General features: G+C 68.3%; 53 protein-coding genes and 1 tRNA gene (2 of these 54 only partly in view). 26 read left to right on the forward strand and 28 right to left on the reverse strand.

Annotated features, from left to right (window positions below):
- On the forward strand, window positions 1-201 hold the end of the coding sequence (locus ACYVI5_RS18390; protein ID WP_460581514.1) for a peptidylprolyl isomerase. The gene continues 339 nt to the left of window position 1, outside the view; 201 of the gene's 540 nt are visible here — the last part of the coding sequence; its start codon lies beyond the left edge, outside the window; it ends in the stop codon at window positions 199-201.
- 197 nt (window positions 202-398) lie between these two features.
- Window positions 399-1,142, forward strand: coding sequence for a rhomboid family intramembrane serine protease (locus ACYVI5_RS18395; protein WP_460581515.1), 744 nt, complete (start codon window positions 399-401; stop codon window positions 1,140-1,142).
- A gap of 92 nt (window positions 1,143-1,234) precedes the next feature.
- Here ACYVI5_RS18395 and ACYVI5_RS18400 read toward each other — a convergent pair whose 3' ends face one another.
- Window positions 1,235-1,483, reverse strand: coding sequence for a cell division protein CrgA (locus ACYVI5_RS18400; protein WP_440293848.1), 249 nt, complete (start codon window positions 1,481-1,483; stop codon window positions 1,235-1,237).
- 106 nt (window positions 1,484-1,589) lie between these two features.
- Here ACYVI5_RS18400 and ACYVI5_RS18405 point away from each other — a divergent pair, with 106 nt between their 5' ends.
- The 3 genes from ACYVI5_RS18405 to ACYVI5_RS18415 are packed head-to-tail and all read left to right on the forward strand — an operon-like array spanning window position 1,590 to window position 3,207.
- Window positions 1,590-2,411 (forward strand): class E sortase, encoded by an 822-nt coding sequence (locus ACYVI5_RS18405; RefSeq protein WP_460581516.1) that lies wholly within the window; start codon window positions 1,590-1,592, stop codon window positions 2,409-2,411.
- Window positions 2,411-2,572, forward strand: coding sequence for a hypothetical protein (locus tag ACYVI5_RS18410; protein WP_460581517.1), 162 nt, complete (start codon window positions 2,411-2,413; stop codon window positions 2,570-2,572). Before ACYVI5_RS18405 ends, ACYVI5_RS18410 begins: the two co-directional genes overlap by 1 nt.
- On the forward strand, window positions 2,569-3,207 hold the full coding sequence (locus tag ACYVI5_RS18415) for an anthranilate synthase component II (RefSeq protein WP_460581518.1): 639 nt from the start codon (window positions 2,569-2,571) through the stop codon (window positions 3,205-3,207). Before ACYVI5_RS18410 ends, ACYVI5_RS18415 begins: the two co-directional genes overlap by 4 nt.
- A 259-nt stretch (window positions 3,208-3,466) precedes the next feature.
- Here ACYVI5_RS18415 and pknB read toward each other — a convergent pair whose 3' ends face one another.
- From pknB to ACYVI5_RS18450, 7 genes are all read right to left on the reverse strand, one after another.
- Window positions 3,467-5,194, reverse strand: coding sequence for a Stk1 family PASTA domain-containing Ser/Thr kinase (gene pknB / locus ACYVI5_RS18420; protein WP_460581519.1), 1,728 nt, complete (start codon window positions 5,192-5,194; stop codon window positions 3,467-3,469).
- Between the two features lie 72 nt (window positions 5,195-5,266).
- Entirely contained in the window at window positions 5,267-6,958 is a 1,692-nt protein-coding gene (locus ACYVI5_RS18425; RefSeq protein ID WP_460581520.1) for a serine/threonine-protein kinase, read from the reverse strand.
- Window positions 6,955-8,406 carry a peptidoglycan D,D-transpeptidase FtsI family protein gene (locus ACYVI5_RS18430; protein WP_460581521.1) on the reverse strand — a complete coding sequence of 484 codons (1,452 nt, stop codon included), beginning with the start codon at window positions 8,404-8,406 and terminating at the stop codon, window positions 6,955-6,957. The genes ACYVI5_RS18425 and ACYVI5_RS18430 overlap by 4 nt, the downstream gene beginning before the upstream one ends.
- A 3-nt stretch (window positions 8,407-8,409) precedes the next feature.
- A complete protein-coding gene (locus tag ACYVI5_RS18435) occupies window positions 8,410-9,807 on the reverse strand; it encodes an FtsW/RodA/SpoVE family cell cycle protein (protein ID WP_460535184.1) in 1,398 nt (465 codons plus the stop codon).
- Window positions 9,791-11,032 carry a PP2C family protein-serine/threonine phosphatase gene (locus tag ACYVI5_RS18440; protein ID WP_460581522.1) on the reverse strand — a complete coding sequence of 414 codons (1,242 nt, stop codon included), beginning with the start codon at window positions 11,030-11,032 and terminating at the stop codon, window positions 9,791-9,793. The genes ACYVI5_RS18435 and ACYVI5_RS18440 overlap by 17 nt, the downstream gene beginning before the upstream one ends.
- A gap of 3 nt (window positions 11,033-11,035) precedes the next feature.
- On the reverse strand, window positions 11,036-11,707 hold the full coding sequence (locus tag ACYVI5_RS18445; RefSeq protein ID WP_460535190.1) for an FHA domain-containing protein: 672 nt from the start codon (window positions 11,705-11,707) through the stop codon (window positions 11,036-11,038).
- Window positions 11,704-12,444, reverse strand: coding sequence for an FhaA domain-containing protein (locus ACYVI5_RS18450; protein WP_460535192.1), 741 nt, complete (start codon window positions 12,442-12,444; stop codon window positions 11,704-11,706). Before ACYVI5_RS18450 ends, ACYVI5_RS18445 begins: the two co-directional genes overlap by 4 nt.
- A gap of 372 nt (window positions 12,445-12,816) precedes the next feature.
- Here ACYVI5_RS18450 and ACYVI5_RS18455 point away from each other — a divergent pair.
- A tRNA-Leu gene (locus ACYVI5_RS18455) sits at window positions 12,817-12,900 on the forward strand.
- Between the two features lie 196 nt (window positions 12,901-13,096).
- Here the strand turns inward: ACYVI5_RS18455 and ACYVI5_RS18460 are convergent.
- The 3 genes from ACYVI5_RS18460 to ACYVI5_RS18470 all read right to left on the reverse strand — a co-directional run bounded on the left by ACYVI5_RS18460 (window position 13,097) and on the right by ACYVI5_RS18470 (window position 19,754).
- A complete protein-coding gene (locus ACYVI5_RS18460; RefSeq protein WP_460581589.1) occupies window positions 13,097-13,729 on the reverse strand; it encodes a class F sortase in 633 nt (210 codons plus the stop codon).
- A gap of 17 nt (window positions 13,730-13,746) precedes the next feature.
- Complete coding sequence (locus tag ACYVI5_RS18465; protein ID WP_460581523.1) at window positions 13,747-18,519, reverse strand: beta strand repeat-containing protein; 4,773 nt, start codon at window positions 18,517-18,519, stop codon at window positions 13,747-13,749.
- A 254-nt stretch (window positions 18,520-18,773) separates the two neighbouring features.
- Window positions 18,774-19,754: a hypothetical protein gene (locus tag ACYVI5_RS18470; protein WP_460581524.1), complete on the reverse strand. Its 981-nt coding sequence runs from the start codon at window positions 19,752-19,754 to the stop codon at window positions 18,774-18,776.
- A gap of 316 nt (window positions 19,755-20,070) precedes the next feature.
- Between ACYVI5_RS18470 and ACYVI5_RS18475 the strand changes: the two genes are divergently transcribed.
- Window positions 20,071-21,363, forward strand: coding sequence for a glycoside hydrolase 5 family protein (locus ACYVI5_RS18475; RefSeq protein WP_460581525.1), 1,293 nt, complete (start codon window positions 20,071-20,073; stop codon window positions 21,361-21,363).
- Window positions 21,364-21,372: 9 nt separating this feature from the next.
- On the opposite strand, the gene ACYVI5_RS18480 is transcribed toward ACYVI5_RS18475, so the two are convergent.
- Window positions 21,373-22,416, reverse strand: a complete 1,044-nt coding sequence (locus ACYVI5_RS18480; RefSeq protein ID WP_460581590.1) for a zinc-dependent alcohol dehydrogenase family protein — start codon at window positions 22,414-22,416, stop codon at window positions 21,373-21,375.
- A gap of 70 nt (window positions 22,417-22,486) precedes the next feature.
- Here ACYVI5_RS18480 and ACYVI5_RS18485 point away from each other — a divergent pair, with 70 nt between their 5' ends.
- Entirely contained in the window at window positions 22,487-22,966 is a 480-nt protein-coding gene (locus ACYVI5_RS18485) for an anthrone oxygenase family protein (protein ID WP_460581526.1), read from the forward strand.
- A gap of 26 nt (window positions 22,967-22,992) precedes the next feature.
- Here the strand turns inward: ACYVI5_RS18485 and ACYVI5_RS18490 are convergent, their stop codons facing one another.
- Window positions 22,993-23,559, reverse strand: a complete 567-nt coding sequence (locus ACYVI5_RS18490; protein ID WP_460581527.1) for a TetR/AcrR family transcriptional regulator — start codon at window positions 23,557-23,559, stop codon at window positions 22,993-22,995.
- Window positions 23,560-23,720: 161 nt separating this feature from the next.
- On the opposite strand from ACYVI5_RS18490, the gene ACYVI5_RS18495 reads away from it, so the two are divergent.
- Entirely contained in the window at window positions 23,721-25,187 is a 1,467-nt protein-coding gene (locus ACYVI5_RS18495; protein ID WP_460581528.1) for an efflux MFS transporter permease, read from the forward strand.
- 40 nt (window positions 25,188-25,227) lie between these two features.
- A complete protein-coding gene (locus tag ACYVI5_RS18500; protein WP_460581529.1) occupies window positions 25,228-26,250 on the forward strand; it encodes a zinc-dependent alcohol dehydrogenase in 1,023 nt (340 codons plus the stop codon).
- Between the two features lie 3 nt (window positions 26,251-26,253).
- On the opposite strand, the gene ACYVI5_RS18505 is transcribed toward ACYVI5_RS18500, so the two are convergent.
- Window positions 26,254-27,375, reverse strand: a complete 1,122-nt coding sequence (locus ACYVI5_RS18505) for a DUF1996 domain-containing protein (protein WP_460581530.1) — start codon at window positions 27,373-27,375, stop codon at window positions 26,254-26,256.
- Window positions 27,376-27,453: 78 nt separating this feature from the next.
- A complete protein-coding gene (locus ACYVI5_RS18510) occupies window positions 27,454-28,839 on the reverse strand; it encodes a glycine--tRNA ligase (protein ID WP_460581531.1) in 1,386 nt (461 codons plus the stop codon).
- Between the two features lie 50 nt (window positions 28,840-28,889).
- On the opposite strand from ACYVI5_RS18510, the gene ACYVI5_RS18515 reads away from it, so the two are divergent.
- Window positions 28,890-29,807, forward strand: a complete 918-nt coding sequence (locus ACYVI5_RS18515) for a TIGR01777 family oxidoreductase (protein WP_460581532.1) — start codon at window positions 28,890-28,892, stop codon at window positions 29,805-29,807.
- 90 nt (window positions 29,808-29,897) lie between these two features.
- On the opposite strand, the gene ACYVI5_RS18520 is transcribed toward ACYVI5_RS18515, so the two are convergent.
- Window positions 29,898-30,680 carry an HNH endonuclease family protein gene (locus tag ACYVI5_RS18520; RefSeq protein ID WP_460581533.1) on the reverse strand — a complete coding sequence of 261 codons (783 nt, stop codon included), beginning with the start codon at window positions 30,678-30,680 and terminating at the stop codon, window positions 29,898-29,900.
- A 342-nt stretch (window positions 30,681-31,022) separates the two neighbouring features.
- Here ACYVI5_RS18520 and glpK point away from each other — a divergent pair, with 342 nt between their 5' ends.
- The 3 genes from glpK (at window position 31,023) to ACYVI5_RS18535 (ending at window position 34,673) form a co-directional block, all read left to right on the forward strand.
- Entirely contained in the window at window positions 31,023-32,531 is a 1,509-nt protein-coding gene (glpK, locus tag ACYVI5_RS18525; RefSeq protein ID WP_460581534.1) for an FGGY family carbohydrate kinase, read from the forward strand.
- Window positions 32,532-32,649: 118 nt separating this feature from the next.
- Window positions 32,650-33,327, forward strand: a complete 678-nt coding sequence (locus ACYVI5_RS18530; RefSeq protein ID WP_460581591.1) for an endonuclease/exonuclease/phosphatase family protein — start codon at window positions 32,650-32,652, stop codon at window positions 33,325-33,327.
- 68 nt (window positions 33,328-33,395) lie between these two features.
- Window positions 33,396-34,673, forward strand: a complete 1,278-nt coding sequence (locus ACYVI5_RS18535; protein WP_460581535.1) for a PLP-dependent aminotransferase family protein — start codon at window positions 33,396-33,398, stop codon at window positions 34,671-34,673.
- A 6-nt stretch (window positions 34,674-34,679) separates the two neighbouring features.
- On the opposite strand, the gene ACYVI5_RS18540 is transcribed toward ACYVI5_RS18535, so the two are convergent.
- Complete coding sequence (locus ACYVI5_RS18540; RefSeq protein ID WP_460581536.1) at window positions 34,680-36,203, reverse strand: MDR family MFS transporter; 1,524 nt, start codon at window positions 36,201-36,203, stop codon at window positions 34,680-34,682.
- Window positions 36,204-36,273: 70 nt separating this feature from the next.
- On the opposite strand from ACYVI5_RS18540, the gene ACYVI5_RS18545 reads away from it, so the two are divergent.
- The 3 genes from ACYVI5_RS18545 to ACYVI5_RS18555 all read left to right on the forward strand — a co-directional run bounded on the left by ACYVI5_RS18545 (window position 36,274) and on the right by ACYVI5_RS18555 (window position 39,258).
- Window positions 36,274-36,912 carry a TetR/AcrR family transcriptional regulator gene (locus tag ACYVI5_RS18545; protein WP_460581537.1) on the forward strand — a complete coding sequence of 213 codons (639 nt, stop codon included), beginning with the start codon at window positions 36,274-36,276 and terminating at the stop codon, window positions 36,910-36,912.
- Window positions 36,913-36,982: 70 nt separating this feature from the next.
- Window positions 36,983-38,380 carry an MFS transporter gene (locus ACYVI5_RS18550; RefSeq protein WP_460535227.1) on the forward strand — a complete coding sequence of 466 codons (1,398 nt, stop codon included), beginning with the start codon at window positions 36,983-36,985 and terminating at the stop codon, window positions 38,378-38,380.
- Between the two features lie 59 nt (window positions 38,381-38,439).
- Entirely contained in the window at window positions 38,440-39,258 is an 819-nt protein-coding gene (locus tag ACYVI5_RS18555; protein ID WP_460581538.1) for an ABC transporter ATP-binding protein, read from the forward strand.
- Window positions 39,259-39,290: 32 nt separating this feature from the next.
- Here ACYVI5_RS18555 and crcB read toward each other — a convergent pair whose 3' ends face one another.
- The 4 genes from crcB to ACYVI5_RS18575 all read right to left on the reverse strand — a co-directional run bounded on the left by crcB (window position 39,291) and on the right by ACYVI5_RS18575 (window position 41,785).
- Window positions 39,291-39,686, reverse strand: a complete 396-nt coding sequence (gene crcB / locus ACYVI5_RS18560; protein WP_460581539.1) for a fluoride efflux transporter CrcB — start codon at window positions 39,684-39,686, stop codon at window positions 39,291-39,293.
- Window positions 39,683-40,141: a fluoride efflux transporter FluC gene (locus ACYVI5_RS18565; protein WP_460581540.1), complete on the reverse strand. Its 459-nt coding sequence runs from the start codon at window positions 40,139-40,141 to the stop codon at window positions 39,683-39,685. Before ACYVI5_RS18565 ends, crcB begins: the two co-directional genes overlap by 4 nt.
- A gap of 71 nt (window positions 40,142-40,212) precedes the next feature.
- Window positions 40,213-40,758 (reverse strand): universal stress protein, encoded by a 546-nt coding sequence (locus ACYVI5_RS18570; protein ID WP_460581541.1) that lies wholly within the window; start codon window positions 40,756-40,758, stop codon window positions 40,213-40,215.
- A gap of 7 nt (window positions 40,759-40,765) precedes the next feature.
- A complete protein-coding gene (locus ACYVI5_RS18575; protein ID WP_460581542.1) occupies window positions 40,766-41,785 on the reverse strand; it encodes a helix-turn-helix transcriptional regulator in 1,020 nt (339 codons plus the stop codon).
- 113 nt (window positions 41,786-41,898) lie between these two features.
- On the opposite strand from ACYVI5_RS18575, the gene ACYVI5_RS18580 reads away from it, so the two are divergent.
- The 4 genes from ACYVI5_RS18580 (at window position 41,899) to ACYVI5_RS18595 (ending at window position 45,084) form a co-directional block, all read left to right on the forward strand.
- Window positions 41,899-42,270 carry a VOC family protein gene (locus ACYVI5_RS18580; protein WP_460535240.1) on the forward strand — a complete coding sequence of 124 codons (372 nt, stop codon included), beginning with the start codon at window positions 41,899-41,901 and terminating at the stop codon, window positions 42,268-42,270.
- Between the two features lie 73 nt (window positions 42,271-42,343).
- Window positions 42,344-43,447: a type III polyketide synthase gene (locus ACYVI5_RS18585; protein ID WP_460581543.1), complete on the forward strand. Its 1,104-nt coding sequence runs from the start codon at window positions 42,344-42,346 to the stop codon at window positions 43,445-43,447.
- Complete coding sequence (locus ACYVI5_RS18590; protein WP_460581544.1) at window positions 43,444-43,977, forward strand: isoprenylcysteine carboxyl methyltransferase family protein; 534 nt, start codon at window positions 43,444-43,446, stop codon at window positions 43,975-43,977. The genes ACYVI5_RS18585 and ACYVI5_RS18590 overlap by 4 nt, the downstream gene beginning before the upstream one ends.
- A gap of 42 nt (window positions 43,978-44,019) precedes the next feature.
- A complete protein-coding gene (locus ACYVI5_RS18595) occupies window positions 44,020-45,084 on the forward strand; it encodes an NAD(P)/FAD-dependent oxidoreductase (protein WP_460581545.1) in 1,065 nt (354 codons plus the stop codon).
- A gap of 1 nt (window position 45,085) precedes the next feature.
- Here ACYVI5_RS18595 and ACYVI5_RS18600 read toward each other — a convergent pair whose 3' ends face one another.
- Window positions 45,086-45,781 (reverse strand): HAD hydrolase-like protein, encoded by a 696-nt coding sequence (locus ACYVI5_RS18600; RefSeq protein ID WP_460535249.1) that lies wholly within the window; start codon window positions 45,779-45,781, stop codon window positions 45,086-45,088.
- A 175-nt stretch (window positions 45,782-45,956) separates the two neighbouring features.
- On the opposite strand from ACYVI5_RS18600, the gene ACYVI5_RS18605 reads away from it, so the two are divergent.
- Window positions 45,957-46,301 carry a histone-like nucleoid-structuring protein Lsr2 gene (locus ACYVI5_RS18605; RefSeq protein ID WP_460581546.1) on the forward strand — a complete coding sequence of 115 codons (345 nt, stop codon included), beginning with the start codon at window positions 45,957-45,959 and terminating at the stop codon, window positions 46,299-46,301.
- A gap of 27 nt (window positions 46,302-46,328) precedes the next feature.
- Here the strand turns inward: ACYVI5_RS18605 and nucS are convergent, their stop codons facing one another.
- A complete protein-coding gene (gene nucS / locus ACYVI5_RS18610) occupies window positions 46,329-47,024 on the reverse strand; it encodes an endonuclease NucS (protein WP_460581547.1) in 696 nt (231 codons plus the stop codon).
- A 31-nt stretch (window positions 47,025-47,055) separates the two neighbouring features.
- Window positions 47,056-48,366: an MFS transporter gene (locus ACYVI5_RS18615; protein ID WP_460581548.1), complete on the reverse strand. Its 1,311-nt coding sequence runs from the start codon at window positions 48,364-48,366 to the stop codon at window positions 47,056-47,058.
- Window positions 48,367-48,544: 178 nt separating this feature from the next.
- On the opposite strand from ACYVI5_RS18615, the gene ACYVI5_RS18620 reads away from it, so the two are divergent.
- The 4 genes from ACYVI5_RS18620 (at window position 48,545) to ACYVI5_RS18635 (ending at window position 52,895) form a co-directional block, all read left to right on the forward strand.
- Entirely contained in the window at window positions 48,545-49,657 is a 1,113-nt protein-coding gene (locus ACYVI5_RS18620; protein ID WP_460581549.1) for a LacI family DNA-binding transcriptional regulator, read from the forward strand.
- 104 nt (window positions 49,658-49,761) lie between these two features.
- Window positions 49,762-50,703: an ABC transporter ATP-binding protein gene (locus ACYVI5_RS18625; RefSeq protein WP_460581550.1), complete on the forward strand. Its 942-nt coding sequence runs from the start codon at window positions 49,762-49,764 to the stop codon at window positions 50,701-50,703.
- On the forward strand, window positions 50,700-52,316 hold the full coding sequence (locus tag ACYVI5_RS18630) for an ABC transporter permease (RefSeq protein ID WP_460581551.1): 1,617 nt from the start codon (window positions 50,700-50,702) through the stop codon (window positions 52,314-52,316). Before ACYVI5_RS18625 ends, ACYVI5_RS18630 begins: the two co-directional genes overlap by 4 nt.
- 117 nt (window positions 52,317-52,433) lie before the next feature.
- Window positions 52,434-52,895: a GbsR/MarR family transcriptional regulator gene (locus ACYVI5_RS18635; protein ID WP_460535265.1), complete on the forward strand. Its 462-nt coding sequence runs from the start codon at window positions 52,434-52,436 to the stop codon at window positions 52,893-52,895.
- 10 nt (window positions 52,896-52,905) lie between these two features.
- On the opposite strand, the gene ACYVI5_RS18640 is transcribed toward ACYVI5_RS18635, so the two are convergent.
- The 4 genes in view from ACYVI5_RS18640 to ACYVI5_RS18655 are tightly spaced (each overlapping or abutting the next) and all read right to left on the reverse strand, a layout consistent with a single transcriptional unit that may run on beyond the window.
- On the reverse strand, window positions 52,906-53,904 hold the full coding sequence (locus tag ACYVI5_RS18640) for an ABC transporter permease (protein WP_460581552.1): 999 nt from the start codon (window positions 53,902-53,904) through the stop codon (window positions 52,906-52,908).
- Window positions 53,901-54,836, reverse strand: coding sequence for an ABC transporter permease (locus ACYVI5_RS18645; RefSeq protein WP_460535269.1), 936 nt, complete (start codon window positions 54,834-54,836; stop codon window positions 53,901-53,903). Before ACYVI5_RS18645 ends, ACYVI5_RS18640 begins: the two co-directional genes overlap by 4 nt.
- Window positions 54,833-56,677 (reverse strand): ABC transporter ATP-binding protein, encoded by a 1,845-nt coding sequence (locus ACYVI5_RS18650; RefSeq protein ID WP_460581553.1) that lies wholly within the window; start codon window positions 56,675-56,677, stop codon window positions 54,833-54,835. Before ACYVI5_RS18650 ends, ACYVI5_RS18645 begins: the two co-directional genes overlap by 4 nt.
- Window positions 56,674-57,132 carry the end of an ABC transporter substrate-binding protein gene (locus ACYVI5_RS18655; RefSeq protein WP_460581554.1) on the reverse strand. It continues 1,197 nt past the right edge of the window, so only the last 459 of its 1,656 coding nucleotides appear in the window; the start codon falls outside the window, past its right edge — the gene reads right to left on this strand; the stop codon is at window positions 56,674-56,676. Before ACYVI5_RS18655 ends, ACYVI5_RS18650 begins: the two co-directional genes overlap by 4 nt.

Below are 57,132 nucleotides of genomic sequence, written 5' to 3' on the forward strand. Positions count from 1 at the left end.
GGCCGCGGCACCAACGGTTCCCAGTTCTTCATCACCGTCGGGCCGACCACGTGGCTCCAGGGCAAGCACACCATCTTCGGTGAGGTCGCCGACGACGAGTCGCGGCGCATCGTCGACAAGCTCGCCGGTGTTCCCACGGATTCCCGCGATCGCCCGCTCGACGACGTCGTCATCGAGTCGATCTCCGTCGAGCAGGCGTAGCTCGCCGCGCCGGCCCGCGCACACCGACCTTCACCGAGCACAGCGTGTCGCAACCGACCACACCAGGGGAGCCGTCTGCGCTCGTCTGCTACCGGCATCCGGACCGGCCGACCTACGTGCGCTGCCAGCGCTGCGGGCGCGCCATCTGCGGCCAATGCCAGACGCCGGCACCGGTCGGATACATCTGCCCTGAGTGCATGAGGCAGCAGCGCGCGACGGCACCCCGCACCAAGTCCGCGTTCCTCACCCGGTTCACCGGGCCGAGGCAGCCGACCGTCACCTACGTCATCATCGGGATCTGCATCCTGGTGTTCATCGCGCAGTGGGTGACCGGGCTGGGCAACGGGCCGGTGACGTCATCGCTCTGGTATGCAGGGATCTACGGATACCCGAGCGGTGCGGTCGTGCAGACCTCCCAGGGGGCGGTACTCGCATCCTTCGAGCCGTGGCGCATGATCACCACCGCGTTCGTGCACGCGAACATCCTGCACATCGCGCTCAACATGTACACGCTGTGGATCTTCGGCATGGTGCTCGAGCCGATGCTGGGCAGGGCGCGGTATGCGGCGCTTTTCGTACTGAGCGCGATCGCAGGCTCTGTTGGGGTCTACGTGCTCGACTCCCCGGTACAGCCGGTGGTCGGCGCATCCGGCGCGATTTTCGGCATGATGGCGGCGCTGCTGATCATCCAGCGTCACCTGGGCGGACCCATCACCCAGTTGCTCGTGCTCGTGGGCATCAACCTCGTGATCAGCTTTCTGCCCGGGTTCAGCATCGCCTGGCAGGCACACGTCGGTGGCCTGGTAGGTGGAGCACTGGTCGGTCTCATCTACACGCAGACGCGCGCCCGATCACGGCGCCCGCTTCAAGTGGTGCTGCTGATCGTGCTGGGCGTGCTGCTGGTGCTCGCCGGCAGCTGGCACGTCTTCGCCGGCGCCTGAACCCTGGACCTCTGCACCGGAGTTATCCACAGGCTTACCCACAGGGGGATAATTACACCGGTGTAATTGGACGGCCGACTAGAAAGGTCGTGCTAACGCCAGCGGGTGGTCATGAGGAACCCGACGAACGCAATCGCGAAGCCGATCAGGATGTTCCAGGCGCCGAGCTGCGGGATCGGGTACTGGCTGCCGCTGACGTAGAACACCACGATCCACAGCAGTCCGATGATCATGAAGCCGAGCATGACCGGCAGGAACCATACCGGGTTCGGTGCGTCGTCGTTCGACCGGGCTTCGTTGGCCGGCCGGGAGGAACGCTTGGTGCGGGTCTTGGAAGCCATAGTGCGGCTTATCTTACCGGGGAGAGGATCGGGATTCCGGTGAGCGGCAAATGAAGGTGACCACTACTCGGCGCGTGCAGAGCGCACGCCATTAGACTCCCGACTCGTGACCGATCGCGACGACTCCGCCGGGCGCAGGAATCCTGCGACCCGGCCGAAGCGACGCCACAAGGTGTCCGTCGTAGGGGTGACCGGCGAGCTGCTCGTCACTGCGGGCGTGCTCGTGCTGCTCTTCATCGGATGGCAGACCTGGTGGCAGTCCAGCGTGCTCGCCGCGCAGCAGAACAGCGCCGCCGCGCAGCAGAGCAAGAAGTTCCTCGACGAGGCGAAAGACGCTCCGACCCCGACCCCGACACCGGTCGCGACCCCGAGCGATTCGGCAGACGGTACGAAGACCGCCGGCTATGGACCGCCGCCGGTGATGAAGGCGCCGGGCGCGGCGCAGCCGTTCGCCGTGATCTACGTGCCCCGGTTCGGTGCGGACTGGAAGAGGACGATCCGCGAGACGGTCGACGTCGAGTCCGTCCTGAACAGCTACAACGCGGGTGTTGGGCACTACCCGGGGACGGCGATGCCCGGTGAGGTGGGCAACTTCGCCATCGCCGCGCACGACACCGGCTACGGCAACACGTTCATCGACGTGTCGAAGCTGCAGGTCGGCGACGCCATCTACATCCAGACCAAGGACGGCTACTACACGTACCGGTTCCGCAACATGGAGTACATCTCGCCGAACGCGGTGCAGGTGCTGTACTCGGTGCCGCAGGTGCAGGGTGCTCGAGCCTCCGACAGATACATCACGATGACGACGTGCAACCCGCCGTACCACGCCCAGGAACGCATCGCCGCGTTCGGGGTGTTCGAGTCGTGGCAGCCGCTTTCCGCCGGTCCTCCGGCGGCGATCGCATCCGAAGTGGGGGGCAGCTGATGTACGGCGCGCTGTGGCGGGTGTTGCCGGGTCCGGTCTGGCTGCGCGTACTGATTCTGGTCGTGCTGGCGGCAGTCGTGCTCTATTGCCTGGTCACCTGGGTGTTCCCGTGGGTCGATAGTCTTTTGCAGGGCAATGAGGAAGGGACGGTTGCGACATGACCCGAGTGCTCGTGATCGACAACTACGACAGCTTCGTCTACACGCTGAACGGATACCTGCGCGAACTGGGTGCGCAGACCGATGTGGTGCGCAACGACGCCATCGAGGCGGATGACGTGCCTCAGGTTCTGAAGGACTACGACGCCGTGCTGCTGTCGCCCGGGCCCGGAACACCGGCCGACGCGGGCGTGTCGATCGATATGGTCAAGGCGGCGCTTGCATCCGGAACCCCGCTGCTGGGCGTCTGCCTCGGTCATCAGGCGATCGCGGAGGCGTTCGGAGCCACCGTGACGAACGCAGAGGAACTGATGCACGGCAAGACGTCGATCGTGGAACACGACGGATCGTCGTTCTATGAGGACGTGCGGCAGGGCTTCACGGCCACGCGGTATCACTCGCTCGCCGTCGTCGACGACACCGTGCCCGACGAGCTCATCGTGACTGCGCGCACGCCCGGCGGCGTGATCATGGGACTCCGCCACCGTGAGGCCCCGATTTTCGGTGTGCAGTTCCACCCCGAGTCGGTGCTCACGGAGGACGGCTACCGGATGCTCGGCAACTGGCTGGCCGTCGCGGGCCTGGAGTCCGCGAAGGAGCGCGCTCGCACGCTCGACCCGCTGCTAGCGGCCGGCTGACGTCCGCACGCCAGTGACACTAGGTGCATGCGCCGAGACCGGTGCCCATGCACCTGGCCTCATCGCGTGCACCTAGCCTCGCGAGCGCTGCTTCTCCGAGGCGCGCCCGCCAAGCAGCCCGATCGTGTCCGACACAACCAGACTGGGACAAGGCGACCAAGCGGCCGACGCAACACGCTCTACGAGGCGGCGGCTCGCGCGCCGCCGCCGTACGCAATCACGCGGCCCGCCGACTGCGGCGCGCCGGAGGCGCGCAAAGCTACCCAGTGCAGTAGGTGAACTTGATCGTCGAGCCCTGGGGTACCGGGCCGGGGGCCTGGTCCTGATGGTTCACGGGAGCGCCGGTCTGCGTCTTGCACGAAGGATCGCCCTCGGCGTCGGGGACCAGTCCGAGGCTGGGATCCTGCAGAATGGCCGTTGCCTGCTGAACGCTCTTTCCCGTGAGGTCGGGAAGGTTGACCTGCCCGTTCGAGACGACGAAGTTGATCGTGTCGCCCTCGTGGGCGGTGGAACCGACCGCCGGATCCGTGCTGATGACCACGTTGGCCGCCACAGTGGCAGAGTCCTGCTGGGTGATCTGGCCCGTCTTGAAGCCGAGGTCTTGGAGCTCCTTCTGGGCGTCAGAGATCGACTTGCCTGCGACATCCGTCGGCACCTGCACTGGCTTTGCTCCACTCGAGACGTAGACCGTCACGCTGTCGCCCTTGCTGGCGATGACGCCGGAACCGGGGTTGGTGCCGATGACCTTGCCCTTCGGTACCGATGTACTCGACTCGTCGGTGAAGGTGGGGTCGAGTTTTACCTTGTGGAGGGCATCCGTCGCCTCTTTGACCGTCATGCCGGCCACGACGGGAACCTTCGCGGCGTTGTCGGCGAGGTGCTGAGTGGGTGTCTGATTGAAGACCCACAGCAGCAGCGCGGCGATGATGACCGCGACGCTGAGCACACCGGCCCAGATCCACAGCACGGGCGGCCGGTTCTGTGTGCGCACCACCTGGTCGTCGTCGGCGAGCTGGCGCAGCGCCGCCTCGGTCGGGGTGGGGCTCGTCACCGATTCACCGAAGAGCGCGGCGTCGAAGGCGTCGCCGCGCTTCTTGTGCACCGGTACCTTGCCGGATGCCGCGAGCTCGAGATCGTCGCGGAACTCGGCAGCGCTCTGGTAGCGCTGGAAGCGGTCTTTCGCCAGCGCACGCATGACGACCATGTCGTAGGCGGGGGAGACCTTGGGGTTGATGCTGCTCGGCTTGACCGGCTGCTCGCTCACGTGCTGGTACGCGACCGCCACGGCGGTATCGCCGCGGAACGGCGGGCGGCCGGCGAGCATCTCGAAGAGCACGACGCCCGTGGAATACAGGTCGGTGCGGGCGTCCACCGTCTCGCCCTTCGCCTGCTCGGGCGAGAAGTAGCTGGCTGTGCCGAGGATGGCGGTGGTCTGAGCGACCGTGGCCGACGAGTCGCTGATGGCCCTGGCGATGCCGAAGTCCATCACCTTCACCTGGCCGGCCCGGGTGACCATGATGTTGCCGGGCTTGATATCGCGGTGCACGACGCCCGCGCGGTGCGAGTATTCGAGCGCGGTCAGGAGCCCGGATACGATGCGCGCCGCCTCTGCCGGGTCGAGCGGGCCGTTGCGCAGGATGTCGCGCAGCAGCACGCCGTCCACGTACTCCATCACGATGAAGGGGGCCTGCACCTCGTTGCCCATGGCATCGCGCACGGTTTCTTCGCCCGCGTCGAAGACGCGGACGATCGTGGGGTGCGCCATGCGCGCCGCAGCCTGCGCCTCCTGCCGGAAACGGGTGCGGAAAGCAGGGTCGGTCGCCAGTGAGGGCTTCAGCAATTTGACCGCTACCGTTCGCCCCAAACGGATGTCGACACCCTTGTGCACGTCGGCCATGCCGCCGCGCCCGATGAGCTCGCCCACACGGTATCGCCCCGCGATCATGCGGGGTTCGTCCGTGGCGGTGGATTCGACGTCAGGCAACACTGCGAACAGTGTAACGGGGCCAAGTTGAGTGTTCGGTACACCGCGTCGAGCGGTGGGTGAACGCCCAGACCTCTACGGAGTCGGCGTGCTGCCGCTGGATGCGGTGACCTGCAGGGGCGGCGACTGGGCCGACTCGACCGACTGCCCGCAGAAGATCGTGTAGGTGACGTTGTGCGGCTTCGTGTCGCTGAACGTGTACTGCTGCTGGCTGCCGGTGGTCGGTCCGACCCCCGCGCCGTCGACGTAGAGCTGGCGGCCCGTAAGGGTCTGTCCGGCGGGGCACTGAGCAGAACCGAAGTTGAACGTCGCGGGCTGGCCCACGGTCGCCTTGCCGCCCGCCAGGGTGACTGAGTCCGTCGGTGCCGAAGGCGGCGTGACATTGTCGTAGATGGTGAGAGTGATCGTGGTGGAGAACGGCACGGTTCCGGTGGGGTTGATGTCGTAAACCGTGTTCACTTTGTCAGCGGACGGAGCGGCGGTCCCCACGTTCCGCGTGATTTTCTGGAAGCCGGCTGCGTTCAACGCTGCCACCGCCTGATCGTACGTCTTACCCAGGTAGTCGCCTCGGTTGATTGTGCCTGTCGTCGCTTGCGTCTTCGTCGGCGTCGTCTTGGGTGTTGTGTGCACTACGGACGGGGTGGACGCCGGGGGCGATGTCGACGGAGCCGGGTTGCCGTGGCCCTGCGTGAGCAGCGCGATGAGGGTCGCGATCAGGATGATCGCCAGCAGCGCGATGAGCGCGATCAGCGGCCAGGTCCACGGGCTGCGCTTCTTCTTGGTCTCCGCGGGTTCCTCGGCGGTCTCGGTTGCCGAGAGCAATGTCGTCGCCTGCGTGTCGCCAGCCGCGGCGGCAGCAGCGCCGCCAGGGAGGAGAAGCGTGTTGAACCGTGTCGTGTCGGTCTCGTCGCCGAGCACCGCCGGCACGGCTGCCGCGGCCGCCTGGATGTCGCCGCGGCGCAGTGCGGTCGCCGCGCGCGCGAGGTGGGCCGCCGACGAGGGCCGCTCGGCCGGGTTCTTCGCGATGCACGCGTAGACCAGGTTGCGCACCGGCTCGCTGACCGTGACAGGCAGCGGCGGGGGCTGCTCGTTGATCTGCGCCATCGCGATCGCCACCTGCGACTCGCCCGTGAACGGGCGGCGGCCGGCCAGGCACTCGTAGGCGACGATGCCGAGCGAGTAGATGTCGGTGGTCGGTGACGCGGGATGCCCGGATGCCTGCTCCGGCGACAGGTACTGCACCGTGCCCATCACCTGGCCGGTCGCGGTGAGCGGAACCTGGTCGGCGATGCGGGCGATGCCGAAGTCGGTGATCTTGACCCGGCCATCCGGCGTGATGAGAAGGTTGCCCGGCTTGATGTCGCGGTGCACCAGGCCGGCCGCGTGTGCGGCGTGCAGCGCCGCGGCCGTCTGAGCCACGATGTCGAGCACCTTGTCGGTGGAGAGCGTGTGCTCGCGCTCCAGGATGCTCGACAGCGCCTCGCCCGGCACGAGTTCCATCACGAGGTAGGCGCTGCCGTCTTCCTCGCCGTAGTCGAAGACGTTGGCGATGCCTTCGTGGTTGACGAGTGCCGCGTGCCTTGCCTCAGAGCGGAAGCGCTCGAGGAAGGTCGGATCGCCGAGGTACTCATCCTTGAGGATCTTGATGGCGACCTGACGGCCTATGACGAGGTCGGTGGCCTGCCAGACCTCGCCCATGCCGCCGACTGCGATCCGCGACTGGAGTTCGTATCGTCCGCCGAACGTGAGCCCTGCCGTGGGTCTCATTTGCCAAGCACCGCCTCAAGTACCTTCTTCGCGATCGGAGCGGCGACGGAATTTCCGTCACCGCTCTGACCTAGTCCGCCACCATTGTCGACCACGACCGCCACCGCGAACTGAGGATCGTTCGCCGGCGCAAACCCGGTGAACCACAGGGTGTAAGGGTCTTTAGAGCCGTTCTGTGCGGTACCGGTCTTACCGCCGACCTTGACCCCGTCTATTCTTGCATTGCTCGCGACGCCCTCTGAGACGTCCTTGACCATGGTCTGGGCGATGGCGTCGGCCGTGTTCTTGCTCGTCGCCCGGCCGAACTGAGTCGGCTTGAACGACTCCCGGGCCTGTAGGTCGGGGGTCAGAACCGACTCGATGAGGCTGGGCTTCATCACCACGCCGCCGGTGGAGATCGCGGCCGTATTCATCGCCATCTGCAGCGCCGTCGCCTTATCGTCCTTCTGCCCGAATCCGCTCATCGCGGTGTCGGCCAGGCTGCTGTAGCCGGGGTACTCGCTGGCCGAAGTGCGCATGGGCACCATGAAGCTCTGATTGAAGCCGTACTTCTCGGCCTGCGCCTTGATGGCATCCGATCCCAGCTTCATCGCCAGCTCGGCATAGGGGATGTTGCAGGAGAGGATGAGCGCGGTCTCGAGCGAGACCGTGTCGCCGGGGCCGCACGTGCTGAACGTGTCGTTGTAGATCTTCGTGTTCGTGCCCGGCAACGTGAGACTCGACAGGTTGGGCATCTGTGAGTCGAGCGTGTAGTCGCCGCTCTCCAGCGCGGCCGACAGCACGACCGGTTTGAACGTCGACCCCGGGGGGTTCAGCTCGTTGATCGACTTGTTGATCAACGGCTCGCCGGGGGCGTCGAGGAGCTGCTGGTACAGGGCATCCACCTGCTTGACGTTGTGCACCGCAAGCGTGTTCGGGTCGAAGTCGGGCTTGGAGACCATGGCGAGGATGCGCCCGGTCTTCGGCTGCAGCAGCACGACCGCGCCCTGCTGCGAGCCGAGGGCGTCGTAGGCGGCCTTCTGCGCGACCGGGTCGATCGTGAGCTCCACGGAGTTGCCCTGCGGATGCTTGCCCGTCACCAGGTTCTGCAGTTGGTCGAAGAAGGCGTCGTTCGACGTTCCGCTCAGCTCGCTGTTCATCGCGCCCTCGACGCCGGTCGGCGCGCCGCTGATCGGGAAGAATCCGGTGACCGAGGAATACAGCGGTCCCTGCGGGTACTGGCGCTGGTAGTTGTAGGAATCGTTGCTCGGCACCGATTGCGCCACCGGCTGGCCGTTCACGAGGATCGAGCCACGCTGCACGTTGTAACTGTCGTCGAGGGTTCGGGTGTTGCGGGCATCCGCGTTGAGGCTGTCGGCCACGCCGACCTGGATCACGGATGTCGACACGAACAACGCCAGGAACATGCACAGCACCACGATGCTGACGCGCTTGATCTCCTTGTTCACGAGTCACACCACCAGCCTTGGTTGGTTGCGGACGGTGTCGGAGAGGCGCAGCAGGAGGGCGACGATGATCCAGTTGGCGACCAGGGACGATCCGCCGGCGGCGAGGAACGGCGTGGTGAGCCCGGTGAGCGGGATGACCCGGGTGATGCCGCCGATCACGATGAACACCTGCAGCGCCATGGTGAAGGCGAGGCCGACGGCGAGGAGCTTGCCGAAGTCGTCCTGACTGGCGAACCCTACGCGGAAGCCGCGGGACACGAAGAGCAGGTAGAGGCAGAGGATGGCGAAGATGCCGATGAGGCCGAGTTCTTCGCCCAGGCTCGCGATGATGTAGTCGCTCTCGGCGAGCGGGGTGATGTTGGGTCGTCCCTGCCCGAGTCCCGTGCCCAGCAGGCCGCCGTGAGCGAGGCCGAAGATGCCCTGCACCAACTGGTAACTGCCGCCGGTGGCGTTGTAGACGTGGTCGTTGAACGGCTCGAGCCAGTTCTGGAAGCGACCCTGCACGTAGTCGAGGATGCGACTGGCGATGAACGCGCCGCCCACGAAAAGCACGAGGCCGATGACGACCCAGCCCACCCTCGCCGTGGCCACATAGATCATCACGAGGAAGAGTCCGAAGTAGAGCAGGCCCGTGCCGAGGTCGTGCTGAAAGACGATCACGGCCATCGACACGGCCCAGAGCACGAGGATGGGGCCGAGGTCACGCAGCCGCGGGAACCGCACCCCGAGCACCTTCTTGCCGACCATCGACAGGGAGTCGCGCGCTTGGACGAGATACCCGGCGAAGAAGATCGCCAGCGCGATCTTCGCTATCTCGCCCGGCTGGAAGCTGAACGGCCCGATGCCGATCCACACCCGGGCGCCGTTCACCTGGCGTCCGATCAGCGGCAGCATCGGCAGGATGAGCAGCACCAGCGCCCCGAACCCGAACACATAGGTGTAGCGCTGCAGCACCCGGTGGTTGCGGATGAGCATGACGACGCCGATGGCGCAGATCACGGCGATCGCGGTCCACACGATCTGACGCACGGCCGCCGACTCCCAGCCGGAGTCGCCCCTGGCGATGTCGATGCGGTAGATCTCGGCGATCCCGACCCCGTTGAGAAGTGTGGAGATAGGAAGGAGGAAGGGGTCGGCATCCTGTGCCAGGTAGCGCATGACCACGTGCATCGCCACCACGAGCGCGGAGAGCCCGGCGCCGAGGTAGAGAAGCGTGAAGTCGAGGTGCCCCAGCGCGCCGAGCTCGACGAGCGCGATCGCGACCGCGTTGATCGCGCACGCGAAGATCAGCAGGGCGAGCTCGACGTTGCGCAGCTTCTTGGGCAGGCGGATGCGCCGCACCGGTGCGGTCGTGGCACCGGAGCGTGCGGTCGAGGCCGTCGCGCTAGCCGGAGCTGTCATCGGAAAGCTGTCTCACAATGCGTTCGGCGTCGTGCAGCGACGACGCGTTGATGGTGTCTTCGACCTGCTGCTTCTCGTAGGCGCTCAGGCTGCCGACCAGGATGTCGGTCTTGGTGTGCACGTGCGAGAGCGCGATCGGCCCGAGGTTCTGCTGCACGCCCTGGAAGATGGCGACCTTGCCCTGCGACTCGCCCACGAAGTAGCGGGACTGCGTCCACTCGTAACCGAGGATGCCGGCGAGCACGATGGCGACGACGAGCAGTATCGCGCTGAGCAGCCAGGTGAGCCGGCGGCGGCGCACCCTGCGCTGATCCTCTTCGATGAGCTCGTCGAGGTAATCGTCGGTCTGCGGTTCGAAGTGCGTCGGACCGGTGGCGGGCCGGGACGGATGCAGGCGTAGCGCGGGAAGCCGCAGCGCACGCGTGTGCGTGGTCGCCTCATGCTCGAACTGCACGGGGGCGGATGCCGATCCCACCGTGACCGGTTCGCGCACGCCGTCGATCGCGCGGTCGATGTCGATGACGACGACGGTGACGTTGTCGGGAGCACCGGCATCCAGGCTCGCCCGCACCAAGCGATCGGCGGCGGCCTTCGGGGAGTCGACGTGCGCGAGAACGGTCTGGATGGACTCCTGCTTGACCACTCCGCTCAGGCCGTCGGAGCAGATCAGCCAGCGGTCGCCTGGCATGGTGTCGAGCGTCCAGGTGTCGATCTCGGGAGAGGAATCGACGTCGCCGAGCACGCGCATCAGCACGGACCGGCGGGGGTGCGTGAGCGCCTCCTCCTCGGTGATGCGCCCCGTGTCGACGAGTCTCTGCACGAACGTGTGGTCGGTGGTGACCTGCTTCAGCTCGCCGTCGCGCAAGAGGTAGATGCGGGAGTCGCCGATGTGGGCGAGGGCGACCTTGCCGTCGACGCGGATGAGCGCGCTGACGGTCGTGCCCATCCCGGTGAGCTCCGGATGCTCGAACACCGTCTCGGCGAGCAGCCCGTTCGCCGCCAGCAGCGCGGACTGCAGCGCCACCTGGGCATCCTCGGCGGTCGGGTAGTCGTGGTCGATCTCCTTGATGCGGTTGGTCGCGATCGCTGACGCCACATCGCCGCCCGCGTGACCGCCCATGCCATCCGCCACCAGGAAAAGCGAGGCTCCGGCATAGCCGGAGTCCTGGTTGTTCGAGCGCACCTTGCCCACATGCGACGCCGCAGCGGCCCTGATCGAGGTCACCCGCTACCGCCGCAGCTCGAACGTGGTCGTGCCGATCTTGATGGGAGCGTCGAGGGGAACCTGCGTGGGAACGGTCACTCGCTGACCGTCGAGGAACGTGCCATTGGTGGAGTCGAGGTCTTGGATCATCCACTCGTTGTTCCACAGCATCAGCCGGGCGTGATGGGTGGACGTGTAGTCGTCGCGGATGACCAGCCCCGACTCGCCGGAGCGGCCGATGGTGATCGGCTCGTTGCCGAGCGGCACCTCAGTGCCGCGGCGTGGACCGGACGTGATGACGAGCTTGTTGGCGGTGAGCACGGTGGCCATGGGACGGTTCGGAAAGCTGGTGCGACCCGTGAAGGCCCCGGTCGGTTCGTCGCGGAAGCCACGCCCGGTCGGGCTCTGCTGCTCGACCGGCCCGGTCGTGGGGCGGGCGAGGCCGGCGAGCGGATGATCGGGAGTGGCGATCGAGCCTGCGGCCATGCCTGATGCAGGCGTCGGGGCGGATGCCGCGGCGGGAGGCGCGGAGGCGACGTTCGCGAACGGGGTGGGCTGAGCATCCGTCTGCAATTTGCGCACCCGCTGCCCGAACAGGTCGCTGCGCAGGGCGTAGACGATGGCGAACACGAAGAGCCACAGCAGCAGGAGGAATCCGATGCGCAGCACCAGCAGCGTGAGCGTGCTGACGGTCATCGCTGCCAGAACCCGTCGATGTCGTGCCGGCGGGTGATGTCGTCCGGTTCGGGAGCGGAGGGGCGGCGGGCGGATGCCTGGGGCAACACGCGGAACACGATGCGGGTGCGTCCGATGGTGATGACCGAGTCGGGCTCGAGAACGGCCTTCTTGACCGGCTGGCCGTTCAACTGGGATCCGTTCGTGGAGCCCAGGTCGCGCACCTGCGCGTGCGAGCCGTCCCAGGCGATCTCGATGTGCTTGCGGGAAGTGCCGCTGTCATCCACCGTGATGTCGGCCTCACGGCCACGGCCCACCACGGTGCGGCCCTTGGTCAGCGGGTAGCGCTTGCCGGCGATGTCGAGCACCGGCACCCAGGCGACGTCGCCCTTCACGTTTTGCGACTCGACGTGCAGGATGCCCGTGGAGAGCGACTCGTCGGGCTGCATCGTGATCGAGATGCCGCCGGCGAACTGATAGTGCTGCTTGCGAGCGTGCTGCTGCACGAAGTCGGTGAGCTCGTCGGTGAGCGCGGGACCCATGGCCCTCATGCGCTTGTAATCGCCGGGGGCGAGGCTCAGCGTGAAGTCGTTAGGGGCGAGGATGCGGTCACGCGTGACCACGGCCGCCTTCGTGTCGAGCTCACGACGAAGAGCGCTGGTGAGCTCGACAGGCTGCACGCCGGACCGGAAGGTCTTCGCGAACGCACCATTGACGGCGCGTTCGAGGCCCTTCTCGAAACTGTCCAGAATGCCCACAGGTCTCCCGATCTGCCCGACGACTATGTGCATGTTAGCCGCAGACCGTGTGAAGGGCCCCGGGCATGGCCGCGTGTGGGCCGGGGCTGGGGCGAGCGGCGTGTGGAGGGATTCGGCGCTGGCAGTAGGAGCAGTGTGGTGGCGGTGGCGGGAAATGGCGGACCCTCGTTGTTGCTATTTCTGCTCGAAGCGGCACCTCGGGTCCCCGATTTCGCTTCGGATGGGAAATGCCCGTCCCGGGATGCCTTTTGATCGAGCCATCACGACAATCTCGGCCTGGAATTCTCGAGTGCTGGGCTCAAGCGGTCAAATGGCATCGGTCGACGGTGCATGCTAATCTCGCTGGGTTGGCACGCAAGTGTCGACGGATCAGCGCGAGTGGCGGAATAGGCAGACGCGCACGGTTCAGGTCCGTGTGCCCGTGAGGGCGTGGGGGTTCAACTCCCCCCTCGCGCACGAATGAGGAGAGCCCCCGGGAAACCGGGGGCTCTCCTCATTCGTGCGCTCGGGAGGACGCGAAGCCGCACTTGGGGGTGGGCCCCCATCGCCGGAGGCTCCGCGCGCCGCGAAGCGGCGTGTGGAGGGGCGATAGGGACAACTCCCCCCTCGCCGGAAACGAAGCAACGCTTCGTTTCCGTAGTGAGGAGCACTTCTACCGGCTCGCACCAACGTCCAGCTTTGCGAACACGACCAGGTTGTCGACTGACTCGGTCTGCGCCGGCACCTGCAGACAGGTGAATACGACGAGGCGTCCGGGAGTGTTCGCCCAGAGTGATGAGTCGGCCGGCACTGTGCTCTTTTTGAGCGCTTTCGATCCGGTGACGGTGTAGGTGAGACCTCCCACGCGGATGACCGCGCCCGGACGCACCCGCGATGTTTCGGCATCCACGTCGATCAGGTAGTTGCCCGGGCCCACGCCCCCGTTGCGGAGCGAGTGCATGACGACGAAGACGGATCCCGTGCCGGCACGGGAGAGCGGCACGCCGAGGTTGTCGACGCGGTATGCGGAGGTGAAGCCGGGCGGCGTGATCTCGCCGTCGACGACGTCGAGGGAGCCGAGCGGAACATCCAGGCCGACGGAGGGGACGACGAACCGTGATCCCGTGTTGGTGACGGCGTGCATCCGTTGCAGGACTTGAGGTGCTGGTGTGTCGCCCGGATCCAGCTGCACGACGTTCCCCTTGAGGTCGACGGGCCCGCTCGCGGGGACGGCCCGAGTCGCGACGACTCCGACCGCCCCGGCGACGAGGATGATGGCGGCCGCGACCAGCGCCACGGCCACCATCATCCTTCGTGAACGGATCAACGCGTCTCTGACCCTTCGACCCGCGGCTTGCGACGCAGGCCGAACGCGGCACCCAGGGCCGCCAGCAGGGCGAGCGCCGCCATGCCCACAGCACCCCAGTTGCCGTTCTCCACCAGTTCACCGCCGGTGTTCACGGACGGCCCGACGCCCGAACCGCTGGCGTCGGCTCCGACCCTCGAACCCGCCGAGAGCGCGGATGCCGGTGCTGCGGAGCCCGCCGAGGCGGCCACGGCCGTGGTTGCGGTGCCGCCGGTGCTTCCCGTGGTGCCGGTCGTGCCACCCGTCGTGCCGCCGTTTCCGGTGGACGACGAGCTACCGGTCACGGAGCCGAGCAGCGCGTCGGCCATTGCGACCGGAACGCTGACCACGCTTCCGACCACACCCGAAACAGGATCGGCGCCGTTCGCACCGAGCACCATGCCGGCCGCGTCGTCCGCGACGTGGGTCACCGGGTCGACGACGGATGCGAAAGTGCTCCCGACGATCGGCAGGGCGGCGATTCCGGCGCTGTCACCGGAGGTGCCGCCCGTGTCGGTTCCCGAAGTGGTGCCGGTGCCGGTTGTGCCCGTGCCGGTTGTGCCACCCGTGGTGCCGGCGCCTGTTGCCGGAGCGGATGCCCCGGTGAGGGCACCGGTCGCGGCATCCAGGATCGGTCCGACAACCGGAAGGCTGCCGACCAGCGGGATCGAGCCGGCCTCACCGGAACTCGAACCGGCCGTGCCCGAACCCGGCGTGCTGGAGCCGCTTCCCTGGTTGCCTCCCGTTCCCGTGGAGCCCGACGGCAGACTGCTCGTCAGGCTGTGCACGATGGTTCCCACCACGGGAAGTGAACCCAAGGCTCCGGAACCCGCCGAGCCCGATCCGCTGCCGGACGCGCCGCCGGTGGGCAGGTTGCCCGCAACGGAATCGAGAAACGGTCCGACCACAGGGACCGAACTGAGGAGGTTTGAGCCTCCAGGGTTCGACCCGGACCCGAGGTTGGATCCGGAACCGGGGATGCTGCCGCCGGGCAGGGACCCGGTGAGTGCGTCCAGGATAGGGCCGACCACCGGGATCGATCCGGGGAGGTCGGTGCCTCCGGGGGTCGTTCCGCCAGGATTGCTCCCGGAACCGGGGTTGGATCCGGATCCGGGAACCGTGCTGCTAGGAAGCGATCCGGTCAGTCCGCCCAGGATTGGGCCGACCACCGGAAGCGATCCGAGCGGGTCCGTTCCGCCGGGGTTGGATCCGGTTCCCGGGTTCGTCCCGCTGCCGGGGATGGTTCCGGAGAGCTCATCCAGGATCGGGCCGACGACGGGGATTGCGCCCAGCGGACTTGTGCCTCCAGGGTTCGATCCACTGCCGGGATTGCGGCCATTCGGAAGCCCGCCCGTCAGCGAGTCCCAAATCGAGCCGACCACCGGGATCGATCCGAGCAGGTCCGTTCCGCCGGGGTTCGAGCCCGAACCGGGGTTGGAACCGCCGGGAGTCGTCCCGCCAGGGAGCGATCCGGTCAGTCCGTCGAGGACTGGTCCGACGACGGGGATCGATCCGAGCAGGTTCGATCCGGTGGGGTTGGATCCACCGGGTTTGGAGCCGCCCGGAGTCGTCCCGCCGGGGAGCGATCCGGTGAGTCCGTCCAGGATTGGTCCGACGACAGGGATTGAACCGAGGAGGTCGGAGCCCCCAGGGTTCGTGCCTCCGGGGTTGGACCCGGTGCCGGGGATGGCTCCGCTGAGCTTACCCAGTCCGGGGAGGGTGACCTCCGCGGAAGGGCTGGTCCCGTCGGTCGGGATGGCACCGTTCACGTAGACGTTGGTGTCGTCTGTTCCGATGCGGTCCGCGGTGGAGACACCGGCGGGTCCTGCGGAGAGGTCCCACAGGTCCTTCACTCCCGCGACGTCGAGGTTCTTTCCGACCGAGACGCCACCGTTCGGTGTCGTGCCGGCGCGAACCGTGCCGACGCCCGGGATCGGGAGCGTCACACCGGAGGGTGTGCCGTTCAGACCACCAGGCAGCACACCGGAATCACCGCTGCCCGGAGTCGATCCCGAGCCGGGCAGCGAACCATCGGGTAGCGAGCCGGTCAGTTCATCCAGGACGGGTCCCACGACGGGGATCGATCCGAGCAGGTCCGACTCGCCAGGGTTGGACCCGGATCCCGGGTTGGAGCCGCCACCCGGAGTCGTCCCACCGGGGAGTGAGCCCGTGAGTCCGTCCAGGATTGGGCCGACCACCGGGATTGAACCGAGGATGTCCGATCCGCCAGGGTACGTTCCGCCGGGGTTCGTTCCGCCGGGGAGGGTTCCGCCGGGCAGCGAGCCGCCGAGGTTGCCGAGTCCGGGGAGGGTGATCTCCGCGGAGGGGTTGGTCCCGTCGGTCGGGATGGCACCGTTGACGTAGACGTTGGTGTCGTCTGTTCCGATGCGGTCCGCGGTGGAGACCCCTGCCGGTCCTGCGGAGAGATCCCAGAGGTCCTTCACTCCCGCGATGTCGAGGTTCTTTCCGACCGAGACGCCGCCATTCGGTGTCGTGCCGGCGCGAACGGTGCCGATGCCCGGGATCGGGAGAGTCACACCGGAGGGTGTGCCGTTCAAACCACCAGGCACCACACCCGAGTCACCGCTGCCCGGAGCAGTTCCGGAACCGGGAAGCGACCCGGCGAGATCGCTCAGGACGGGTCCGACCCCGGGAATAGAACCGAGGACGCCCGTTCCACCGGGGTTGGACCCGGTGCCGGGGACGGTTCCGCTGAGGTTACCCAGTCCGGGGAGGGTGATCTCCGCGGAAGGGCTGGTCCCGTCGGTCGGGATGGCACCGTTCACGTAGACATTGGCGTCATCCGTTCCAATGCGGTCCGCCGTGGAGACGCCGGCGGGTCCTGCGGAGAGATCCCAGAGGTCCTTCACTCCCGCGACGTCGAGGTTCTTCCCGACCGAGACGCCACCATTCGGTGTCGTGCCGGCGCGAACCGTGCCCACTCCCGGGATCGGGAGCGTTACACCGGAGGGTGTGCCGTTCAGACCACCAGGCACCACACCGGAATCACCGCCGCCGGGGGCTGACCCCAAGCCGGTGCCGCCTGGAAGGGAACCGGTGAGTCCGTCCAGGATCGGGCCGACCACAGGAATCGAGCCAAGCGGGCTGGATCCGCCCGGGTTCGACCCGGTGCCCGGAGCGCTGCCAGTGGGGAGGCCGCCCGTCAGTGAATCCCAGATCGAGCCCACGACCGGAAGTGATCCGAGCGGATCCGATCCGCCCGGGTTGGAGCCTCCAGGGTTCGACCCGGTACCGGGGATGGTTCCGCCGACGTTACCCAGTCCGGAGAGGGTGACCTCCGCGGAGGGGCTGGTCCCGTCGGTCGGGATGGCACCGTTCACGTAGACATTGGTGTCATCCGTTCCGATGCGGTCCGCGGTGGAGACCCCCGCCGGTCCTGCGGAGAGATCCCAGAGGTCCTTCACTCCCGCGATGTCGAGGTTCTTTCCGACCGAGACGCCGCCGTTTGGTGTCGTGCCGGCGCGAACCGTGCCGACGCCCGGGATCGGGAGCGTCACACCGGAGGGTGTGCCGTTCAGACCACCAGGCACCACACCGGAATCACCGCTGCCCGGAGTCGATCCGGAACCCGGAAGCGGACCGCCCGGGAGCGTTCCGCCGCCGGCCAGGCCGCCCAGCGCGGGAAGCGTGACCTGCGCCGACGGGCTGGTTCCATCGGTCGGGACGGCACCCTTCACATAGACGTTCAGCTTGTCCGTTCCGATGCGATCCGCCGTCGACGCACCTGCCGGTCCTGCGGAAAGATCCCAGACATCCTTCACCCCTGCGACGTCGAGGTTCTTCCCGATCGAGACCCCGCCGTTCGGTGTGGTGCCCGCCCGAACACTGCCGATTCCCGGGATGGGAAGCTCGACTCCGGATGGCGCCCCGTTCAGTCCGCCGGGAACCACTCCGGAGTTGTTGCCTCCCGGAGTGACCTCCGAACTCGAGTCGGTGGCACCCGAAAGCACGTCGGTGACGTCGCCGAGCAGGCCGCTCACCATGCCACCGACATCCGGGATGCCGCCCTCCGGATCCGCCGCGCCGGGAACGCCCGCGGTGACATCCGTGAGACGACTGCCCAGCGTGTCGGTGGTGTTCTCGAGGTAGGGCAGCGAGTTCGTCACGCCGCCGAGGGATCCGCCCACGTTGGGGACGACGCCCACCGGGTTGCTGATCGCACTATTCGACCCGGTGATGCGGCGACTCGTTGCACCGATCGCCTCGATCGCCTCTCCGATCGTTCCGGCGTTCGGCGTTCCGAGTGCGCCGCCGACCGTGCCCGAGATCACCGAAGCCGCCGACGGTGTCACACCGGCCGTCGCCGTTCCTGTTGCCGATGTCGTCGTCGCAGCCGGCGCCGGCGCGTCGTTCGTCGTGACGGCGACTGCACCGGATGTCGAGGCATCCGACTGCAGGCCGGCCGACGGTGCCGACGGAGCCGTCTGAGCGCCTCCGCTGGTCGCAGCGGACGGTGCCGGGGCTGGAACCGTCGGTGCGGGCGGCGTGGCGGGCGCAGGAGCCGCCGGCGAGCTCGTGGGCGAGATGACCACGGGTGCGACCGAGTTGATTACTCCGCTCAGCGCATGGTCGACGCCGCCGAGCAGGTTGCCGACGAGCGATGACGGCCCGCTGAACGTGTCGGGCACACCGCCGGAACCTGTTCCGTCCGTGCCGCCCGCCGAGGGTTCGGCGGCATTCGCCGCGCCCACCCCCGCCAATGAGATTCCGCCGAGCACGGCTGCAAACATCAGCCCTCTCGACACACATTTCTTCATGACATTCCCCTAGATCTGAATGAACGACCGATCGATTCGCCCGCACCGCAGCCGAAGCCGCGCACGAGCGCGATGTGCCGTCGTCCGCATCCGCGCCCGCACCCGAAGCGGGAAGGTGGATGCGCCGCCGTGAGGGTCCCGGAGAGCGGATGCCCGAGCATCCGTCGTGCCTGTCGAACGCGCCTCAGCGCAGTCGACGACCGTCAAGGCAGGACGGCGCGACGTGATCAGTCGGGGGAGCAGTCCGTGTCGTACGTCGGCATCGACGGGAGGTCGTCGTCGCCGGCACTCGCGGTGGAGTGCGAAGTCAGCGGGGCGGGACCGCTCAGGCCGAGCACGCCCGCGAGTGCGGTGCCGCCGGGCGAACCGCCGCCGCCACGCAGAGTGGTGGGCTGGCCGGTGGCTCCCGGAGGAGACGTCGGCGTCGAGGGAACCGGCGTCGACGGCTCAGGTGCGTTGGACGTGGACGTCAGGCCGAAGTTGCCGGCGGGTTCCAGTGTGCGGTCGATAAGCGGCGAAGAAGCGAGCGATCCGATCGCCGCAGCAGCGTCAGCGCTCCGGGAAACGTCGGCCGCTCCGGTCGACATGAACTCGATCGGGGACGACGCTGAGGTGCTCGCAGGCATCGCGGCCGCCGTCACGGATGCGGTCGTCGCATCGACGGAGGACAGCACGCCATCGACCGTGCCCGCGAGGGGAGTCGTGACGCTCGAAAGCGTCCCGAGGGTCGCGTGCAGTGTCCCGCCGACGACCGGAACGGAAGACACGATGCCGTCCACCGCGTTCGCGACCGGCTCGAGGGTTCCGGAGGCGGAGATCGTCCCGGTGGTCGCATCCATGGTCTGCGCGACCGGCTGAACGAGCTGCTGCACGGAGGTCGGCGCAGCGTGGATGACGGTCTCGACCGTGGGGGCGACGATCCCGGAAGTCGATGCCGGAATGGATGCGACCGTGTTCGTCACAGGCGCGGTTACGGCATTGAGTGTGGAACCGACCGTGCTGAGCAGCCCCGGTGCGGGAGTGGTGCCCGACGGCTGCGAGGCGCCCGGCTGCGAGGCCGGCGGTGACGAGGTGGTCGGCGTCTCGGCCGATGCCGAGTGAGCCCCGAAAGCGAGTGCGAGCAGCAGCAAGCCCCCCGTGACACCCAACGCTCCGAGAGCGATCTTGAGTGCCGAGGAGAAGCGGCCCCCGACGCCGTCCATCTTCACCAAGCCCCCTGCCGTGAAAACAGTCGCGAGTCTACGCTCGCGTGAACCGAGCTGTCTACACCCGATTGGGGTTGTTTCGAGATTCCGTGGAAACACGGCTTGGGCTGTTGGCAGGACGATGACCGGGCAGGGCTGCGAGTCAACGGCACATCGGCCGCCCTCACTCTGGCATCGAGCGCCGCAGTTGTAGTAGCGTTGCGCACCGATGCGGCGGCTCGGGGTTCCGTCAACCCCGGATTCATCGAATCGAGGGAGATTCATGTCCACCGCATCCGAACGACCTTCTGTCTCCGATCCAGGCGCTGAGCCTCAGGGTGTGAGCCGCCGCGGCGTACTCGCAGGTGGAGGCCTCGGCATCGTCGCACTCGCCGCCAGCATCGCAACGCCGGCGATCGCTCACGCCGCCCCCGCATCCGGCGCTACGTCGGCAGCCGATGGGCCGGACGCCTTCGGCGCGCTCCACCGGGACTTCGTGGCCAGGGCCGGCCGCGACCTTCGCGTAGGAGACAAGGCGTGGCGCTTCGGCGGAACCAACACGTACTACCTGCATGTCGCATCCCACTACCGCATCGACAGCGCGCTGGACAACGCGGCTCAGATCGGGTTGCAGGCGGTGCGTTGCTGGGCGTTCAGCGACGGCACGGACGGCGGCCAGCAGGTCGTGCTCCAGCCCAAGCCGTATGTCTACGACGAGGCTGCATTCGACTCGCTCGACTACGCGGTGTACAAGGCGGGCCAGCTCGGTCTGCGCCTGGTGCTCACTCTCACCAACAACTGGAGCGACTACGGCGGCATGCCGGAGTACGTCAAGTGGTTCCACCCCGAACTGGCCAACGACGAATACGGCGACTCCACCGGCAACACGCCGAACCATGATCTCTTCTACACGGACCCAGACATCCGCAAGGCCTACCTTGCGTACGTACGCCACGTGATCACGCGCCGGAACCGGTACACCGGGCTGAAGTACAACCAGGATCCGACGATCATGACCTGGGAGTTGGCCAACGAGCCGCGCAACAGGTCGGCCGGCACGGGGTTCGGCAAGAGCGGCGGTGCACCGCTGCTGGCCTGGGCGGATGCCGTGAGCCGGTACGTGAAGTCGCTAGCTCCCCAGCAACTGGTGGCGCTCGGCGACGAGGGGTTCGGACTGGATGCCTCGTCGTCGGACTACCCGTACGGCGGGTACGAGGGCAACGACTGGGTGAAGCTCACGTCGCTTCCCGCGATCGACTACGGCACGGTGCACCTCTATCCACTCGGTTGGGGTGAGAAGACCGATCCCGTCGCCTGGGGGACGGAGTGGATTCAGGCACACGCGAAAGCGGCCGCAGCGATCGGGAAGCCGGTGGTGCTCGAGGAGTTCGGGCTGCCCATGGGGCAATCGCCGGTGAGTGCCGACGAGACGACGAGAGACGCCGCGTACCAGACGTGGGTGGACGCGGCACGCACCTCCGGCCTCAACGGCTTCCAGTTCTGGCTGCTCACCGCGCTCAACGATGACGGCACGCTGTACCCGGACTACGACGGTCTGCGCGTTGTGTTCCCGAGCTCGACGGCGACGTTGATGGGCGCGGCGGCGAAGGCGATGACGGGATCCGAGGAATAGGAGAGCGTGCTACGGACGCGCGATGGTGATGCCCGCGATCGACGGCCGTGACGCATCCATCGCGACCAGTGCGTCGGCCGCGCCTTCGAGGTCGGTGACCGAACCGACGAGGGCGGCGGGATCCAGGCGACCGTCGGCGATCATGGCGAGCATCTCCGGGTAGTCTCGCGCGCTCATACCGTGCGAGCCTGCGACCGTGAGCTCCCAGGCGATGACGCGGCCCCAGGGCAGAGGGGCCGTGTCATCGCCGCCGAGCATGAGGCCGACCTGCACGTGCGATCCTCGCCGGCGCAGGCTCCGCACCGCGGAGGCGGCGGTGCGTGCCGATCCGAGCGCATCGACACTCACGTGCGCGCCTCCCTCGGTGCTCTCGATGATCGCTCGCTCAAGGGCGGCATCGTCGTCCGTCACGCGGACGCGGTGGGTCGCGCCCAGCTCGCGGGCGCGGTCGAGCGCGGCATCGGACAGATCGACCGCCGTCACGCTCGCGCCGAGCGCTGTCGCGATCATTACGGCGGAGAGGCCGACGCCGCCGCAGCCGAAGACGGCCACCTCGTCGCCGGGACGCACGCGGGAGCTGACCGTCAGCGCGCGGAAGGCGGTCGCGAAGCGGCAACCGAGGGAGGCAGCGGCATCCATGCTCACGGCATCCGGCAAGGCGACCAGGTTGGTGTCCGCGGCGGTGACGACGACGTACTCGGCGAACGATCCGGCGCGGGTGAATCCGGGCTGCGTCTGGTGGGGGCAGACCTGCGCGTCGCCGCGCCGGCACCACTCGCAGCGGCCACAGCCGTTGACGAAGGGTGCGGTGACACGGTCGCCACGAGCGAATCCCACCACCTTTGGACCGACCTCGGCCACGACCCCGGCGAACTCGTGGCCCGGGATCATGGGCAGCGGCACCGGGTCGTGCCCGCGCCACGCGTGCCAGTCGGAGCGGCAGACGCCCGTCGCCTCGACGCGCACGAGCGCGCCGTCGGGCGGACACTCTGGAACAGCGACCTCGCGGATGCCCGGTTTTCCGCCCACCTCGTCGTACACGACCGCCCGCATCGTCTCCGCCACCCGCCCATTCTCGTCGGACGGCAAGGGACCCGTCGCCGGTCTCCGCTACGGTCGACGGATGCAAGACATCCTCACCACGACCGCTTTCGTCGCGGCGACCGTGTCGACCGGGCTCCTCGCCGGCGTGTTCCAGCTCTACGCCTTCGTCGTGATGCCTGGGCTGCGGCGCGTGGACGACCGCACGTTCGTCACGGCGTTCGCCGCGCTCGACCGCGCGATCGTGAACCCGTGGTTCCTCCTGGTCATCTTCTTCGGTGCGCCGGTGCTCTGTGCGCTCGCCGCCGTCGCGGCGTGGGGCGAAGCGGGCGGCGCGTGGGCCACGGGTGCGCTGGCCGGCACCGTGGCATCCGTGGTCATCACGGTCGCCGTGCACCTGCCGGTCAACAACGCGCTCAAGGCCGCCGCCGCGGCACCGGGAGCGGATGCCGCCTCGGTGCGCCGGCGGTTCGGCGAGGTGCGCTGGGCCGCGTGGAACCTGGTGCGCGCGGTGCTCAGCACCGCCAGCGCCGTCGGGCTCGGCATCGGCTTGGCGCAGTAGGAAGCACAGACCGCCCGGAGATACCCTCAGCCCTTCGTCGGGCCCGCGGGATGCCGGATGCCTTCGACCAGCCCGCGCGCCCACGGTGAGTCCACCGCATCCAGACCCGCCGTCACGATCAGGTGACACAGCTGGCCGTAGGCCATGAATCGCTGGATGGCGTCGTCGCTCGCGCCCGACCGCGTCGAGGCGAAGCGCGTGAGCCGGCCGACGCCGTCTTGAAGTGCCGAACGGATCACTTCGACATCGCTCGCCGACTGGGCGTGCACCTGCATCATGAGCAGATCGTGGTCGGCGATGAGCCGAGCGTATTGCTCACCCATCGCGTCGAGTATCCCGTCGGATGTCTGGTCCTGCGCCTCGGCGGCGGCACGCTCGAGTGTCTGCTCGATGAGCTCGAAGCAGCGAGCGAGTGCCGCGACGAAGAGGGCCTCTTTGGTCGGGAAGAGCTTGAAGACGTAGGCCGTCGAGATCTTGGCTTCCTGCGCCACCGCGGTGGTGGGCGTTCCGAGATATCCGCTCCGGGCGAAAGCGCTGATCGCAGCGGCGACCACGGTCTCTCGTCGCTGGTCTGAGGTGGACAGTGTCGGCATGTGAGTGATCATACACTCACCCCTTGCGATACCACGGCAGTGAGTGTACAGTCACTCACCAGTGGCGCACGATGCGCCATTCCTTTGATCAAGTGAGTGATTGAGCAATCACTCACTTGACGGAGAGGTCTCGAATCGGGTCAGGAAAGGACGAAGAGATCATGACCATGGAGAGTGCAGCCCACGCGAAGGCGGAGCGGGCAGAGGCGGCTTCGCGAGAGAGTGCGCGACGCAGGTGGATCTCGCTGACGATCCTGGCGATCGCGGAGTTCCTCGTGGTGCTCGATGCATCCATCGTCAACATCGCCCTGCCCTCGATCGGGACGAGCCTGCATCTCGGCACGGCGCAGCTGAGCTGGGTGATCACGGCGTATGTCCTACCGTTCGGCGGACTGCTGCTGCTCGGCGGTCGACTCGCAGACCGGTTCGGCCACCGTCGCGTGTTCCTGATCGGCGTGGCCGGCTTCATCGCCGCTTCGACCCTCGCCGGACTCTCCCCGAACGGTGGCGTGCTGCTTGTCGCTCGAGCGGTGCAGGGCGCGTCGGCAGCGCTCCTCGCGCCCGCTTCGCTGGCGCTCGTGACGCGACTCTTCCCTGCGGCATCAGATCGTGCCAAGGCTCTGGGTGTTTGGGGAGCGGTCGCCGGGATCGGAAGCGCCGCCGGCGTGCTGCTCGGCGGCGTGCTGACTGCAGTCTTCGGGTGGGAGGCGATCTTCTTCGTCAACGTGCCGGCGGGCCTACTGGTGCTCGTTGTGCTGCCGTTCCTGGTCGGGCGAGACGACATGCTCACGAGAATGCGCCTCGACCTTGCCGGGGCGTTGACCGTCACGGGAGGGCTGGTCTCTCTCGTCGGAGCGCTGAGCCTCTCCGAGCAGATCGGTTTTGCTGCACCGATCGTGATCGCACTCTTCGCGATCGCTGTCGTCCTGCTCACAGCATTCGTCGTGATCGAGCGGCGCACCACCCAGCCGCTCATGGAACTGCGCATCTTCCGGTTGGCTACCGTGGCCGGCGGTAACGCAGCCATGTTCTTCCTCGGCGCCGCGACGACCGCGACGTTCTTCGCGCTCTCCGTCTACATGCAGCAGGTGCTCGGTTACAGCGCGCTGGAGTCCGGTCTCACCCAGCTGCCCCTGGCGGGTGCGCTCGTGATCACCGCGGGAGCTGTGCCGAACGTCATCGCCAGGATGGGATCACGTCGGGTGCTCGTCGTGGCGCTACTGGTGCTCGCCGCCGGGCTAGTGTGGCTCTCGCTCGCCCCGTCCGACGCGACCTTCGTCGGTTCGCTGCTGGCACCGACGATCGCGATCGGAGCGGGCCTCGGGGCATCCTTCATCGCGACGACCGACCTCGCAGTCGATGGAACATCCGGATCGGATGCCGGGCTCGCCAGCGGGCTCGTCAACACCAGTCAGCAGGTCGGTGGTGCGCTGGGGCTCGCCGTTCTCTCCACGATCGCGGCGACCCGCACGGCTGGGCTGATGGCATCCGGCGGCTCCAAGGGTGACGCGCTGACCTCGGGCTTCAGCTGGCTGTTCGTCGGCGCCGCTGCCGCAGCGGTTCTGGCCGCGGCGGCGGTCACGCTGATCGCTCGGCGCCGCTCGGTCGCGGTTCGGCCCCGCCGATAGTCTCGAGGCGACATCCTCATCGCGGAAGACGGAGGCAGCGGTGCGCGCATTCGTGATCACGGCGCCCGGCGCGGCCGAGGTGGCCGACGTGCCGGAGCCTGTCGCGGGGCCGGGCGAGGTCGTCGTCGACGTCCGTCGCGCCGGCGTGTGCGGCACCGACGTCGAGTTCTACACCGGTCACATGGCGTACCTGCACGACGGCAACGCCCGATATCCGGTGCGCATCGGCCACGAGTGGATGGGCGTGGTCACCGAATTCGGGGCCGGAGCGGATGCCTCGTGGCTGGGTCGCCGTGTCACCGGGGACACGATGCTCGGTTGCGGGCACTGCCGGTTGTGCCGCAGCGGGCGACAGCACGTGTGCGCCGACCGCGAAGAGGTGGGCATTCGGCGCGGTCGTGCGGGCGCGCTCGCCGAGCGGATCGCGGTGCCGGCGAGTTCGCTGCACGCACTGCCCGACGCGGTCGACGACATGCTCGGCGCACTGGTCGAGCCGGCGGGCAACGCGCTCCGGGCCGCGGAGGCGGCTCTCTCGCTGGCAACCGGGCGTCGGGCGGAACGCGTGCTCGTGGTCGGCCCAGGCACCATCGGCCTGCTCGCCGCGATGTTCGTGCGGGCCGCGGGAGCCGACGTTCAGCTGGTCGGGGTGTCGCAGGCATCCGTCGACTTCGCGCGGTCACTCGGATTCACGGCATGGCTAGGGTGGAATGCCCTGCCAGACGTTCCGTTCGACGCCGTGATCGACGCGGCGATGGATGCGTCTACGGCGGCACGCGCGGTCGACCTCGTGCAGCCGGGCGGTCGCGTCGTCTTCATCGGCATCGCGTCGACGCCGAGCACGGTCGACACGCGCGAGCTGCTGCTGAAGGATGTCACGGCCACGGGCATCCTGAGCGCGTCACCCGGGCTGGATGCCGCGATCGCCGGGTTCGCCTCCGGCACCGTGGATGCCCGCCCGCTGGTCGCCGCCACGGTCAGCCTCGATCACGTGGGGTCGGTGCTGGCCGGGAAGCATCCGGCGGGCGGACCGGGTCCGAAGGTGCACGTCGACCCGCGGAGGTGACGATCACATCGACGGCATGGGGGTGGGCGTCGCCGTTCCCCTGTGCATCCCGTGGCGCCGGCGGGTGTGCGCCTTCGCGGCGGGCTCCGCCTTGCCACCCTGCGGTATGGCATCCGGTCCGGTGACGGGTCCGCAGCGGGTCTGCGTGTCGATGCAGGCGGCGGTGTCTGCGTTCATGCGTTGCTGATTCCAGCCGTTCATGAAGTCGGCGTGTCCGGTGGTCGCCGGTCCCTGGTTGTTCGGCCCGATGGAAAGGGTGATGCCGCTGCCGCTGTGCGTCGGGTAGTACACGTGGAACACGATCTGCGGAATCTGCACCGGATGCGACGAAGGGCAAGCGCCGGCCTTGCTCGCGTAGACCACGTTCTGCTGGCCCTTGCCGTTCAAGCTGTGGCCGTCCCAGCAGTTCGGGAACGTCACGATGAGTCGCAGGAAGTGGCCGTCTGCGCAGTCGTGCGGGGCATCCGATCGGGCGGATGCCTTCTCGTTCTTGCCCTGCGTGCACGTCCAGTCGATGATCTGATCGCTCTGCGGCGTCGTGGCCTTCTCATTGCCGGCGATCATCGTCATGCCCTGCGGCATGGCCTGCACGTGCTTCGCGGTCGTGGCCGGCGCACGCCAGTAGATCAGCGCGCTGGACGGCTTGAGCGCCTTGCCGTTCTGGTAGAGAACGGGCAGCCAGTACGCGGACGAGTCCGCTGTGGTGGTGCACGATGTCGGCTTGCCGACGAGATCGGTGGTCACGGTGGAGGCGGTCGGTCGCGTGAAGCCGAAGAAGTCGTGCTGCATGGATGCTCCGGTCATGCCGGGCATCATGATCGGGTCGTTCGGGGCCTCCATCGTCATCGGGCAACGGTCGGTGAAGATGCCGGGGTTCTTGCCGCCGGTCGGAAAGCCCGCGGTGTTGACGGATGCCGCATCCTGCGTCGTCATCGGATGCGACGCGGACGCCGAACTGATCGCCAGGGTCGTCGCCGAGGAGGCTCCCGCGATGGCCAGCCCGCCGACCACGGCGACGGCGACGATCAGCGGAATGCGCCAATTGCGGCGGCGCGGCGCGGGAGGACCGGCCTGCGGTGCCTGCTGCCGACCGGTCGGCGGGATGTCACCTGGTGCGTTCGTCACGCGGACAAGGCAACACCGCGCACGTTCACCGCACCCTCCGCGAATGTCAGGATTCGGTAAGGGGTTGCTGGATAAGCGTCACCGCTCGCGCAGGTGCTCCGTGAGGTAGGCATCCAGTCCCTCGATCGGGATGCGCTCCTGGCCCATGGTGTCGCGGTCGCGCACGGTGACCGCGTTGTCGTCGAGCGAGTCGAAGTCCACCGTCACGCAGTACGGGGTGCCGATCTCGTCTTGACGGCGGTAGCGGCGGCCGATCGCGCCGGAGTCGTCGAACTCGACGTTGCGGTGGCGTCGCAGGTCGGAGGCGAGCTTGCGCGCAAGCGGCGAGAGATTCTCGTTGCGGGAGAGCGGAAGCACGGCCGCCTTCACCGGCGAAAGGCGCGGGTCGAGCTTGAGCACGGTACGGATGTCGGTGCCGCCCTTCGCATTCGGCGCCTCCTCCTGGTGGTAGGCATCCACCAGGAATGCCATCAGGGACCGGGTCAGGCCGAACGCGGGTTCGATGACGTACGGCAGGTAGCGCTCGTTACGTCCCTGGTCGAAGAACGACAGGTCTTTGCCGGAGTGCTCGGTGTGCGTGGAGAGGTCGAAGTCGGTGCGATTGGCAACGCCCATCAGCTCGCCCCAGTCGCCGCCGGTGAAGCCGAAGCGGTACTCGATGTCGATCGTGCGCTTCGAGTAGTGCGAGAGCTTGTCTTTCGGATGCTCGTACCGCCGCAGGTTCATCGGGTCGATTCCCAAGTCGATGTACCAGTTCCAGGCGTTGTCGATCCAGTAGTCGAACCACTTCTCGTCGTCGCCCGGCTCCACGAAGTACTCGAGCTCCATCTGCTCGAACTCGCGGGTGCGGAAGATGAAGTTGCCCGGCGTGATCTCATTGCGGAAGCTCTTGCCGATCTGGCCGATGCCGAACGGCGGCTTCATGCGGGATGCCTGCACGATGTTCGCGAAGTTCACGAAGATGCCCTGCGCGGTCTCGGGGCGCAGATACTGCAGACCCGACTCATCCTTCACGGGGCCGAGGTAGGTCTCGAGCATCATGTTGAAGTCGCGCGGCGGCGTCCACTGGCCACGGGTGCCGCAGTTCGGGCAGACGATGTCGCCCATACCGTTCTCGGGCGCGCGGCCCTTCTTCGCCTCGAACGCCTCGATGAGGTGGTCTTCGCGGAAGCGCTTGTGGCAGTGCAGGCACTCCACGAGCGGGTCGTTGAAGACGCCAACGTGACCGGATGCCACCCACACCTGCTTCGGCAGGATCACGCTGGAGTCGAGGCCGACCACGTCGTCCCGGCTCGTGATCATGGTCTGCCACCACTGCCGCTTGATGTTCTCCTTCAGCTCCACGCCGAGGGGGCCGTAGTCCCACGCCGACCGCGATCCGCCGTAGATCTCGCCCGACTGGAAGACGAACCCGCGGTGGCGGGCGAGGGCGATGACGGCGTCGAGCGCATTCTGATCGGGCATGGATGTGCCTTTCACGGCTGGCGGAGCGGGAGAACATCTAGTTTAGGTGCGTGAGTTCGACTGCCAGGCGCCGCAGACGCCGCATCGTGATCGCCGGTGCTTCGGGGATGATCGGGTCTGCGCTCGCCGAGCGGCTGCGCGCATCCGGTGACGAGGTCGTGCGACTGGTGAGGAGGCCGCCACGCGGCGAGGACGAGGTGCAGTGGGAACCGACTGCGGGCATCCTCGATCCGGCCGCGCTGAACGGCGCGGACGCGGTTGTCAGTCTGGCCGGAGCACCGACGAGCCGGCTGCCGTGGACTCCTTCTTATAAGAAGGTCATCCTCGAGTCTCGACTGGATGTCACGCGCACCATCGTCGACGCGATCCACGTGGCGCAGAGGCCGCCGCGTGTTCTCGTGAGTGCGTCGGCGGTTGGGTACTACGGGGACCGCGGCGATGAGGACCTGACGGAGAGTTCGCCGCGCGGCGACGGCTTCCTCTCCGCCGTGGTGGATGCATGGGAGGCGGAGGCGTGGCGGGCATCCGATGTCGCGCGCGTCGCCTTCGTGCGCACCGGGCTCGTCGTCGGGCCGTCGGGCGCGATGCCGCCGCTGCGCCTGCTCGCCCTCGCCGGACTCGCCGGGCCGATCGGCAGCGGACGGCAGTGGTGGCCGTGGATAAGCCTGCACGACGAGGTGGCGGCGATCGCTCACGTCGTCGGATCCGACCTGAGCGGACCCGTGAACTTCGCCGGGCCGACTCCGGCCACCGAGGCGGAGTTCATGCGCACTCTCGCGCGGGAACTGCGTCGCCCGTACGGGGTGCAGGCTCCCGCGTTCGCGCTCCGCCTCGCACTGCAGGATGCCGCCCAGGAGCTGATGCTGGGCAGTCAGCGGATGCTCCCTGCCGCGCTGCTGAACGACGGCTTCCGCTTCCGGGACGAGACGGTGGGCGCCGCGCTCGCCGCCTATGCCGGTGGGAGTTAGAGGCCTGGTTTCACGAGGCACGCAGGGTGACCGCATGTCACGCGACGATGCCGAGCACGTGCATCCCGAGACCTCCGCCGAGTTGCAGCCTCACCCGAGCCCGACCGTGCGAGCCAGCGTCGACGTCGGGGCGGCTTGCGCGGGGCATCCGCCGAGGATGCGCTGGAGCGCGTCGTGCTCCGCGGGCGCCACCCACAGATGGTACGCCGCCTTCACCGAGACCTGCCGCGCCGCGTAGTCGCACCAGAAGCCGCGGTTCGGCGGCAGCCAGGTGGCGGCATCTCCGTCGCCCTTGCCCTCATTCGTCGGGCCGTCGACCGCGAGCAGGTTGAGCGGATCGTTCGCGAGCGTCTCCCGCTGTTGCTGCGTGAGCTGCTGCGCGCCCGTCTGCCACGCGTTCGAGAGCGGCACAACGTGGTCGATCTGCACGAGCGCGGAGGTCTGCACGCCCCGCACGAAGTGGATCGTCTTGCCGGTGTACGGGTCGCTCAGCACGCCCGACTCGACAGTGCACGTCCCGCGCTTCATGACATCTGTGAGGTCGCGCGCGAGCACATCGTCGCGAGTGTCGCAGTGGTTGTGGTCCACGTCTTTCCAGGCAGACCCGAAGTCGCCGACCCGGTCGTATCCGGTGCGCGGCGCCTTGCCCTTGACGGGAATGGTCGCGAGCTCGGCGAGGGCCGTTCCCGCGGCCGGGCTTGTCGTGCCATCGGAGGAACCGCCGGGAGTCGCGCTCGCGGTGCTATCCGCGCCGGGGAAGGCCGAGGCATCCGTGGCGCAGCCGGCGAGCAGGATGCCGGCTGCGGCGAGGCACAGCGCGGCGACGGTGCGGCGGATGGCATTTCGCGCACGCGGAACGTTCTCGGAGGGCATTCGGGACTCTCGTCGGGATCGGAAGGTCACCCGACGCTAGCGCAGACACGAGACATCGTCACGACGACACGAGCCCGGCAGAGCACGGCGCCGGCGGGGCTGTGCGCGCCATCCGCACGGCGCCGGCGTCTTCGCCCGGCTGAGGCATGCGCTCGGCCGGAAAAGCGTGCGTCCAACGGTACGCCGTTGAGGTTTCCTCGTAAAGAACAAGGAGACGCGAACTTTCCGGTCTGCTCGTGTCGCCGGAGAAGCGAATAGCGACACGTCGGGACCGCAATTCCGCTGCCGAGGTACTCAGCCCGGCGAAGACGATGGGGCGAGCGCGCGCGTTAGCCTGCGAGAATGCCGACGCACATCCTCGCCATCGACCAGGGAACGACGAGCACCCGGGCAATCGTGTTCGATCACGCCGGGAGCGTGGTCGCGGTCGGGCAGCTCGAGCACCAGCAGATCTTCCCGCGCGCCGGACGGGTGGAGCACGATCCGATGGAGATCTGGCGCAATACGCGCGAGGTCGTCGGGGTGGCCCTCGGCAAGGCGAACCTCACCCGGCACGACCTGGCTGCGGTCGGCATCACGAATCAGCGCGAGACCGCCGTCGTGTGGGACAAGCACACGGGAAAACCGGTATACAACGCGATCGTCTGGCAAGACACCCGCACGCAACCGATCGTCGACCGGTTGGCCGCCGACGGCGGCACCGACCGGTTCTCGGATGCCGTCGGCCTGCCCCTGGCCACGTACTTCGCCGGCACGAAGATCGCGTGGATCCTCGAGAACGTCGACGGCGCACGCGAACGGGCCGAGCGCGGCGAGCTGCTGTTCGGCACCACCGACACCTGGGTGCTGTGGAACCTCACCGGCGGCAAGCACGGCGGCGTGCACGCGACGGATGTGACGAACGCCTCCCGCACTCTCTTCATGGACCTGAAGACGCTCGACTGGCGCGACGACATCCTCGACGCGTTCGGCGTTCCGCGGTCGATGCTTCCGCAGATCCGCTCGTCCAGTGAGGTCTACGGCGAGGCGGAATCGCACAGCCTGTTGCGGGAGACGCCGATCGCGGGGATCCTCGGTGACCAGCAGGCCGCGACGTTCGGCCAGGCGGCGTTCGAGGCAGGCGAGTCGAAGAACACCTACGGCACCGGCAACTTCGTCATCGTGAACACGGGCGAAGAGATCGTGCACAGCCGGAACGGCCTCATCACCACGCTGGCGTACCGTCTCGGCGACGAGTCTCCGCGGTACGCGCTGGAGGGGTCCATCGCCGTCACCGGATCGCTCGTGCAGTGGTTGCGCGACAATCTGGGCATCATCAGCGACGCGAAGCAGGTGGAGAAGCTGGCGGCATCCGTCGACGACAACGGCGGCGCCTACATCGTGCCCGCGTTCTCGGGGCTCTTCGCGCCATACTGGCGACCGGATGCCCGCGGCGCGATCGTGGGACTCACCCGCTTCGTGAACAAGGCGCATCTGGCGAGGGCTGCTCTGGAGTCGACCGCGTACCAGACCCGCGATGTGCTCGAGGCGGTGGAGCAGGACACCGGCACGCGGCTGAACGAGCTCAAGGTGGACGGCGGCATGACCGCGAACGACCTGCTCATGCAGTTACAGGCGGATGTTCTGGGCATCCCGGTCGTGCGTCCGACGGTCGCGGAGACCACGGCTCTGGGCGCGGCCTACGCCGCCGGCCTGGCTGTCGGCTTCTGGAAGGACTGCGACGAGCTGCGCGCGAACTGGCAGGAGGGCGCACGGTGGGAGCCGACCCCTGATCGCGACGAGGTCGAGCGGCTGTACCGCACCTGGAAGAAGGCGGTCACGAAGACCTTCGACTGGGTCGACGACGATTGAGCGGTGGTCCGCGGGCGGGTGTTGCAAAGCCGGATGACGGCATCCGTTCACACGGTGCTCACGCCGCCCGGGTATCATCGCGTCACCGGCCGCAGCAATAAAAGAAGTGATCGCCCTGATACGAGTACTCAGCTACAACCTCCGTAAGAATCGCGCGACGGGCGAGCTGATCGACCTTGCGGAATCCACCGCTGTGGATGTGATGTGCCTGCAGGAGGCCGACACCACGGTGCTGCCGAACGAGGTCGGCACCCTGGTGCTCGCGGACTCCACGAAGCGCAACCGGCTGGGCCTCGCGGTCTATTACCGACAGGACCGCTTTCACCTGCGCGAGACCGACACGTACGAGCTGAAGAAGTCGTTGCACGATCGGGTGCTCGCCCCGGCGCACGAGCGTCTCGTCGGTACCCTGCTCGAGGATGCCGTCACAGGGAACGAGGTCGTCGTCGCGTCGTTCCACGCGGCTCCGCTGACGGCCCTGAACTCCCTGCGCCGCACGCAGATCCATGCCGCGCACGCCGAGCTGCTGCGGCTCGGGCACGGCGCACCGACCCTCATGGTCGGCGACTACAACTACCCGTTCTTCACCCAGTCGCTGGGGGAGCGGGTGAAGGCATCCGGCTATGACATGTCGCTCAGCGACCGCAAGACGTACACCCGCTACAAGTTCTTCAAGGGTCACTTCGACTTCGTGACCTCCGCCGGGCTGGATGTTCGCAACGTAGAGACCCTGCCGCGCGGCGACTCGGACCACCTGCCGATCGTGGTCTCCGCCGACTATGGTGGGGTCGCCTGAGTTCGTTCGGGCGGATCGGGCGGCGACACGGCACGGCCGGGGTATACGTCGCCGATTACGATTCAAGGGTGACCGCGCTCGCCGAATTGTCTTCCGCCGAACTGCGCGAACTGCACTCGCAGCTCGCCGCTGAGTATGACGCGCTCGTGAAGCGCGGACTCTCGCTCGACATCACACGCGGAAAGCCGTCGCCGGAGCAGCTCGACCTCGCGAACGGGCTGCTCTCGCTTCCTGGTGGCGACGATTTCCGCGACGAATCCGGCAACGACCTGCGCAACTACTCGAACCCGAAGGGGCTGCCGGAACTCCGCGCGATCTTCTCCGACGTGCTGAAGGTCCCCGTCCCGCAGCTCCTGGCGCTCGGCAACTCCAGCCTGACCGTGATGCACGACGTCGTCGTGCACGCCATGCTGCACGGCCTGCCGGAGAGCGCGCGGCCGTGGTCGCGCGAAGACACCGTCAGCTTCCTGTGCCCTGTGCCGGGTTACGACCGCCACTTCACGATCACCGAGCATCTGGGCATCCGGATGATCCCGGTACCGATGACGGATGACGGACCCGACCTCGCCGAGGTGGAGCGGCTGCTGGCGGAGGACCCGACGATCCGGGGCATGTGGTGCGTGCCCGTGCACTCGAACCCGTCGGGTGCGATCTACAGCGAAGAGGTCGCGCGCGCGCTCGTGTCGCTGCCGGCGGCCCCGGACTTCCGCATCTTCTGGGACAATGCATACGCCGTGCACCACCTCGCCGACGACGTGCCCGAGCCGATCGACATCCTGTCGCTAGCCGCGGAGGCGGGGAACCCGGACCGAGTCTTCGTGTTCGCCTCGACCTCGAAGGTCACGTTCGCGGGCGCCGGGGTCGCGTTCTTCGGCTCGTCGCCGGAGAACGTGTCGTGGTACCTGAGCCATGCGGCGGCGCAGTCGATCGGGCCGGACAAGATCAACCAGCTTCGGCACGTGCGATTCCTGAAGGATGCCGCCGGGTTGGAGGCGCACATGCGCCGCCACCGCGAGCTGGTCGCGCCCAAGTTCGAGGCGGTCTCCGAGGTGTTCGAGCGGCGGCTGAAACCGTACGACGCGGGAACCTGGACCACGCCGACCGGTGGCTACTTCGTGAGCCTCGACGTGCACGACGGATGCGCCGAGCGAGCGATCGCGCTCGCCGCGCAGGCAGGCATCGCGGTGACGCCGGCCGGGTCGACGTATCCGTACAAGAAGGACCCGCGCGATGCGAACATCCGCATCGCACCGACGATGCCGCCGCTGTCGGAGCTCGTCGAGGCGCTCGAGGGTCTGTGCACGGCGATCCTGCTTGCCGAGACGGAGCGCCTGCTCGCCGCCTGATCGCGGTCAGCGGGTGGCGTCGCCCACTTCGTCGAGTTCAGGTCGCACTTTCGGTCGGTTCGGATCGGTTTTCGCGACAGAAACTGCGACCTGAGCCGATGTGACCGTAACGGAGGGTGCGGGCGCCGGGCGGCCGGGCAGGGCGAGCGAGAGAACCACGGCGAGGGCCGTGAACCCGATCGACCACCAGAAGGCCTGGTCGTACGCGGTCGCAACGCCTGACGTGCCTTGCGCCACGTGGGCGGTCAGGCCCGACTGCAGGATGACCGCGAGCACCGCGGTGCCGAACGATCCGCCGAGTTGCTGCGCCGTGCGCGTGATGATGCTCGAGTGCGGGATGTCCGACGACGCCAGCCCCTGGAACGACGCCACCATGAGCGGCATCACGATGGCGCCGAGGCCGAAACCGCGCACGAACAGCACGGCCATCAGCAGCCACTCGTTCGTCGTCGCCGTACTGAACGCGAACGGCACAGTCGCGGCGCCGACGATGGCGAAGCCGATGACCGCGACCCAGCGGGCGCCCATCCTGTCGGTGAGCCGGCCTGCGAGGGAGCGACTGGCGAGCGTGCCGAGACCCTGCGGAACGAGGAAGAGACCGGCGGCGAGCACGTCGAATCCGCGCAGTTGCTGCAGATAGAGAGGGAGCAGCAGCATGATCCCGTACGCGGCGAGCCCGGAGAGGAACAGCAGCGCCGATCCCGACCACACCGACCGGTGGCGGAGCAGGCGGATGTCTACCAGCGCGCGGTCGCCTCGCCTCAGCGCGTAGACGACGAACGCGGCCAGCAGAACGGCGCCGATCGCGAGCGGCAGCCAGGCATCCGTCGCTCCGAATCCCTCGCCGCCTGCCGAGTTGGAGAGGCCCAGCAGCAGCGCCACCAGGGAGGGCAGCAAGAGGACCATGCCGATGACGTCGAGCCTTGGCCGGCTAGCAGCGCGGACGTCTCGCGGGAGCATCCGCCAGGCGAGGAACAGCCCGACGACGCAGAACGGCACGTTGACCCAGAAGATCCACCGCCAGTCGAGCCAGTTCAGGATGACGCCACCGACCGCGGGCCCGAGGATCGGGCCCAGCATGGCCGGGAGCCCGACGGCCGCGGCGACGCGTCCGAGGTTGTTGCCGCCGGCCGCCTGCATCACGATCGTCTGCATCAGCGGAAGCATGAGTCCGCCGCCGACCCCCTGCACGACGCGGAACGCGATAAGGCTCTCGGCGTTCCACGACACGCTGCAGAGCACGGAGCCGAGCAGGAAGAGGGTGAGTGCGAACATCCACGCCCGCTTGCCTCCGATGAGTTGCTGCACCCACGCGCTGAGCGGAACGGTGGCCGCTAGGGCGAGCACGTAGCCCGTGGTCACCCACTGGATGGTCGAGACCGGAACGTGCAGGTCTTTCGAGAGCGAGTGCAGTGCGACGCTCATGATCGTCGTGTCGAACACGACCGCCAGAACTCCGACGACCAGTGCGGTCGTCGTGCGCTTGACGGATGCGTCCACCGCAGGCCGGGTCTGTGTCTTGATGCTCACCGCTACTCCTCATTTAGATACACATATGTATCTAAGAAGGAAGAATACGCGTTCGCGCTAAGATACACAAGTGGATCTTGAATCGGATGCTCCTGCCACCCGTCGCCGAGGCGCCGCGCTGGAGGACGCGCTGCTCGACGCCGCCTGGGACGAGCTGACCGAGAAGGGCTACAACGGATTGACGTTCGACGCCGTCGCCGAGCGCGCGCACACGAGCCGGCCGGTGCTCTACCGTCGCTGGCCCGACCGCGGCTCGCTCGTGCTGGCGGCCATCCGGCATCACTACGACGCAGATCCCATCGATGTCCCCGACACCGGAACGCTCGCGGAGGACCTGCGCGCGTTGCTGCGGATCGCGAGCGAGAGACGCGTCGAGATGGCGGTCATGCTGAGTGCGCAGCTCGCCGGCCTGTTCAGCGAATCGGGCATGTCGCTCGCTGCCGTGCGGGAGCGGCTCCTCGGGCAGAGGACGCTGTGGAGCAGCGTCGTCTTGACCCGCGCTCAGGAACGCGGCGAGATCGACCTCGATATCGTCCCGGAGCGGGTTCAGAACCTTCCGTTCGACCTGATGAGGCACGAACTGCTCATGACCCAGGCAACCGTGACGGACGAATTCATCGACGACGTCGTCGACGGCATATTCGTGCCGCTGGTCGACCACTACATGGGCGCGGCGAAGCGGGCGAGCTCGAGCCGATCGACCGTCTGAGCGGCGCAGACGCCATGCCACAATCGTGGCCCGTGCACCGCAGACGGTGAACGTCCGGCAGACTTGCACGGTGCCCCGATCAGCGACCTTGAACCGGCCGCTTGCGTTGCTCGCCGCGGTCGGGCTCTCGATGGAGAACCTCGACGGCACGATCATCCAGACCGCCGCCCCCGCCATGGCGCACGACTTCGGTGTGCGCGCTGTCGATCTGAATATTGCCATGACGGCATATCTGCTCACGGTCGCGGTATGTGTTCCGATGAGCGGATGGCTCGCCGACCGATTCGGGGAGCGCAGGATCTTCGCGACGGCGCTGGCGATCTTCACCGTGGCATCCGCGCTGTGCGCACTCTCCGGCAACCTCCCGGAGCTCACGGCTGCGCGCGTGCTGCAGGGCGTGGGCGGCGCGATGATGGTGCCGGTCGGACGCCTCGCGGTGCTCCGCGGACTCGACCGGCGCGACCTGCTGGATGCCATGGCCTACCTCACGTGGCCGGGGCTGGTCGCTCCCGTGGTCGCCCCCGCGCTCGGAGGAGTGCTGACCGACACGGTCGGATGGCCGTGGATATTCCTCATCAACATCCCGTTCGGTGTCGTCGCCTTCGTCGTCGCGCTGAAGATCGTGCCGAACTCGCCAGCACCCCAGGCGCGTCGGCTCGACTGGGCCGGATTCGGGCTCGCCGGCGTCGCGCTGGCCGCTCTCGTACTCGGCATGGAGGAGGTCGGGTCGAGTTCGACGAACTGGGCGTGGGCGGCGGCCTACCTGGTGATCGCAGCCGGGGCGGGCATTGCCGGAGTGATCTGGATGCGTCGTGGCAGGCATCCGCTGCTCGACTTCTCGGCCCTGCGGATCGGTACATTCCGCGTGGGGAATGTAGGCGGCGGCGTGTACCGGCTCATCATCAGCGCGGCGCCGTTCCTGTTCACGCTGCTGTTCCAGGTGGGCTTCGGCTGGAGCGCCGCGCAGGCGGGACTGCTGGTCGGAGCCGTGTTCGTCGGCAACATCGCGATCAAACCGGTGACGACTCCGCTCATCCGGCGGTTCGGGTTCAAGCACGTCATCGTCGGCAGCAACCTGCTCGGGGCCGTCGTCTATGTGGCGTGCGTCTTCATCGATCCCGCCACGCCGTTGTGGGCGATCGCATTCCTGCTGTTCCTCAGCGGGGTGTTCCGCTCGATCGGCTTCAGCGGTTACAACTCGCTGCAGTTCGCCGACGTGCCCAGCGATCTGATGAGCTCGGCCAACACGCTGGCCTCGACGATGCAGCAGGTCGCGGTGGGCATCGGCATCGCGGTGGCCGCGCTCATCGTGCGGCTCACCACGACGGCGGCATCCGCGCTCGGACCGGCGGATGCCTGGCTCGGCTACCGCTGGGCGCTCGCGGTGGTGGCGCTCCTGCTGGTCTTCCCGATCGTGGAGGCGGCGCTCCTGCCGCGCCACGCCGGCGAGCACGCCGCCCAGCGCTGACGTCGCCCAGCGGTGACTCGTCACTCAACCGCCGCGGTGCTGTCCGCCAGAATGGTTCTGTGCCCGAACGAATCCTCACCGCGTCAGATGTGTCCTTCGTGCGGCAGGGGCGCGACATCCTGTCCGGTATCTCGCTCGAGGTGGATCGCGGGCAGCACTGGGCGCTGATCGGCGCGAACGGCGCGGGCAAGTCGACGCTGCTCAGCCTGCTGGGCGCGGTGCAGCATCCGACGGCGGGAAGCGTCGACGTGCTCGGCCGCCGTCTCGGCCGGGTCGACCTGCGCGAGCTGCGATCGCTGATCGGGCACGTCAATCCGCGTCACGAGGTGCGGTCGCCGCTGACCGTGCGCGAGGTGGTCGCCACCGGTGCCACGGGAACCCAGGAGCTCATGATGCGGTGGCAGCCGACGCCCGCCGAGCGCATCCGCATCGACGAGCTCATCGAGCTGATGGGCATGACGGCGAGGCGGGATGCCCGCTGGCCCAACCTCTCCCAGGGCGAGCGCGGTCGAGCACTGATCGCCCGCGCCCTGATGCCCGACCCGCACCTGCTGCTCCTCGACGAGCCGACGACCGGACTCGACATCGCCGCACGTGAGCACCTGCTCGACCGAGTTGACGAGCTGAGGGCCAGGCATCCGGATCTCGCGAGCGTGCTCGTCACCCACCACCTCGAGGAGCTGCCAGCGTCGACCACTCACGCAATGCTGCTGCGCGACGGACGAGTGCTCGCGCAGGGCGACGCGGACGCCGTGCTCACCGGATCGCTCGTCAGCGAAGCCCTCGAATACCCGCTGACCATCACGCGCGTCGAGGGTCGCTGGAGCGTGCGCACCGACAAAGACGGCCGCGACAGGTCGAGCGCCCAGCAGGGCTGACGACGGAGCACGGTGCGAAACCTGCTCGACCCCTACAGCGCCGCGAGCGCAAGTCCGGCCGCGGCAGCGAGCACGCTGAGCACGAGCATCCCGAGGCTGTTGACGACGGATGCCACCCCCTTGCGCTCCATGAGCAGCCGCGCGGTCTCGAAGCTCGCCGTGGAGAACGTGGTGTATCCGCCGAGGAAGCCGGTGCCGAGGATGATGCGCCAGTCATCGGGTGCCGCGTGGAAGGCCGAGAGTCCGGTGAGGAACCCGAGCAGCAGCGACCCGCTCACGTTGATGAGGAGCGTTCCGGCCGGAACGACCCAGCGCAGCCGGGTGCGCAGCACGCCATCGAGCACGAACCTGGCGACCGCGCCGAGTCCCCCGCCGATCGCGACGAGGGCGGCCAGCAACGGTGTGCCGACGAGCGCATCCGGAGTCACGGCGACGCCTTCGTGTTGCGCGCCGCACCGGATGCCCGTGGCCGGGTCCACCGTGCCCCGAGCGCGATCCCGCCGAGCGACGCCGCGAGTCCGATGAGCAGAGTGGCGATCGAGTACCCGGCGGCGAGCCAGGTGCCGGCGCCGCCCGCCAGCCCTACGGTCTCGACGGCGAGCGAGCTGAACGTCGTGAACCCTCCCATGAATCCGGTGCCGATGAGCAGGCGAAGCGTGCGTCCCCGACGCGATTCGGTACCACGACGGGCGATCGCGCCGAGCAAGAATCCGAGGAGGAACGCGCCGACGACGTTGACGAGGAGCGTGGCGACGGGAATGCCGCCGATGAACCATCCAACGGTGGGCCCCGTGAACGGCGGGACCGGAATCGGGGTCAGTGCTTGCGAGATGAGATAGCGCGCCAGCGTGCCGAGCCCTCCGCCGACGAAGACGACGAGCATCGCCAGAGGATTCAGGTGCAGCGGCCTGGACCGCGGAGTCGCTCCCGGTCCGGTGGGATGAGGCCGAGGGGTCACGAAGCGTCTGATGACGGAACGCGCCGTGCGGGATCGTGGCCCTCGACGGTGTGCGCGACGGGGATGACGATCACCGGCCTTGCCTGATTGTGGGCGAGGCTGACGGCGATCGAACCGGCGAGGAACTCCTCGAGACTCGCCCGGAATCCGGGCTTGCGGGTGCCCACCGCGATCGCGCGCGCGTCCCGTTCCTCGGCCAGCCGGGCGAGCTCGATCGCCGGATCGCCCGCGCGTGCGACGAACTCGGGCTGGGCATCCGGAACCAGCGACCGGATGCGCGCCACGAGGTCGGGATCGAACGTCTCCTCCTGGGTGTCGGCCACGTCGGGATCGAGCGGCATCGAAAGCACAGAGCCATCCGGCAACGTGCTGATCGAGTAGCGCAGCGGCTCGACCGTGGCGAACACGATCGTAGTGCCGAGCTGAGCGGCCATCGCCGCTGCCTCGGTGATGACGACGTCGGGCACGTCGGCCACGACGCCGGCGATCAACGGACGGGAGGATGCCGCGCCGGCGGCCTGCGAACCTGCTGCGTCGGTCATGCTGGCACTATACCGACGGCCCGTCTCCTGTCTCCGCACGAGCAGCGGCGTGCGCCCCGCGTTCGCTCCAGCGTGCGGCCGCTGCGACCCGCTTCGCAGCCTTCGAGACCTGCCTCAGCAAGGAGTGGTCGCCGCGCAGCTCGAACCCGAGATCGCCTGGCACCCAGGCCAGCATGGAGGCGAGGTGCGCGACGGACTCACCCGACAGCGGCCACACGCAGCGGTCACCGCCCTCGTCGACGAGACCGGCACCCCACTCGCCCAGCCACATGCGGACATCCTCGATGCTTGCGTGCAGCACGACGTCGAGCCGCAGCGGGGCCCGCACCGAACGGATGCCCGTGCGCACGTAGCCCGCAGCATCGCCGCCGGGAACCGGGCGCGGTGGGAAGCGCACCCTGGTGCCGAAGACATCCGCGATGCGATCGAGACGGAACGTGCGCCAGTCCTCACGATCGCGGTCCCATGCGAGCAGGAACCAACTGCGCCCGTGCGAGACGACGGCGTGCGGCTCCACGCTGCGGCTGGTCTCATTGCCGTCGCGTGACCGGTAGGCGAACCGGATGCGCTCGGCGTCGCGGCACGCCAGCGCCAGAGTGCCGATCAGGTCGGCGGCGACCGGGACGCCTCCCGAAGGCGAGGTGCGCAGGGCGGAGGCGAGGGCATCCGTTCTGGCCCGAAGTGCGGGTGGCAGCAGTTGCTCGAACTTGGCCAGTGCGCTCAAAGTGGTGTGTTCACCATCGACCAATCCCTGCGCGACGGCCGAGCGCAGGCCGACGGCGATGGTCACAGCCTCGTCCTCGGTGAGAAGCAGAGGCGGGAGATGGGAACCGGCCTCCAGACGGTACCCGCCTGCGGTTCCGCGCACCGCGTCGACGCGGTATCCGAGGCCGCGCAGTCGCTCCACGTCGCGGCGGAGCGTGCGCTCGGTCACGCCTAGCCGATCCGCGAGCTCGGGCCCCGGCCACTGGCGATGGGTCTGCAGCAGCGAGAGCAGTTCGAGCACGCGGGATGCGGTGGCGGCCATGAACCGATTCTCTTCTCATTCAGGACAGAAAGTGACCGGAAGGCCGAATACGGTGTAGCCAACACATCAGGAACGCGGCCGGAGTGCTCCGGTCCGAACGAAGGGAACAGACCATGGATTGGAAGATCGAGCTCGTGTTCGTGCCCGTCTCCGACGTCGACCGTGCCAAGCGCTTCTACGCCGATCAGCTCGGCTGGAACGTCGACCACGACCAGACCGTCAGCGATGACATCCGGTTCGTGCAGATCACGCCGCAGGGCTCGGCGTGCTCCATCGCGTTCGGCAAGGGACTCGTCGACATGCCCGTCGGCAGCCAGCGCAGCGTGCAGATCGTCATCGCCGACGCGGATGCCGCACGCGCGCACCTGCTGAAGAACGGCGTCGACGCCAGCGAGGTCGACGAGCAGCCCTGGGGCCGCTTCGTCACCTTCAGCGATCCCGACGGCAACCGCTGGACACTGCAGCAGCTCCCGAAGCGCGACTGAGGCATCCTCTGCGTCGCTGGGGGTCTGCCGCAAGCCCCTGACCTCGCCCGAGCCCGGTGGTAGCTTGCCCTACGTGTCCCGTATCGTGGCGGCAGCGCCTGCCGTCCCCGCCCACCGCTACTCTCAGGCGGAGATCACGCGGGTGCTCGAACCGCTGCTGACGCACGATCCGCTGCGGGCCGCGCTGCTGCGCCGCATCCATGCGTCCGCCGGCGTGCAGACTCGCAACCTGGTCATGGAACTCGACCGGTATGCGGGTCTCGACTCGTTCCACGAGGCGAACGATCTCTTCATCGCGGCGGGCACCGACCTGGCGGAGCGGGCGACGACGGATGCGCTGGCCGCCGCGGGCATCCGCGCCGACGAGGTCGACTTCGTGCTGTTCACCTCGGTGACCGGCGTCGCCGCGCCGTCCATCGACGCCCAGCTCGCCACCCGCGTGGGAATGCGGCCGGACGTGAAGCGGCTGCCGTCGTTCGGTCTGGGCTGCGTCGCCGGCGCCGCCGGGCTCGCGAGGGTGCACGACTATCTGGTGGGGCATCCGCACGACGTCGCCGTGCTCGTCTCGGTGGAGCTCTGCTCGCTCACCGTTCAGCGCGGCGACGACTCGATGGCGAACATCGTCGCCAGCGGGTTGTTCGGCGACGGTGCCGCGGCGGTCGTCGTGGTGGGAGATGCGTTCGCGCGCGACCGCGGGTTGTCGGGGCCGGACGTCGTCGGCACCCGGAGCAGCCTGTACCCGCAGACCGAAGACGTGATCGGGTGGGACATCGGCGGCACCGGGTTCCGCATCGTGCTCAGCGCAGGCGTGCCGGAGGTGATCGGCCGGCACTTCGCGAACGACGTGCACGCGCTGCTCGGCGACCACGGGCTGACGGTCGCAGGCGTCACGACGTGGTTGGCGCATCCGGGTGGTCCGAAGGTGCTGGAGGCATTCGCGCAGGCGCTCGGACTCACCGATGCGGCGCTCGAGCCGAGCTGGCGCGCACTCGCCTCTGCCGGCAACCAGTCGTCGGCGGCCGTGCTGGGCATCCTCGCCGAGTCGTTGCGGAGCCCGGTTCCGGATGAGACCGGACTGCTGTTCGCGCTCGGCCCTGGCGTGACCGCGGAGCTCGTGCTGCTGCACTGGGCAGCCGATGACGAGTCAGCGCCCGCGCCCACCGGGATCGCCGCGTGACGTGGTACACGGCGCTCGTGCTCCTGGTCGGCCTGGAGCGACTCGCGGAACTCGTGGTCTCCGCCCGTAACGCGCGCTGGTCGCTGGCGCACGGCGGCCGCGAGTACGCGCGCCGGCAGTTGCCGCCGATGATCGCCCTGCACGTCGCGCTGCTGATCGGATGCCTGCTCGAGGCGTGGCTCGCCGGTGCGTTTCTGCCGTGGCTGGGGTATCCCATGCTGGCGCTGCTCGTCGTCGCGAACGCTCTGCGATGGTGGTGCATCAGCACGCTCGGCCGGCAGTGGAGCGTGCGCGTCATCGTGATCCCTGGAGCGGGAGCGGTGCGACGCGGACCGTACCGCTGGCTGCGGCATCCGAACTACCTGGCGGTCGCACTCGACGGCATCGCGCTGCCGCTCGTCTACGCCGGCTGGATCACGGCTCTCGCGTTCACGGCACTCAACGCCGTGCTGCTCTGGGGCTTCCGCATCCCGGCGGAGGAGCGCGCTCTGGCGCAGCTGCACACGGACGCCGTGCCGGACGGCGCCTGACGTGGGTCGGAAGCCGGCCCCCACACGGAGGAGCGAGCTCCCGTGACGCCCGACGTGAACGTGGCCATCGTGGGCGGGGGTCCGGTCGGGCTCGCCTGTGCGCTGTTCGCCGCCGATGCCGGCCTCGAGCCGGTCGTGATCGAACCGCGTGAGACGCCCATCGACAAGTCGTGCGGCGAAGGGCTCATGCCGGGCGCCTGGCGTCTGCTGCGTGAGCTCGGGCTGGAGCCGCCCGGTGCGCAGCTGCGAGGCGTCGCATATATCCAGGGGCGGGCTCGCGCGGAGCACCGCTTTCGCAACGGGCCCGGCCGGGGTGTGGCCCGAACGACGCTGCACGCGGCGATCGCGGCGCGTGTCGCCGAGCGGGGCATCCCCGTGATCCGGGCGCGAGTGGATGCCGTCAGCGCGCACGACACACAGGTCACGATCGCGGGCCCCGAGCTCGATGCGATCACGGCCGGTCACCTCATCGGTGCCGACGGCCTGCATTCCCGTGTGCGCGACCTGGCGGGGCTCACGGCGCGGCCGCAGCGGGCATCCGCTCGACGATTCGGGCTGCGCAGGCACTTCGGCGTCCCCCCGTGGAGCGACCTCATCGAGGTGCGCTGGACACGGCACGGCGAGTTCTATGTGACGCCGCTTGGGCTCGAGCTGGTGGGCGTCGCGCTGCTGGCGCGCCGAGGCGCCGACTTCGGGGCGGCGCTCGCCGACGAGCCCGAGCTCGCCGGGCTCCTGCATGCGGATGCCCGTGGGGATTCTGCGGCGCAGCTCGGGCAGGTGCGCGGCGCGGGCCCGCTGCTGCAGCGCACGCGCGCGCGAACGGCAGGGCGCATTCTGCTGGTAGGGGACGCTTCAGGGTACGTCGACGCCCTGACCGGTGAGGGTCTGCGCCTCGGGATGGATCAGGCGAAGGCCGCCGTGGCGGCGATCGCCGCGGACGATCCTGCGCGTTACGAGCGGGACTGGACGACGATCACGCGTGACTTCCGGATGCTGACCAGCGGTCTCGTCGCCGCAGCGCGGTCACCGCTGCGCCCGGCCATCGTGCCGGCCGCCGTCCGCTTGCCGCGGCTGTACGGCCGGATCGTGGAGCGTCTGGCGCGCTGAGCTACCGAAGCAGCAGCCCGCGCAGCTGGTCTGCCGAGTGCACCACTGCCGTCGCGCCGACGGCCTCGACCGGGGAGCCGTAGCCCCACTCGACGATGATCGAGGGGATGTCGTTGGCCGCGGCGCCGAGCACATCGTGACCGCGGTCGCCCACCATCACGAGGTTGCTCGTGTCGTGTCCCTTGGCCTCGAGCTGCTCGCGAACCCAGCGGATGACATCCGCCTTCGTGCTGTTGTGGGCGGTGTCTGGCGACCCGCCCACCACGTCGAAGTACTCGCGCAGACCGAAGTGCTCGAGGATGCGAGTGGCGCGGCCGACGGGCTTGCTCGTCGCCAGGGCGATCGGGATGCCCGCATCGCGCAGCGCGCGCAGCAGGCCGAGCATGCCGGGGAAGACGGCGTTGCCGTGCAGGTCGGTGAAGTCGGCACGGGCGCGATAGGCAGCGGTGGCGGCAATCGCCTCGCTCTCGTCGAGGCCGAGGGCGCGCATCGTCTCGTGCAGCGGCGGACCGACGTGCACGGTGAGGGAGTCGGGGTCGGCGACCGGGTGGCCGATCTCCTCCAGCGCTCCAGCTAGGGACTGGGTGATGCCGGGGGCGGAGTCGGTCAGGGTGCCGTCGAGGTCGAACAGCACGGCAGACCACGTTCTCGTGATCTCGGGGGTGTGTTCGCTCATGATCGAAGTCGGGGTACTCATGGCTCGGCCATGCTACGACCTTTTGTCGAGTGCCGCCTCCACACGGCGATGGGGGCCCAGCGCCGACCTCCGTCTCGGCGTTCGATTCGAGGTAATGCGCGGCAGGTGCATTCGCGAATGGCCTATTCACCCTTCGCGCTATCGCTGCAGCAATGCAATTGCGTATGGTTATCGCATGGCGAAGAAAACCACAGTGGTTCTGGTCGACGATATCGATGGCGTGGAAATCGAAGACGGAAAGGGAGAGACCGTCTTTTTCGCTCTCGACGGCGTCTCCTATGAGATCGACCTCAACGATGCGAATGCGCGCAAGCTTCGCGACGCATTCCGCCCATTCCAAGACGCGGGCCGCCGGTCGCTGCGCGGCAGCCGCTCAGCATCCGCTCCCGCTCGTTCGTCCCGCAACTCGAAGGAAGACCTGGGCGCGGCTCGCGAATGGCTGCGGTCCCGCGGGCACAAGATCTCGGACCGAGGTCGCATTCCTGCGGCGCTGCTGGAGGAATACCGCGCCAATTCATAGGCGCATTCCCCGCAAACACCGCATTACTCAGAACAGCCGGCTGAGCGAGTCGTCGATTCCGCGCATCTCGTCGTAATCGAGAACGACACAACGGATGCCGCGGTCTTCCGCGAGCGTGCGCGCCTGAGGTTTGATCTCCTGCGCGGCGAATACACCCGAGACGGGTGCGAGAAGCGGATCGCGGTTCATGAGCTCGAGATATCGCGTGAGCTGTTCGACGCCGTCGATATCACCCCGTCGCTTCAACTCAACGGCGACGGAACGTCCGTCGGCGTCGCGGGCGAGGATGTCCACCGGTCCGATCGCCGTCATGTACTCCCGGCGCACGAGCGTGTGCCCGTCGCCGAGGCGGTGGATCTGCTCGGCCAGCAGTTTCTGCAGGTGAGCCTCGACGCCATCCTTCTGCAGTCCGGGATCGATCCCCAGCTCGTGTTCGGAGTCGTGCAGCACCTCGTGCACGCTGACGATGAGACGGTCGGAGGTCTTGGAGTGGGTGACCGTCCAGATCTCGGAGGCACCGGCATCCGACTGGGCCTCGTCGGGCTCAGAGGCGCTGAGCGTGCACGGCGGGCTCATCCAGTTGAGCGGCTTGTACGAGCCGCCGTCGGAGTGCACGAGCACGCTGCCGTCTGCTTTGAGCACGAGGAGCCTGGTCGCCAGAGGCAGGTGCGCGCTGAGGCGCCCCGCATAGTCCACCGAGCACCGAGCAACAACCAACCGCACCAGTCGAGGTTAACGGATGGCGGGCTAGCTCTCAGGCCGGGCGGCGCTGCGCGGCAGTGCCCGCCTTCGGTTCGCGGTGCCTGAGGGCGGGCGCGCACACGAATGCGGCGACGAGCAGCACGAGCACGACGTAGAGCGCGTTCAGGATGCCGAACTGCTGGCCCAGGAACCCGATGATCGGCGGGCCTGCGAGGAACGCGAGGTAGCCGATCATCGCCACGGCGGAGACTCGAGCAGTGGCGTTCTGCTCGTCGTCTGCGGCGGCCGACATTCCCAGCGGGAACCCGAGCGATGCCCCGAGACCCCAGAGCACGACACCGATGACGTACGCCCAGGGCACGGGCATGAGGATGAAGAGCAGCAGGCCGGCCACCCCTAACGCGGCCGTCAGGCGGATTGCCCAGACCCGGCCGATGCGGTCGACGACCGGTCCGCCCGCGACTCGCCCGACGGTCATGGCCGCGACGAACACATCGAGCACGAGCGCGCCGCCGGCGTTGCTCAGGCCGTGCCCGTCGACGGAGGCCAGCGCGATCCAGTCGTTCGCCGAACCCTCGGTGAACGCCATGCCGAGCATGACGACGCCGATGAGCACGAGCCGCCAGTCGGCCCATACCGTGAGCTGCGACGTGATCGTCTCGCGGAAGGTGCGCCGGCGCGGGGCGGCGGCGATCGCCGGATCGCCGAAGGAGTCGAGGGATGCCTGCGCCGCGGCATCCCGATCCACGACGTCCTGCGTGTTCGGGATGTACCGAACGGCGATGGCGCCGGCCGCGATGCAGACGACGGCCATCACGGCGAAATGCCAGAACACCGAGATGCCGAGGGCAGCGCATCCGGCACCGATGGCTGCTCCCGCGACGGTGCCGACGCTGAAGCATGCGTGCATGAAGGGCATGATCGTGCGGCCGATGCGTTTCTCGACGGCCGCCGCCGAGACGTTCATCATCACGTCGACTGCGCCGTTGCCGAGGCCGAGCAGCGCGAGACCGAGCACGACGACCGGGAAGGAGTTGAGCACGGCGGCGCCCAGACCGACGACCGCAAGGCCGAGCGAGGCCGCGACCACGACGATGGCGATTCCCCGCTTGGTGCCGACCCTCGCCTGCAGAGGCGGGGCGACGACGAGGCCGATGATCGCCCCGACCGAGACGCCGAGCAGGATCAGGCCCACGACATCCGTTGGCAGGTGCAGCGAGTCGCGCACGCCGGGCACGCGTGACACCCAGCTGGAGAGGAACAGCCCACTGACGATGAAGATGACGAAGAGTGCGTTGCGCCAGGCCCGCAACTCGGGTGCGACGCGAGTGCGGGAGCTGGTGATGTCGGTGCGTGTTGCCATGAATTCGATCTGAGTGGTGCCGCCGAGACCGGGCGACGAAGACGGAGGTGACGCGGGGTGAGGCGACGGCCGAGTGAGGCGCGGGAGCCCAGGCGAGTCGAATCGATTCGAGTGCGTCTTTCGCCTAAGCTAGCGAATCGGATGCCGACCCGTCAAGGAGGCGTCAGAAGGGAGCCGGATGCCCGAACACGACGCTCCGCGGCCCACCCTTGCGGATGTCGCGGCGAAGGCCGGCGTCTCCGCCTCGACCGCCTCACTCGCGTTCAGCGGATCCGGCCCGGTCGCTGAGGCGACCAGGGAACGCGTTCTCGCCGCAGCGCGGGAGTTGCACTACGCGGGCCCCGATCCGAGGGCGCGATCGCTGCGGCGTGGACGTTCGGGCATCATCGGCGTCGTCATCGAGGAGCGGGTGCGGGAGGCGTTCCGCGATCCGATCCAGATCGCGCAGTTCGACGGCATCGCCGAAGAGATCGGGCATATCGATGCCGCCCTGCTCATCCTCGCCGCGGCGGGGCCGGCACAGCAGCTCGCGGGCGTCAAGTCCATGCCGACGCAGCCGGCGCATCCGGTCACCGTCGAAGACGCACCGATCGACGCGGCCGTGCTGATGGGATGCACGCCGCGCCTGGCCGACAGCATCTCGGCGCTGCGCAACCGGGGGCTTCCAGTCGTGGCGATCGAGGGGTTCCCGGCCGAAGGCATCCTCGTCATCGAGCAGGACAACCGCGACGCCACCGAGCGCGGCGCGCGGCATCTTCAGCAGCTCGGCCACGAACGCGTCGCCATCATCACCCTGCCGCTGGATGTCACGCATCACCGCGGGCGGGTCACCGACGAGCTGCTGGCCATCAGCTCGTCCGCCACCGCACTGCAAAGGCTCGAGGGCGCCCGGCTCGTGTTTCCGGATGCCATGGCGTACGCGGCCGCAGGCAGCTACGTCGACGAGGGCCGTCGAGCAGCCCGAGAGCTGCTGTCCCTGCCGGAGGAGGAGCGTCCGACCGCGATCATCGCGCAGAGCGATCTGCTCGCGGTCGGGGTCATCCGGGCGGCCGAGGAGCTCGGCATCGCCGTGCCCGATCAGCTGAGCGTGATCGGATTCGACGGCGTACGCGTCGACGGGCTGTGGCCGTACGAGCTGACCACGCTCGAGCAGCCCGCGTACGAGAAGGGCCGCGCCGCCGGACGCGCGATCGTGCGGATGCTCGAGGGCGAGCAGGCGGAACCCGCCGCGTTCACCTCGGTGCTCCGCGTCGGCAACACGACGGCACGCGTCCCCGTCGGCCGGCGATAGCCCTAAGGCCGTCCCCGGGCGGCCGAAGCTGCGTGTTCGCGTTGTGCGTATGGATTCCGTTAGGAAGATTCACAAATTTGTGAATCGGGCGTAGCGTCACGTCCATGACCTCAGTGATAGAGACCCGCGGGCTGCAGAAGCGGTTCGGTCGGGTCCAGGCTCTCGACGGGCTCGACCTCACAGTGGGTGAAGGCGAGGTGCACGGGTTCCTCGGGCCGAACGGCGCGGGCAAGACCACGACGATCCGTGTGCTCCTCGGACTGATCCACACCTCAGGCGGTTCCGTGCAGGTGTTCGGTGAAGATCCGTGGGGAAAGGCGGCACGACTGCACGAGCGCATCGCGTACGTGCCCGGTGATGTGGCCCTGTGGCCCAACCTGAGCGGCGGAGAGATCATCGATCTCATCGCCCGGCTGCGCGGCACGAACACGAGATCCGCCGACTACGTGGCGCGACGCGACCGGCTGGTCGAGGCGTTCCAGCTCGATCCGCGCAAGAAGTCGCGCACGTACTCGAAGGGCAACAGGCAAAAGGTGGCGCTCGTCGCCGCGTTCGCGACGCCCGCGGAGCTCTACATCCTCGACGAACCCACGAGCGGCCTCGACCCGGTGATGGAGGCGGTGTTCTCCGAGCAGGTGGCGCGCATCGCGAAGGATGACGGCGCGAGCATCCTGCTCTCCAGCCACATCCTCTCCGAGGTGGAGGCGTTGTGCGACGGCGTGACGATCATCCGTGCCGGCAGAGCCGTCGAGTCAGGCACGCTCGCCGACATGCGGCACCTCACGCGCACCGAGATCTCGTTCGCCGCCGACGGCATCGACCCGGCGGTCGTCGAGTCGATCCCGGCCGCGCACGACGTCGCCGTCTCGTCCGGTCGCATCCACTTCACCGTCGACAGCGCCGCCGTCGCGTCGGTACTCCCGCGCCTCGGTCAGCTCGACGTTCAATCGCTGACGGTCACGCCGCCGTCGCTGGAGGAACTGTTCCTGCGGCACTACGGCGACGAGATCACGGCCGCCGACAGCTCGTTGGAGGCCGTGCGATGAACGCGCTCGGAACCCTGGTGAGGTTCCGCCTTCGACGGGACCGCATGGTCGGCACGACCTGGGTCGTCGTGGTCGCTCTCAGCATCCTGTTCGTGGTGAGCGCGCTCGCATCCACCTACGGAACGCGCGAGCTGCGCCTCGGAGTGATCCAGGTGCTCACCACGAACCCCACGCTGCTCGCTGTGCGCGGGGCCCCCGACGGTGCTTCGGCCGGTTCGTTCTTCATGACCGAGATCGGCGCCTTCATGATGCTTCTCGTGGCGTTCATGAACACGTTCACCGCCGTTCGCCACACCAGAGCCGACGAGGAGCAGGGCCGCAGCGATCTGATCGTCGCCACCCGCGCCGGGCGCGTGGCGAGCACATGGGCGACGATCGTGCACGCGGTCGTGCTCAACATCGTGATGGGCCTGCTCTCGGCCCTCGTGGCCACGCTTTCCGGCTACGACGGTTACGGCTCGCTCATCCTCGGCTGGGCATTGGCCAGCACCGGCATCGCGTTCTTCGGCATCGGGCTCGTTTCCGCGCAGATCTTCTCCACCTCGCGGGCGGCGAACGGCTGGGCCATCGCGGCGATCGCGGTGTTCTGGGTGATGAATGCGGCGGCGGATTCAGGTGGCACGGCATCCGCAGATCGCCTGTACGTCACCCCGTCCCCTGCGGTATGGTTCACCCCCGTCGGTTGGGGCCTCCGCATCCGCCCGTACACGCAGAACTACTGGTGGATCGGACTGCTCAGCGTGGCGCTCGCCGCGGTTCTGGTCGCGATCTCGTTCTGGCTGCAGTCCATTCGCGACACCTCGTCGGGGCTGGTCGCGCCGCGGAGGGGCCGCGCGTGGGCATCCGCTGCGCTTCGTGGTCCGCTCGGACTGGCATGGCGGCTGCAGCGCGGTTCGATCATCGGCTGGGGGATTGCGGCAGTCGTCGGTGGTCTTCTGATCGCCGGCCTCGGCAAGACGCTGAACGATGCCGTGGCGGCCAACCCCGAGATCGAGACGTCGTTGAAGAAGGTCGGCAGCGGCTCGGGATCGGTGCTCGAGGTGTTCCTCGGCGTGATGGTCGCGCTGATCGGGCTGCTGGTGGCGGGCGCCGCCGTGCAGACGGTCATCCGGCTGCGCCAGGAGGAGGCCGCGACCAATGCGGAGACCGTTCTCGCGACTCCCGTGAGCCGGCTGCGCTGGTACCTGTCGTTCGTATCAGTCGCTGTCGTGGCATCCGCGATAATCCTCGTGCTGGCGGGTGCGGTGATGGGCGGGGCGCTCTCAGGGATCGACAAGCGGCTGGCCGGCGAGGCGATCGCCCTGGCGCTCGCGCAGTTGCCCGCTGTGGGCGTGTACATGGCTGTGACGGCGTTCGTGTTCGGCGTCTTCCCGCGGGCGACGACCGCGGTCGGCTGGGCCGCATTCGGCATCGGAGTCGTGCTCGGCGAATTCGGTTCCCTGCTCGGGATGCCCGACTGGGTGCGGCAGATCGCGCCGACCGACCACACGCCCACCGTTCCGCTCGGGAGTGCGGATTGGGGCGGCACCTGGATCATGGCGGCCATCGCGATCGTGCTCGTCGCGGCGGGCGCTTGGGCGTTCACCCGACGCGGCATCGTGTCGACGAGCTGAGCAGAACGGGCAGAGCGGCTGTGCCCGCCAGGCGAGGGGAGCGGACGCCCGCATCCGGCGAAAAGGCCGGCGCCGACACCGGCCGCGCAAGCAGGCAGAATCGATCGGGGAGGGCACATGGCGCGAGACGAAGAGCGGGTTCAGGAGTACGTCGAGCGCGGCGCCGCGGTGCTCAACGGCGCGGGCTTTCCCCGCATGCCCTCCCGCGTTCTCATGACGCTCACCGCCGCCGAGTCCGCTCTCACCGCCGCCGAGCTCGCCGAACGCCTGAACGCGAGCCCGGCCGCGATCTCCGGTGCCGTGCGATACCTGCAGACGTTGGCGATGATCCATCGCGTCTCGCAGCCGGGAAGCAGAAGGGATGTCTACGAGCTGCCCGACAACTCCTGGTACGCCGCGACGATGGCCGAAACCCGGGTCTACGACATGATGATCGCGATCTCGGAGGACGCCGTCGACGCGGTCGGCGGTCCGGACTCGCACGCTGGGGAGAGGCTCACCGAACTGGCGGGCTTCTTCCGATTCATCCGGAAGCGCCTTCCGGCGCTCCTGGATGAATGGGCGGCCTCGCGCCGCTAGCCGTGGTGCTTCAGACGCCGGCCTTCACTCGTGGGTCGATGAAGCCGTAGACCAGGTCGACGATGAAGTTCGCGATCACGATGAGGAACGCCGCGAACAGCGTGAAGCCCACCACGAGCTGCAGGTCGAGCTGGTGCACGGCGTCGATGAGCAGCGCGCCGAGCCCCTGCATCGAGAACACCTTCTCGGCGATCACGGCACCGCCGAGCAGCGCCCCCAGGTCGAGCCCGAAGATCGTGACGACCGGGATGAGCGCGTTCCGCAGCCCGTGCCTGAGCACCACCCGCGGCTCGCGAAGGCCTTTGGCCCGTGCGGTGCGGATGTAGTCCTCGCCCATCGCCTCGATCATCTGGCCCCTGGTGAGCCTGGCGTAGATCGCCGAGGAGATGAACGCCAGCGTGAACCACGGCAGCAGCAGGTGCAGGAACCACTGCACCGGATCCTGGGTGAGCGGTATGTAACCGCCTGTCGGCAGCCATCCGAGGGTGAAACCGAACACCAGGATCGCCAGCAGGCCGACGAGATAGCTCGGCGCCGACACTCCCGCGATCGCCAGCGTCATCACGCTGCGATCCACGAACGTGCCGCGCTTCAAAGCCGAGATCACGCCGCCGGCCACGCCGATGATGAGCCACAGGATGGCCGCCCCCACCGCGATCGACGCCGTCACCGGAAAGCGCGACAGGATCAGGTCGGTGACAGCAGCGTTCTGCTGGAACGAGTAGCCGAAGCATGGTGCGGAGCACACGACGGCCGCCTCGCCGGAGCCGAACGTGCGGCCCACCACGATCCCGGAGAGGAAGTCCCAGAGCTGCTGCCACCACGGCAGATTCGTGCCCATGAACTCCTTCGCCCGCTCGAGGTTGTCGGGCGTGCACGGCTTGCCGCAGCTGAGTTGCGCGGGGTTCGTTGGCAACAGGTAGAAGATCGCGTACGTGATGGCGGCGACCACCAGCAGCACGACGACCATGCCGAGCAGGCGCAGGAGTATGAAGCGGAGCATCCTCATCGGCGGCGCGCCTTCGGGTCGAGCGCATCGCGCAGGCCGTCGCCCACGACATTGAACGCGAGGGTGATCAGGAACAGTGCGGCGCCGGGAAACACGAGGTACATCGCATCGGTCTGCACCCAGCCGACCGCGTCGCCGATCGTGCGGCCGAGGGAGGGCGTCGGCGGCGGAACGCCGACGCCGAGGAACGAGAGCGCCGCCTCGAACCCGATCATGCTGGGCACGAGGATGGTCGTGTAGACGATGATCGTGGCGGTCACGTTGGGCAGCACCTGGCTCAGCGCCACCCGCCACGGGCCTGCGCCCATCGCGGTGGATGCCACCACGAACGTGCGCTCGCGCAGCGACATCACCTGCCCCCGGATGACGCGCGAGATGGGCGGCCAGCCGAAGAAGCCGATCACGAGCACCATGAACAGCGGCCGCGGGAACGAGCTCGGCACGATCGCGGTGAGCGCGATGATGAAGATCAGCACCGGGAAGCCGAACATCACGTCGACGACGCGGCTGAGGACGCGGTCGTACCATCCGCCGAAGAAGCCGGTGGTGAGGCCGACGAGCACGCCGATCAGTACGGAGACGACGGTCGCGCTGACGCCGATGAGCAGCGAGGTGCGAGCGCCGTAGACCACGATCGAGAACAGGTCGCGGCCGGTGAGCGGCTCGACGCCGAACCAGTGAGACCAGCTGATGCCGCCGGCAGCGCCCTTCGGCGCCCCGGAGTCGTCGAGCAGGCTCAGATGGTAGGTGTACGGGTTCTGTCCGTTAATGCCGGTGATCAGCGGGGCGAAGATCCCGACCAGCACGAACACGACGATCGCCACGACTCCGGCGGTCGCCCACGGGTCGTGCGCGATACTGCGCACCACGTGCCCGAAGCCGGTCTTGCGTGAGACGACGGCCTCGCCCTCGACGGTGTTGGCGGTCGTCATCCCTCCTCCGTCCCCTCGCTCCGTGCACCGGCGACGGATGCCTGCAGCGCGGCCGCGTCGAGTCCGACCGGCTCCGCTTCGGCGTTCTCGACCTCCAGCCACGCCTCGCGGCGTCGCCGCTGCTCGCCGGGATCGGCCACCGGGGCCGCAGCGAGGAGGCGCAGCGTGTATGCCTGCGTCGGCGCGCTCAGCACCTGCTCGGTTGGCCCCGCCTCCACGAGCCGGCCGGCTCGCATCACGGCGACGGAGTCGGCCAGCTCTTGCACGACGGCGAGGTCGTGGCTGATGAACAGGCAGGCGAAGCCGATCTGCTCGCGCAGCTCGCCGAGCAGCTCGAGGATGCGCGCCTGTACGGAGACATCCAGCGCACTGGTCGGCTCGTCGGCGATGAGCAGCGACGGGCCGAGTGCCACAGCCCTCGCGATCGCGACGCGCTGGCGCTGTCCGCCCGAGAGTTCGTGCGGGTAACGGGAGGCGTACGAGCGCGGCAGTCGCACCGCCTCGAGAAGATCGGCGACCCGGGACCGGCGGGTGGCGGCATCCTGCGCGGTATGCAGCCGCAGCGGCTCGGCGATCGCCTGCCCGACGGTGTAGCGCGGATTCAGCGACGACGCCGGGTCTTGGAACACAAAGCCGACATCGCGCCGCACCCGGCGAAGGTCCTTGGCCGACGCCTTCGACAGCTCGACGCCCGCCACCGTGATCGAGCCGGAGGTGAGCGGCACGAGTCCGGCGAGGGCGCGGCCGAGCGTCGACTTGCCGGAACCGGACTCGCCGACCAGCCCGAGCGTCGTTCCCCGGGCGATCCCGATGCTCACGCCGTCGACCGCCGCCAGTGGCGGCCGCCCCCACGCGCCGCCGTAGGTGACGACGGCGCTCTGCACGTCGACGACCAGAGAGGTGGCTCGCGATCCGGCCTCACGCTCGCTCAGGTCGGCGTTCGCGTGGCCTCCGGACACGGCCGGCGACGAGAACTGCGAACTGAACGACGCACGTACGGCCGGCTCGGCGACCGCCTCGACCCGCAGTCGCTCCAGCCGCGGGACGGCCCCCAGCAGTTCGCGCGTGTATTCGGCATGCGGATGCGCGAACAGCTCGACGGCATCCGCGCGCTCCACGACCTCGCCAGCGCGCATCACCACGACGTCATCGGCGAGGTCGGCGACCACGCCCATGTCGTGTGTGATGAGCAGCACTGCCGTACCGACGGTGTCGCGCAGCGACCGGATCAACTCGAGGATGCCCGCCTGCACCGTGACGTCCAGCGCCGTCGTCGGCTCGTCCGCGATCAGCGCGACCGGCTCGCACGAGATCGCCATCGCGATCATCGCCCGCTGAAGCTGTCCGCCGGAGAGCTGGTGCGGGTACGAATGCGCGATGCGTCGCGGATCGGTGATGCCGACGGCCGTGAGCAACTCCCGTATCCGAGAGCGCAACTCGTGCCGCGGCGTGTGCGGGTGGTGCGCCCGTATCGCCTCGGCGATCTGCCACCCGATGCGGTACATCGGGTCGAACGCGCTCATCGGCTCCTGGAAGATCGTGCCGATCCGGTTTCCGCGCACCCTGCGGAGGCTGCGGGCATCCGCTCCGATCAGCTCCTCGCCCTGAAGCCGGATGCTCCCCGTCGCCCGCGCGCTGGCGGGCAGCAGCCCGAGTACCGACATGGCCGTCACGGACTTGCCCGAGCCGGACTCGCCGACGAGCGCGAGCACTCTGCCCTGGTGCAGCGTGAAGCTCACATCGTCGACGACCGTGCGTCTGGGCGCGTCGTGGCCGTCCTGGTCGGCGAACGAGACGGAGAGTCCGTCCACCGCCAGGACGTCCGGGTGGTGCTGGATCACTTGCTCAGCGTCACCTTGAGGTAGTTCGGGTACGCCGGGAACGAGGCGACGAAGAAGTTCTGCACGTTCGCGCCGCGCAGGAACGACTGCTTCGAGTACGTCAGCGGCACGACCGGTGCGTCCTGCATGATGCGCTTGTCGGCCTGTGCCCACAACGCCTCCGCCTTCGACGCGTCGACCTCACCGGTCGCCTGCGCGATCAGCTGGTCGACCTCCGGGTTGGAGTAGCGCGACAGGTTGTACCCGCCGCCACCGATCTGGCTCGAGGCGAACAGGGGCTGGATGTTGCCGTTCGCACTCGGGAAGTCGGGCTGCCACCCGCCCAGGATGAGGTCGTAGTCCGGGTTCGCCTCGGTCGTGGCCTCGGTGTACATCGTCAGCTCGTCCATGGGCTTGATCGTGACGGTGATGCCGGCCCGCTGGATGCCCTGCTGCAGCGCCTGCGCCTGCGCCTG

The organism is Humibacter ginsengisoli (genome assembly GCF_054780095.1).

Coding starts and splice junctions, on each gene's coding strand:
- ACYVI5_RS18415 (WP_460581518.1), top strand. CDS start 2,569: ATGACCCGAGTGCTCGTGATCGACAACTACGACAGCTTCGTCTACACG.
- ACYVI5_RS18495 (WP_460581528.1), top strand. CDS start 23,721: ATGACCATGGAGAGTGCAGCCCACGCGAAGGCGGAGCGGGCAGAGGCG.
- ACYVI5_RS18485 (WP_460581526.1), top strand. CDS start 22,487: ATGCAAGACATCCTCACCACGACCGCTTTCGTCGCGGCGACCGTGTCG.
- ACYVI5_RS18410 (WP_460581517.1), top strand. CDS start 2,411: ATGTACGGCGCGCTGTGGCGGGTGTTGCCGGGTCCGGTCTGGCTGCGC.
- ACYVI5_RS18510 (WP_460581531.1), bottom strand. CDS start 28,839: ATGCCCGATCAGAATGCGCTCGACGCCGTCATCGCCCTCGCCCGCCAC.
- ACYVI5_RS18640 (WP_460581552.1), bottom strand. CDS start 53,904: ATGAGGATGCTCCGCTTCATACTCCTGCGCCTGCTCGGCATGGTCGTC.
- ACYVI5_RS18600 (WP_460535249.1), bottom strand. CDS start 45,781: ATGAGTACCCCGACTTCGATCATGAGCGAACACACCCCCGAGATCACG.
- ACYVI5_RS18620 (WP_460581549.1), top strand. CDS start 48,545: ATGCCCGAACACGACGCTCCGCGGCCCACCCTTGCGGATGTCGCGGCG.
- ACYVI5_RS18565 (WP_460581540.1), bottom strand. CDS start 40,141: ATGCTCGTCGTCTTCGTCGGCGGAGGGCTCGGCACGCTGGCGCGCTAT.
- ACYVI5_RS18480 (WP_460581590.1), bottom strand. CDS start 22,416: ATGCGGGCGGTCGTGTACGACGAGGTGGGCGGAAAACCGGGCATCCGC.
- ACYVI5_RS18605 (WP_460581546.1), top strand. CDS start 45,957: ATGGCGAAGAAAACCACAGTGGTTCTGGTCGACGATATCGATGGCGTG.
- ACYVI5_RS18635 (WP_460535265.1), top strand. CDS start 52,434: ATGGCGCGAGACGAAGAGCGGGTTCAGGAGTACGTCGAGCGCGGCGCC.
- glpK (WP_460581534.1), top strand. CDS start 31,023: ATGCCGACGCACATCCTCGCCATCGACCAGGGAACGACGAGCACCCGG.
- ACYVI5_RS18580 (WP_460535240.1), top strand. CDS start 41,899: ATGGATTGGAAGATCGAGCTCGTGTTCGTGCCCGTCTCCGACGTCGAC.
- ACYVI5_RS18445 (WP_460535190.1), bottom strand. CDS start 11,707: ATGACCGTCAGCACGCTCACGCTGCTGGTGCTGCGCATCGGATTCCTC.
- ACYVI5_RS18570 (WP_460581541.1), bottom strand. CDS start 40,758: ATGACCGACGCAGCAGGTTCGCAGGCCGCCGGCGCGGCATCCTCCCGT.
- ACYVI5_RS18490 (WP_460581527.1), bottom strand. CDS start 23,559: ATGCCGACACTGTCCACCTCAGACCAGCGACGAGAGACCGTGGTCGCC.
- ACYVI5_RS18460 (WP_460581589.1), bottom strand. CDS start 13,729: ATGGTGGCCGTGGCGCTGGTCGCGGCCGCCATCATCCTCGTCGCCGGG.
- ACYVI5_RS18645 (WP_460535269.1), bottom strand. CDS start 54,836: ATGACGACCGCCAACACCGTCGAGGGCGAGGCCGTCGTCTCACGCAAG.
- ACYVI5_RS18630 (WP_460581551.1), top strand. CDS start 50,700: ATGAACGCGCTCGGAACCCTGGTGAGGTTCCGCCTTCGACGGGACCGC.
- ACYVI5_RS18615 (WP_460581548.1), bottom strand. CDS start 48,366: ATGGCAACACGCACCGACATCACCAGCTCCCGCACTCGCGTCGCACCC.
- ACYVI5_RS18400 (WP_440293848.1), bottom strand. CDS start 1,483: ATGGCTTCCAAGACCCGCACCAAGCGTTCCTCCCGGCCGGCCAACGAA.
- ACYVI5_RS18575 (WP_460581542.1), bottom strand. CDS start 41,785: ATGGCCGCCACCGCATCCCGCGTGCTCGAACTGCTCTCGCTGCTGCAG.
- ACYVI5_RS18520 (WP_460581533.1), bottom strand. CDS start 30,680: ATGCCCTCCGAGAACGTTCCGCGTGCGCGAAATGCCATCCGCCGCACC.
- ACYVI5_RS18625 (WP_460581550.1), top strand. CDS start 49,762: ATGACCTCAGTGATAGAGACCCGCGGGCTGCAGAAGCGGTTCGGTCGG.
- ACYVI5_RS18465 (WP_460581523.1), bottom strand. CDS start 18,519: ATGTTTGCAGCCGTGCTCGGCGGAATCTCATTGGCGGGGGTGGGCGCG.
- ACYVI5_RS18395 (WP_460581515.1), top strand. CDS start 399: ATGAGGCAGCAGCGCGCGACGGCACCCCGCACCAAGTCCGCGTTCCTC.
- ACYVI5_RS18435 (WP_460535184.1), bottom strand. CDS start 9,807: ATGACAGCTCCGGCTAGCGCGACGGCCTCGACCGCACGCTCCGGTGCC.
- ACYVI5_RS18425 (WP_460581520.1), bottom strand. CDS start 6,958: ATGAGACCCACGGCAGGGCTCACGTTCGGCGGACGATACGAACTCCAG.